Here is a 57,671-nt window from a genome sequence, read left to right as displayed (position 1 = left end):
TGGCGCAGCCAGCCATTCAGCAAGGGAATCAATTAGGTGATAATATATTAAAGCTTATTGAGGAACAACCTATGGAGCCCTTTAATTATAAAGATAAAGGAGCCATGGCTACAATTGGTAGAAACAAAGCGGTTGTCGATTTAAAAAGGTTTAAATTTCAAGGTATTTTTGCTTGGTATGTATGGATGTTTATACATCTGTTCTTCTTAATTGGGTTTAGAAATCGCATGGTGGTTTTTGTAAACTGGGTGTATAATTATGTGCGTTTTGATAGAGAAGCGCGATTGATTATCAGGCCATTTAAGAAGAGGTTTAAAGTTTAAAAACAAAATATGCTTCTAAATAAGCAAATGATATTTTACTATATGTTTTTTTTGGTTAACTTAACAGAAATTAATTAATCAACCAAAACTTTTTAAAAATGAAAAAACATGTAATTATTTTCATGATGGCATTTTCTGTTGTTATGTATTCCCAAAAGAAAAAAAACGGAACGGTATTTATTGAGCATCCTGCTATTACAGCAGTTGAAGCTATGCAACAAGCTGATATTGCTGGCGACTCTGAAAAAGTAGCGACTTTTTTAGCAGATGATTTTAAATCTATTAGTGGCACAACAAGAAATAAAAACGCCAAAGGCACTAATAAGGAAGATTTTTTAAAATGGGTAGAAAATAGAAAAAAATGGGTTTCTTATGCTAGTTTAACACGTCATGGCGAAGCATATCCGGATGCCATAGAATACAAAGGTGGAAAAACATGGGTGCAAACCTGGAATTACCTAAAAGGGGTGCATGACAAAACTGGGGTAAAAATAGAAATGCCCGTTCATAATTTATACCGCTTAAACAAGGATAACAAAATTGAATTGGCTGTTAATTATAATTATGATGTTGGTAAAGATATCAGACAGGCTTTTGCAGAAAGAACAAATGGTACCATATACAATCAACATGACTGTATTAATAAAGTAAGAAGAATGATGGCTGCTTTTGAAAACATGGATTTAGAAAAGGCCTATAGTTACTTTGATGAAAAAGCGAGTTTTAGTAATTTAGAGATGCCTGTTGGTGAACGTATGAATTTGGAAGAGTTAAAGGCAGGGCATCAAGATTTTTATAAAAATTTTGAAATCGAGAGCATTGATGTTGTTGGCTATCCAGATGCCTTAGATTATGAAATTGGCGGAGGCGGAATGACTGTTCAGTCTTGGTGGAATTTTAGAGTGATTAGAAAGTCTGATAAGAAAAAACTAATTATGCCTGCTATGTACACTCATGATTTTAATGATGATGGTATGATAGTGCGTTCTATTGGCTATTTTAGTTCTAAAGTATTAGAGTCTAAATAGTTTAAAATCAAATAAGTAAAAGCCCTTTATGTTTTTAATATAAAGGGCTTTTTATAAATCATCCGTAAAATGTCTCCGACCTTTTTCTTTACTAAACTTCTCTTTATTGTATGTTTTAGAATCCCCTTTTGGAATCGATAAGGATTGCCAATTTTTACCTTTTAAAAGTTTGCCTAAAAACACAATTTGTCCAATATGATAGGCATAATGAGCCAATTGTCTGTTTATAGCTTCGGTAACCGAATGCCCTTGATTTCTGATATAAATAATTTTACTTAAGTCGCTTTCAACTAAAGGTTTAATAGCTTCAAATAAACAATTCCAACCCGTATTCCAGTTATTAATAAGGTCTTCTTTTGAGGTAAAGGTGTTTTCAAATTCAGTATCTCTTTGTCGCCATTCTTTTTCGCCATCTTCATTTAAAAAGTTGGTCCATCTACTAAGCATATTGCCAACAAGATGTTTTGCGATTATTGAAATGGAATTGGAGTCTTTTGCAAATTCTTTTTGTAATTCATCAAAAGATAATTCCTGAAATGTTTTATCGCCTAAACTTTTGTAATATTCAAATTGCTTGATAACACTTGTTAAATAGCTTTCCATATAACAAATTTAGTTATTAGGAAGGAATTTTAAAGAAACCCCGTTGATACAATGGCGTTTACCAGTAGTATCTGTTGGTCCATCATTAAATACATGACCTAAATGGCCTCCGCATGTTGCACAGTGTTCTTCAGTTCTAGCATAGCCTAAATCATAATCTGTTGAAAAAGCAACATTACCCTGTATTTCTCTATCAAAGCTTGGCCAGCCTGTACCGGAATCAAATTTATGTTCGCTTTTAAATAACGGGGTTTTACATCCTGCACAAATATAAATTCCAGATTGGTAGTTTTTGTTTAAAGGGCTGGAAAACGGACGTTCAGTTCCAGCTTGTCTCAATACATAAAATGCTTTTTCTGATAATTGCGACTTCCATTGGGCTTCGGTTTTTGTGACTTTATATACTTTGGTAGCGTCTTTTGTTTGTTTTTGTGCCGAAGAGTTACAATTAAAAAATAAAACGCATGTAAATACTATTAATAATTTGTTCATGATATAAATTTTGTAATAAATAGGTCGTTAATACTAATATAACATAACACGTTAATAAGGTGTTTAAAAAAGTTATATCAAATACTGTAAATATAATACTAAAACGGGTACTTTATAAGTTTATAAACTTTACTTTTATGATGTTGTGACAAATAAATAAATGATGTGTCTAATTTAATAAGATACAATTTTTGTATTTTTAAACCTTATTAACCTTCTATAACAATGAAAATAAAAAATATACTTCTAATATTTGGTTTTGTAGCACTCCTTTTTTCATGTGCTACAAATCCTTTTACACAGAAAAAAACCTTAGCATTGGTTTCTAATGCACAATTATTTCCAACGGCTTTTGCCCAGTATAATCAATTTCTAACAGAAAATAAAGTTATAACAGGTACTAAAGATGCCGAGATGATTACTAGAGTAGGGCAGCGTATAGCGGTTGCTGCGGAGCGTTGGTTAAATGCTAATGGAAATCACGGGTATTTAAATGACTATAAATGGGAATATAATCTGGTAGATGATAAAACGGTTAACGCTTGGTGTATGCCAGGTGGTAAAATTGTTTTTTATACGGGTATTTTACCTATTGCTAAAGGCGAAACTGGAGTTGCTGCCATTATGGGACATGAAGTTGCTCATGCTTTGGCAAATCATGGTCAACAGCGTATGAGTGCGGGTATGTTACAGCAATTTGGAGCCGTAGCAGGAAATATAGCTATTCAAGATGAGAAATCCAGAAATGCTTTTAATCAGTATTATGGTGTAGGGTCTCAAGTAGGTGTTATGTTACCTTTTAGTAGAAACCATGAAACCGAAGCTGATAAAATTGGGTTATACCTAATGGCCATTGCAGGTTATAATCCAGCAGAAGCCGCAGAGCTTTGGAAACGCATGAAAGCCAATAGTGGTGGACAGGCTCCACCAGAGATGTTAAGTACGCATCCATCAAATGACTCACGTATTGCTAATTTAACTGCTTTAGCGCCAAAAGCTAAGGAAGAGGCGAAAAAGTTTGGTGTAACGACATTTAGATAACGAACTTATTAAGTTCGAATAAAAATATTTGATTACTTTAGTAAGCTGCCAATAAAAGGCAGCTTTTTTATTGAAATATGGATTAGAGTAAATAAATGTTTCAATAAGTTAGAATGACCATTGAAATCTCATAATTTTGAGATGAATGTTTATCTATAGCTAAATATTTTATATGAATCAACTAAAAAAAGGAAGTAAAAAACTCCTTAATGCTTGGGCTTTTTACGATTGGGCGAATTCAGTTTATACCTTAACCATAACATCTTCAATTTTTCCTATATTTTATTCGGCTTTGTTTCTTTCAGAAATAAAAATGGTTCAGGCTTTTGGGTTTGAGTTTAAAAGTACCGCATTAATAACTTTTGTAACGGCTTTCACCTTTTTATTAGTTGCTTTTATGTCTCCAATTTTATCTGGTATTGCAGATTACGTGGGGAATAAGAAAAATTTTTTAAAGTTCTTCTGTTATGTAGGAAGTATAGGTTGTATAGGGCTATATTGGTTTGATATTACTCCAGAAAAGATTCATTTAAGTTTGTTATTCTATTTTATGGGCTTGATTGGGTATTGGGGAAGCTTAGTGTTTTATAACTCATACTTACCAGATATTGCTTTTCCTGAACAACAAGACGGAATAAGCGCTAAGGGGTTTTCAATGGGATATATTGGTAGTGTTGTTCTTTTGCTATTGAATTTGGCTATGGTTATGTTTCCGCACTGGTTTGGATTTGATATTAGCATACCTGAAACTATAAGAGAAACAGGAACTGAAAGCGAAATTAATTTTGCTATGGATGCGGCAAAAGATGCTGCTTCTTTTAAGGCTATGAAAGTATCATTTATTACCGTAGGTATTTGGTGGGCTTTATTTAGCCAATATTCATTTTATTTTCTCCCAAAAGGGACTTCCACTGGTCATAAAGTAACAGCAGCTATAGTCTTTAATGGGCTTAAAGAGTTGCGGCTAGTTTGGGGTGAGCTTAAACAGAATTTAAGGTTGAAACGTTATTTATATGCCTTTTTTGTATTTAGTATGGCGGTACAAACCATTATGTTAGTCGCCGTTTATTTTGGAGAAGAAGAAATTGCTTGGGAAGATGGTAAAGCAAAAACCATAGGGCTTATAGGGAGTATTTTATTAATACAATTAGTAGCGGTAATTGGGGCTTTTTTAACATCTAGGGCTTCGTCTAGATTTGGGAACATTAAAACCTTAATTGTAATTAACTTTATTTGGATGGGATTGTGCTTTTATGCGTACTTTATGATAACACCTGTGCAGTTTTATATTGCAGCAGCTATTGTTGGTTTGGTAATGGGAGGTATACAGTCTTTAGCGCGTTCAACATATTCAAAATTTTTGCCAGAAACAGAAGAGACAACGTCTTATTTTAGTTTTTATGACGTGGCAGAAAAAATAGGGATTGTAATCGGTATGGTTATTTTTGCAACCATAGACCAGATAACAGGAACCATGAGAAATGCTATACTCTTTCTATTTGTTTTCTTTTTAACGGGAATTGTTTTGTTATATCGAGTACCTAAGAATAATCAGGGAATTAATTAGTATGTTTGTCTATTATTTAATAACACTCTATGACTTATTCTAAATTTATTGCCCAAGTTTTTAGTATTCTTTTTTTAATTGTTGTTTCATCTTGTAATATAGAACCTTTTGAAGGTGATATTCCTGAGCAAGAAACCCAGCCAGATGGTAATACTAATTCTGGTAATGCAATTTTTAAAGTAGATTTTGATGGAGGAACTTTTGAAGCAGATAATTCCGTGGCTACTGTAATTAATGATGTTATTAATATAACAGGAATTAAAACGGGAACAAATGAAGCTATTGTATTAACTCTTTTTGGAAATACGGAAGGAACATATCAATTAGGAGTCGCACAAAATCAAGTAGAAATTAATGGAGCTATTTATAATACAAATATTACTGGAACAGGAGATACTTGGATAGCTGTGACAGATTTTGTAACATCTCAAGGTGAGGTTACAGTTTCTGAAATAGATGAAGTTAGCAAAACCATATCAGGAACGTTTTTCTTTACAGGCCATAGTGTTTCTATGTCCTCTAAAGAGTTTGTTAGTGGGGTTTTTACTAATGTGTCTTTTGAAGAAGATTTAGTAAGTGGCTCAGAAAACACCTTTTTTGCTAAAGTTGATGGTGTAGAGTTTGTTGAAGATGCTGTTAATGGTGTTGCTACTTCGCTACCAGGGCTATCTACAATAGGTATTAGCGCTACTAAAAACAGTTTAGAAACTATTGGTTTGAGTTTTGATTCCGATATTGATCCTGGGGATTATGAGTTTTCAAGTTTGTCCATTCCGCTTGCTCAATATAGTTTATCATTATCAGATTCAAATTTAGGTGAAGGAGCTTTTAAAATAATTTCACATGATAAAGCAAATAAACGTATAGTAGGTAGCTTTCAGTTTATTGCTAGTCCATTTTTAGGAACTGGATCATCGTATGAAATAACAGAAGGTAGTTTTGATGTTACTTATCTTTAGTCTTATTATATAGAGAAAGATATATTTAAAAATATAAATGCAACCATTTTTGGTTGCATTTATTTATATAATTAAGAATAAATAATTAATTACATCCACCTTCTATTTGAACATATTCAACTGGAACATTGAAAATTCTATCAATTGCTAATAAATCTTGGTCTCTAAAAATCCCATCTCTCATATTAAATATTGATTGTCCTGTTTGAGTGGTTCCTTCAATATTGGATGCTTGTGATATTGTATGTAGAAAACCAATAGAATGCCCAAATTCATGTAGCAATACATTTTTCTTTTGAGTTAAAGATAAACCTCCTTCTTTGTCCATATTGACCCACATACGTTTACCAACATAATGCTTAAAAATTCCTGCTCCACTATAGATCTCTTTATAACGTCCTACTCTTGCTTCTGCAAGAGAATTAGAATTTACCAATCCATTTGAGGGTACTCTAAGCACTTCAATATTGCCATAATCTAAAGCATTCCTTGGAGCAATTCTATAGTAGACTTGTGGTGACCCATCTAAGTAATTGTTAACAGTATTATCGTTAAGTACAGCATTCCATTCATCTATTGCTGCACTAAATGCTGGCCCCCAAATATTCTGTGTTGTTAAATTATCAAAATATACATTAATATAGACTTTCTCTACAATTGGTGTTATTACTGGAATTATTACAGGAAAAGGAATGTGTATTACAGTGGAACAATAATTAGCTAATTGTACCTTTGTGATAGCTGAAGAATCATTATTACCTGCAGAGATATACTCGTCTCCTACAAATGTGCGAAAAGTACGTGAATAAGGATTAGTGTCTATGACTTCATGTTTGTTTTTTTTGGGACGAATTATAGAGTTGTCATTTTCAAATTCACATGATATAACCATTTCTTCTCCTTTTGGGATTTCTTCAGATAAAGCTTCATTTATTAGAAAATCAAACCCTTGGTTTTTTATCAATTTAGAAACACTTTCTTTATTTCCAAATAAAATTAAACTTTTTGGTTCTTCTGTGTTATTCGAGCTTATTTGTTCTCTTGAGTTATCAGGAATGATTTGTTCTTCAGAATCACTACAGGAAATTAACAATAATACAATAAATAGAAAATTTAGTTTTTTCATTACTTTATATTTATAAGTTTTTATCTTATAAATGTAGGTTTTTTTCTTTTTAAAAAAAGAATTTACTGGTATTTTTTAATATAAAACCTACAATTATAAAATTTATTATATTATTTAAAATTTATAGGGTCTTTCAATTTTTTTGATAGAGAGGTTTTAAACTTTTGAGTTCTATTATTAAAGGAGTATTATTGATTTAATCTCCATGAAGTTATGATGCTAAGTTTAGTAAACAAAAAGACCCTGTAAACTCATTTACAAGGTCGTTTAGTTCGCTTTATGATTGATGATGATTCTTAGTTTTTCGATAGTGTAACACTACCATAATCCGAATCGATAGTGATGTTGTTGTTTGATGATTGGCTTCCGTAGTAACCTTGATAAAATTTATCGGTATTACCTTTTACTTCTTTTGTAATGGTTAGATTATTGCTATCTCTTAAATCGGCATAATCCAAATTAATATTAAAGTTGAAGTTATAGGTAGGGGCGTATCCAATTTTAATACCGGTGTAGTCTGATTTAATTGTTACGTTTCCTGCATTTTCTGCCATACGATTTATTTTAATAGAGCCGTAGTCTGCATTAAGTGTTACATTTTTATAAACATCACCTACTATTGTGGTTAGGTAATTGCCATTTCCAACAATATTATTGGCTTTGTCTATTTTAATGTTACCATAGTCGCAGTTGTAATTTACATTTTCAGCAGTTTCAATTTTAGAATTTGTATAATCTGCATTTATATCTATTATGCTGGTTTTGGAAATGGTATATTCACTATAGTTTGCTTTAATTTTTCCGCTTTTAATGTATTCAAAATAACAGCCATTTGTGTAATCAAAATTTAAAGTGTTGTCATCGCCCATGAGTTCTTTGGTGGTTATTTTTCCGTAATCACAATTAATCACAGCTTTACCTTCAAGCTTATCTAAATTGATATTGCCATAGTCGTTACTCAAATTTACTTTTCCGGTAATGGGCATTTTAATGATGTAGTTAATTTTCATTTTAACTTTGTTGTTATTGCCCCAGTTCCACCAAGAGTTTGAACTCTTTTTTCCAAACATGGTTTCTGCTGAAACTGATTCAGGGGAAGCTGAAAATTTTACGTTAATATCATCTAACTTTTTCTGAATTTTTTCCTCACTGCTTCCAGAGGTCGTAATTGTTATTTCAAATACAATTTTGTTTTCATTCCAGGTAATAACATCAATATTCCCATAACTATTATTAACTTTTAAAGTAGCATCGGGATTTACCATAAAAGTCTTGCTAATAGTCTTTGTTTTGGTTTGTTTGGTTTTTATTCCAGTTGTAGCCGAAATAAAAAGGGGAAACATTAATAATGCCGTTAATAATTTGATGTGTTGTGCTCGTTTCATGTGTTCGTTTTTTTAATTGTTATTTAATAAACATACTTCGACTTTTCTCAGTATGGTTGTGCTTTATCCTTAATAATTAATTATTGGATTAAATATTTGATTCGGATATGACACGGTGTGATGATTTTTTTAATTGTTTAATATTTTCGATTTGTTCTAAGGTGTTTTGTAAAATGTCTATTCTATTCTGAAAATTAGATATCATGGCGTATATAACACGGCTATCGTCACCGCTTTCTATTAAATCGACTTTCAGAGTTTCGTAATTAGTTTCTAAAATTTTGATTTGTTTAAGTGCATCTTGTATTAAGTTTTGTGCTTCTGGTAAAGACTCTTTATTGAGTTTTTGTAATTCTTCATGTATTGATGCTGTAAAAAAATCTTGTGTGTTGGCCATTTCTGGAGAAACACTGGCTAAATCTCTAGAATTCCTAGGTTGTTGCGTCCCTACAAAAAGCGCAATTATAAGGGCAACAGAAGCAGCTATGCCAACAAATGGTTTCCAAAAATTAGATTTTACATGCGCAATTTCTAAAGGTTGTTCGTTTTGGTTTTTAAGTTTATTTAAAAAACGTGTTTCGTGTCCAGTTGCTGGGTTTTCAACATCAAAGTTGTTTTCTGGTTTTTTAAATATATCTTCTAAAGGGGTATGGCTCATAGCTTTAATATTTAATGTTCAATAACAGTTTGCAGCTTTTTCCTTAAGCTTTCTTTTGCTCTTGATATTGTGGTTCTGCAATTAGCGTTTGTTATGTTCATAATGCTGCTAATTTCTTCGTAATCATAACCTTCAATAAGGTTTAGTGTTAACGCAATTCTATAGTTGTCTTTTAATGATTTCATGGTATTTAAAACTTGTTGCGCCTTTATGTTTGTAAATTCATAATTGTTGTCTGCGCCACTAGAATTATCTTCTACTTTATACAGTAAATCATCTAAAGGGACTTCGTTGTTTTTTATGGTCTTTCTATAATGATAAATACTGTTATTAATAACAATTCGTTTTAACCAAGGCCCAAAAATCTTAGCGTCTTTTAGGGTATCTAGTTTTGTAAATGCTGTCAAAAACGAATCTTGCATGATGTCTTCGGCTTCAAAACGATCCTTTACAATTCTGAAAGATGCATTGTACATAGCTTTATAGTATCTGTTGTAAATTTCCAATTGCGCGGATTGGTTTCCTGACCTACAAAGGGCTATGAGTTGTTCTGTATTTTGGTTAGTTGGTTTCAAAAAAACAAATTGTTATAGTATAGATGGACATGGTTTTGGTTTGTTACACTTTCTCAAAAAAAAATCCTACTTTAATTTTAAAGCAGGATTTTTAGTATTGTAAAATTCAAAAGTATTAAGACTCTGTGGGCTTTTCGGCCTTTTCAATAGAAATCTTAAGTTCTTCCGTTTTTTTATCTAAATCGATATTTATATTGTCGCCTTCTTGTAAATGTGATGCCACAATTTCTTCAGCTAAAGCGTCTTCAATATATTTTTGAATCGCTCTTTTTAGAGGTCTTGCTCCATATTGTTTGTCAAAACCTTTTTCAGCAATATAATCTTTTGCAGCATCGGTTAGTGTTAAGTTATAACCTAAACCTTTAATTCTGATTAAAAGTTTTTCCAATTCGATATCAATGATTTTGTTGATGTCTTCTTTTTCTAAAGCATTAAAAACAACAACATCATCAATTCTATTTAAGAATTCTGGTGCAAACGATTTTTTAAGCGCATTTTCAATAACACTTCTTGCATTGGCATCTTCTTGTGCTTTTTGTGATGCTGTTCCAAAACCAATACCTGTTCCAAAATCTTTAAGTTTTCGCGCTCCAATATTGGAGGTCATGATAATGATTGTATTTCTAAAATCAATTTTTCGGCCTAAACTATCTGTTAAATACCCATCGTCAAGGACTTGCAATAACATATTAAAAACATCTGGATGTGCTTTTTCAATTTCATCTAAAAGAATAACGGCATAGGGTTTGCGTCTAACTTTTTCGGTTAATTGTCCGCCTTCTTCATAGCCAACATATCCTGGAGGTGCTCCAATTAGTCTGGAAATAGCGAATTTCTCCATATATTCACTCATATCAATTCTAACGAGTGAATCTTCAGAATCAAATAACTCTCTAGATAACACTTTAGCTAACTGTGTTTTCCCTACACCTGTCTGCCCTAGAAATATAAATGAGCCGATTGGTTTGTTTGGGTCTTTAAGTCCCGCACGGTTACGCTGAATAGCCTTAACGACTTTAGCAACAGCATTGTCTTGACCTATAACTTTCCCTTTTATAAGGTTTGGTAATTCTGCTAACTTGTTTATTTCGGTTTGAGCAATTCTGTTAACAGGCACGCCAGTCATCATAGAAACCACATCTGCAACATTATCTTCTGTTACAATTTCACGATGTTGTTTGGTGTCTTCTTCCCATTTTTCTTGGGCAATGGACAACTCTTTTTCTATACGCTTTTCGTCATCTCTTAGCTTAGCGGCCTCTTCATATTTTTGTTTTCTAACAACAGCGTTTTTAGTTTCCTTGATGCCTTCTAGTTGTTTTTCTAGCTCAATAATCTGCTTTGGAACATCAATATTTGTAATGTGTACGCGAGATCCAGCTTCATCTAAAGCATCAATGGCTTTATCTGGTAAAAAGCGTTCGGTCATGTATCTGTTGGTTAATTTTACACAAGCTTCTATAGCTCCTGGCGTATAATCAACATTATGGTGTTCTTCATATTTTCCTTTTATATTATTAAGGATTTCAATAGTCTCTTCAACTGTAGTAGGCTCGACAATAACTTTTTGAAAACGACGTTCTAAGGCGCCGTCTTTTTCGATATACTGCCTGTATTCATCTAAAGTTGTGGCTCCAATACATTGGATTTCTCCACGTGCTAAAGCGGGCTTGAACATGTTGGAAGCATCTAAACTTCCTGTAGCGCCACCGGCACCAACAATAGTATGGATTTCATCAATAAATAAAATAACATCGTCATTTTTTTCTAGCTCATTCATTACAGCTTTCATCCGCTCTTCAAACTGTCCACGGTATTTTGTGCCAGCAACTAAACTTGCCAAATCTAGAGTAACTACACGTTTGTTAAATAGGATTCTAGAAACTTTTCGCTTTACAATTCTAAGAGCCAAGCCTTCGGCAATTGCAGATTTACCAACACCAGGCTCGCCAATTAAAAGTGGGTTGTTTTTCTTTCTTCTACTTAAAACTTGTGAAACCCGTTGTATTTCCTTTTCACGTCCAACAACAGGGTCTAATTTGCCTTCCTCAGCCATAGCGGTTAAATCGCGTCCAAAGTTATCTAGAACAGGGGTTTTAGACTTCTTATTGGCCTTTCCAGCTGGTGGATTAAATATATTGTCTTTATTAGCATCATCTTCAGCATTTGGTTCATCATCCTGAAATTCAGCTTTAGGTTCTATGTAATTATCATCGTTTGTAATCATAATTTTAAATTGTTCTTTAACATTATCGTAGTCAACTTTAAGCTTATTTAAAAGCTTTGTAGTGGGGTCGTTTTCATTTCTTAAAATACAAAGCAATAAATGCGCTGTATTAATTGATGAGCTTTGAAATAATTTGGCTTCTAAAAAAGTGGTTTTTAAAGCACGTTCTGCTTGCCGAGTTAGGTGTAGGTTCTTTTTTTGGTTAGAAGCTACAGTAATATTGGGGTTGGCAGGACTTAATATTTCAACTTTACGTCTTAAATGATTTAAATCAATATCTAAGGCGTTAAGTATGTTAATTGCTTTTCCGTTACCATCTCTTAAAAGACCAAGCATAAGGTGTTCAGTACCTATGAAATCATGGCCTAAACGCAATGCTTCTTCTTTGCTGTAAGCAATAACATCTTTTACTCTTGGGGAAAAATTATCATCCATAAATCGTGTCCTTTCTGCATTAAAAATACTAAAACATTTTACTAAAGTCAAAAACTATACCTAAAAATGTCTGCATGGTGCTAATTGACGAAAAAAACTTTATAAAATCAAAACTTTTAGCAGCATACTTATTAACTAAATAAGTCGCAAAAATTGTTAATAAATAACACGAAAAACTAGTATTGATAGTCTTACTATGACTGCTGAAATTCTTATATTAGCATGTTTTGAAAAACACATAAAACTAAATTAGATTATTTATGGCAGAAGGAGAGAAATTGATCCCTATTAATATTGAGGACGAGATGAAATCGGCATATATTGATTATTCAATGTCAGTCATTGTGTCACGTGCTTTACCAGATGTAAGAGATGGCTTAAAACCAGTTCATAGACGTGTACTTTACGGTATGCATGAACTTGGTGTTAGGGCAAATACAGCGCATAAAAAATCCGCAAGAATAGTTGGAGAAGTTTTAGGTAAGTATCATCCACATGGCGATACATCGGTTTATGATGCTATGGTGCGTATGGCTCAAGAATGGAGTTTACGTTATATGCTTGTAGATGGGCAAGGAAACTTTGGTTCTATTGATGGTGATAGTCCTGCAGCAATGCGTTATACTGAGGCACGTATGCGAAAAATATCTGAGGACATGTTGGCAGATATTGATAAAGAAACTGTTGACCATAAGTTGAATTTTGATGATACGTTGCATGAACCAACAGTTTTGCCAACACGTATTCCAGGTCTTTTAGTTAATGGTGCATCTGGTATTGCGGTAGGTATGGCAACAAACATGCCGCCACATAATTTAACAGAGGTTGTTAATGGTACGATTGCCTATATAGAAAATAATGATATTGAAATTGATGAGTTAATTCAGCATGTAAAAGCGCCTGATTTCCCAACTGGCGGAACTATTTATGGTTACGATGGGGTTAAAGAAGCCTTTCATACGGGACGCGGACGAATCGTGATGCGTGCCAAAGCGAATATTGAAGAGGTAAATGGTCGTGAGTGTATTATTGTTGACGAGATTCCTTACCAAGTAAATAAAGCAGATATGATTAAGAAAACTGCTGATTTGGTTAACGATAAAAAACTAGAAGGTATTTCACTTATACGTGATGAGTCTGATAGAAATGGTATGCGAATTGTATACGTTTTAAAACGTGATGCTATTCCAAATATCGTATTAAATAAATTATTTAAGTATACAGCCTTACAGTCCTCATTCAGTGTAAATAACATAGCATTGGTTAATGGGCGGCCACAGTTGTTGAACTTAAAGGAGTTGATTCATTATTTTGTTGAGCATAGACATGAAGTTGTTGTAAGACGAACCACTTATGAATTACGTAAAGCAGAAGAAAGAGCACATATATTAGAAGGGTTGATTATTGCTTCTGATAATATAGACGAGGTTATAAAAATTATTAGAGCGTCTTCGAATGCAGATGAAGCTAGAGCAAATTTAATTGAACGTTTTAAACTTACTGAAATTCAAGCCAAAGCTATTGTTGAGATGCGTTTGCGTCAATTAACAGGTTTAGAACAAGATAAATTGCGTGCTGAGTATGAAGATATCATGAAGACTATTATCGACCTTAAAGATATTCTAGACAAGAAAGATCGTAGAATGAATATTATTAAAGGTGAGTTAGAAGTTGTTAGAGATAAATACGGTGATGAGCGCCGTTCAGTTATCGAATATGCTGGTGGCGATTTAAGTATAGAAGATATGATTCCAAACGAGAAAGTGGTAATCACGATTTCACATGCTGGATATATCAAACGAACGTCTTTAACAGAATATAAAACACAAAATAGAGGTGGTGTTGGTCAAAAAGCATCAACAACTCGAAATGAAGATTTTTTAGAGCATTTATTTGTTGGTACGAATCACCAATATATGTTATTCTTCACTCAAAAAGGAAAATGTTTCTGGATGCGTGTTTACGAAATCCCTGAAGGCAGTAAAACTTCAAAGGGTAGAGCCATTCAAAATCTTATAAATATAGAGCAAGATGATAAAGTTATGGCTTTTATTTGTACTCAAGATTTAAAAGATGAAGACTATATCAATAGTCATTATGTTATCATGGCAACCAAAAAAGGACAAGTTAAGAAAACATCGCTTGAGCAATATTCTCGTCCAAGAACAAATGGAATCAATGCTATAACTATTAAAGATGACGATGTTTTATTAGAAGCTAAATTAACTACTGGTGAAAGTCAAGTTATGTTAGCTTTAAAGTCAGGTAAAGCCATTCGTTTTGAAGAAGCTAAAACACGACCAATGGGACGTGGAGCTTCAGGAGTAAGAGGAATTCGTTTGCAAAATGAAACTGACGAAGTTATTGGTATGATTGCTGTTGATGATATGGAAAGTAATGTACTTGTAGTATCTGAGAACGGTTATGGTAAACGCTCTAGTTTAGAAGATTACCGTATAACGAATCGTGGAGGGAAAGGTGTGAAAACCATATCTATCACAGATAAAACGGGTAACTTGGTATCTATTAAAAATGTAACGGATGATGATGATTTAATGATTATCAACAAATCAGGAATTGCTATTAGGATGGCTGTTAGGGACTTAAGAGTTATGGGTAGGGCTACCCAAGGTGTTAAATTAATTAACCTAAAAGGAAACGATTCTATAGCAGCAGTTGCAAAAGTAATGCATGATGAAGATGAAGTAGAATTGGATGAAGATGGGAATATAATAGTAGCTGAAAATATTGAAAACACTGATGTTTCAGAAGATGGCACAACTCTTGATAATCCTATAGACGACAATAACACTGATAAATAAACCTAATATAATTTTAAAATGAAAAAACAATTAATCATAGCTTTGGCATTCTCAATAAGTGCATTTTCATTTGCGCAAAAAAAGGAATTAAAAGTTGTAGAAAAAGCTATTAAAAACAACAATTTTGCTGAAGCTAAAGCAGCATTAACACAAGCAGAAAGCTTAATGTCTGCAATGGATGATAAAACCAAGGCTAAATTCTATTATTTAAAAGGACAAGCGTTATATGCAAATGGAAAAGGAGCCGATGCAGATATTAAAACTGTATTAGAAAGCTTATCTAAAGCAGAAAGCAACTATGGTTCTGAAATTAACGCTTTAAAGCAAACCATATCTAATGGATTACTAACAAAAGGAAATGCAGCTTACGAAAAGAAAGATTATTCCAATGCTTCTAAATATTTTGAGAGCTCTTATAGAGTTGCCGAAAAAGACACTTTGTTTCTTTATTATGCAGCTGCAACCGCAGTAAATGTAAAGGAGTACGATAGAGCTTTAGTGTTGTATGAAGAACTTAAGGATTTAGGGTATACAGGTGTTACAAAACAATATTTCGCTACAAATTCAGAAACAGGAAAAGAAGAAGTTTTAGACAAAAACACGCGTGATTTATATGTTAAAGGTAAAAGTCACGTAAACCCAGGAGAGCGTTTAACAGATTCTAAAAAGCCAGAAATTGTTAAAAATGTAGCATTAATTTATGTTAGCCAAGGCGATAATGAAAAAGCTATTGCTGCTATGAAAGAAGCAAGAGCAGAAAGTCCTAATGATATTAATTTAATTCTTTCTGAAGCTAACGTACACTATAAAATGGGTAATACAGAAGAATTTAAAAGTCTTTTGCAAAAAGCAACAGAAATGGATCCAACTAATCCTGAATTACAATATAATTTAGGTGTTATAGCAGCAGAATCTAAAGATATGGATGGTGCAAAAAAATACTATAACAAAGCTATAGAATTAGATCCTACATATATTAATGCTTATATAAACATGGCTGCTTTAGTTTTGGGTGAAGAAGAAGCTCTAATTGAAGAAATGAACGGTTTAGGAACTTCTAAAGCTGATGATAAGCGTTATGATGAGTTGAGAGAGGAACGTCAAAATATTTATAAAAATGCAGTTCCATATTTAACAAAAGCTCTTGAAATAAATCCTGAAAGCATTAGTGCAGCTCAAACACTAATGAATATTTATAGTGTTTTAGGAGAAACAGAAAAGTATAAGAGTTTAAAAGAAAAGGTTGATGCTTTAACTGAATAACTAAACTTATAACGTTTAAAAAAGTCATATAAAAAAAGCTACAATATGTAGCTTTTTTTATATGACTTTTTTAATGACACGTAGCTTATGTGTATGTATTTTTTTATCTACATTATATATTCCAGAATGGTCTAACCTATCAATTCTAACCTTGCCATGAGCATGAATAATATAATTATCTTTCATAATAATACCCACATGGGTAATGGTACCTTCACTGTTATCAAAAAACGCTAAATCGCCAGGCTCACTTTCTTCAATAAAACTTAAAGCTTCACCTTGTGTAGCTTGTTGTGAGGCATCACGTAACAATTTATAACCGTTAAGCTTATAGACCATTTGGGTAAAGCCAGAACAGTCAATACCAAAAGGTGTTTTTCCACCCCATAAATACGGTGTATTTAAATATAAAAAAGCGGTTTGTATAATATGTTCTTTAGCATTTTTAGCTTTAATGGAATCACCATCATGTCTATGGTCTAAAAGTGAAAGACCATTTAATGTAGACCCCAATACAATAGGGTACAGTTGTTCTCTTTTATCTTGAATAAATTCGACTAAGTCTAAAGAGAGTTTAGGTGCTTCTTTATGTAAGGATTTGTATTGGGTTTCATTAATTTCTAAATATTGCTTATTATCCACCCAACCCTCATAAGTATCAAAAGCAAGTCTTATTTTACTCCAGTTTTTTCTTTGTTCTAATATTTTAAAAACTTCACCATAAAGCACTTGTGATACCAATTCACTGGTATCAGCAGGTTCGTTTCTAAGGGGTACAATGCTTAAATTACAAATTCCGTATTGCATTAAAAAAACCTAATTGCGTTCAATAATAATTGCAGATGCACCTCCGCCGCCATTGCAAATAGCAGCTGCACCAATTTTAGAATTATTTTGTTCTAATACGTTTAATAAAGTGATTATAATTCTAACTCCAGAACAACCTAATGGATGGCCTAAAGAAACAGCGCCACCATTTACATTTACGTTCTTATCGTTTAATCCTAAAATTTTCATATTCGCTAATCCAACTACCGAAAATGCTTCGTTAAACTCAAAAAAATCAACGTCATCTTTTGTTATTCCAGCTTTATTCAAGGCTTTAGGCAAGGCCTTTGCTGGAGCTGTTGTAAACCATTCTGGTTCGTGAGCAGCATCAGCATAACTTTTTATGGTTGCTAAAGGTTTTAGTCCTAACTCATCTGCTTTTTCTTTGCTCATTAAAACCATAGCACCGGCACCATCATTGATTGTTGATGCGTTTGCTGCAGTTACGGTGCCATTTTTGGTAAAGGCTGGGCGTAATTGAGGAATTTTATCCATTCTAACATTCGTAAACTCTTCATCTTTAGAAACGGTAATTGGCTCACCTCGTCGTTGAGGAACTTCAACAGGAACAATTTCATGGTCAAATTTGCCTGCGTCCCAAGCAGCAGCAGAACGATTATAGGATTGAATAGCGTAAGTATCTTGATCTTCTCTTGAAAACTCATATTTACTTGCGCATGCATCAGCACAAACACCCATAGCATTTTGGTCATAAGCATCAACCAAGCCATCTTTTTGCATACCGTCAATTAATGTGCTAGGCCCAAATTTAGTTCCAGTTCTAGCATATAAATAATGCGGAATCAAACTCATGTTTTCCATCCCTCCTGCAACAACAATTTCAGCATCTCCAAGGGTAATAGCTTGAGCTGCTTGCATAACAGCTTTCATTCCAGATGCACATACTTTATTTATTGTCGTGCAAGGTACTGTGTTGGGTATACCAGCATAAATGGCCGCTTGTCTAGCTGGTGCTTGTCCAGTTCCAGCTTGTACCACATTGCCCATTAAAACTTCTTCAACAAGCTCAGGTTTTAAGTTTATTTTATTCAATGCGCCTTTTATGGCTATAGCACCTAATTTAGGCGCTGAAATAGTTGATAAAGCACCCATAAAACTACCTATAGGAGTTCTTACAGCAGAAACAATGACAACTTCTTTTTTCATCAATATGACTTTTTAGTTTACTACTTGCGAAAATAACGATTTTTTAGAAGAAATTTCAATGATTCCTTTATTATAAAAAACGGTAAAAGCTTATAATTTTATTACATTTGATTTCTAAATAAAATATCTGTACCTAAATTTGGTATTCTAGTCTATCTAGTCTATGATTAAATGATGTCATAGCTTACAGACAGATGTAACAAATAAAAAGGAATGCATATAAATACATGAAAGACTTTATAAACAAACTATATAAAAACCATTCCTTAATTTACAAAGGACTATTATTTATTTGCACCACATTCTTAATTGTTTTTTTGTTTCCAAAAAGCGGAAAGTTTAAGTACAATTTTGAAAAAGGTAAGCCTTGGCAATCAGAAAACTTACAGGCTCCTTTTGATTTTGCGATTAAAAAAACGGATGCAGAAATTACTTTAGAAAAAAAGAATCTTACCGATAATTCTGTTTTATATTTTGATATAGACAATACAATTGAAAATGAGGTAAAAAGTGCTTATGAGGTGCAATTCAAGAATGCATTTTCTGATTCTATTCCCAAAATCAAATTAAATACTTTACAAAATGTTGGAGATTCTATTATTTCAGAATTATATGCATTTGGGATTTTAAGTGAAAATTATAATTTTTCGAAAGATAAAGCAGTTGCTTTACTTGATGGTAGGGAAAAAAAGAAAGATGCTTATTTTGCTAATTTAATAAAGCAAGGTGATGTTACTTCTGTAATAGATAAAGTTTTGGTTAATAATGATTTATCTGAGTATAAAGAAAACTTTGTGGCTTTGTTTTTTGATATTATAGAGCCTAATATCATATTTAACAAGTCATTTACGGATAAGGTTTTAAAAGATGAATTTGCAAAAATATCATATACTAGAGGTAGTGTTGCAAAAGAAACATTGATTGTCTCAAAAGGAGAGGTTGTTGAAGGTGATAAGTATATCATTTTAAAATCTTTACAAGCTGAGTACGAATCGCAAGTATGGAGCGAGTCTAATTATAATTGGGTATTATTTGCTTATACACTGTTGGTTGCTTTAGCTTTGCTCATGTTGCTGTTGTTTTTAAGAAAATATAGAGCGAATGTTTTTGATAATAATACTAAAGTGACTTTTATTTTCTTTAATGTTTCTCTAATGATTTTTATCACAACCCTTGTTGTGAATTACGATTCTAAGTATATTTATATTGTTCCAATATGTATTTTACCGCTAGTATTTAAAGCCTTTTTTGATGCTAGATTAGGTTTGTTTGCGCATGTACTCACAGTACTTTTGTTAGGTTTTATTGTACCTAATAGTTATGAATATATGTTTCTTCAAATTATTGCAGGAATTGTAACGATATTGACCGTTTCTGAATTATACAAACGTGCCAATTTATTTATATCTGTAGGGCAGATAACGCTTATTTATATTATAGCCTACTTTGCTTTTTTTGTTATACATGAGGGTAGTTTAGATACACTTAAATGGGAAACATTTATATGGTTTATCTTATGTGGATTAGCGACGTTGTTTGTGCAACCTTTAATTTATGCTTATGAAAAACTTTTTGGATTGGTTTCAGATGTTTCGCTTTTGGAATTGTCAGATACAAATTCAAAGCTTCTTAAAGAGTTGTCAAATAAGGCGCCAGGAACATTTCACCATTCATTAAATGTAGCTAATCTTGCTGAAGCATCAGCTAATGAAATAGGGGCTAATGCCATGTTGGTTAGGGTAGGTGCACTATATCATGATATTGGTAAAATGAAAAACCCAACATATTATACCGAAAATCAGTCTACAGGCATTAATCCTCATGACGAATTATCTTCTAAAGAAAGCGCTCGAATAATTACGGACCATGTTATAAATGGTATTGAAATAGCTAGAAAAAATAATTTGCCAGATAGGGTCATTGATTTTATAAGAACACATCATGGTACAAGTATTGTCTATTTTTTTTATGTGCAAGAAAAAAAGGATTTTCCAGATAGTGAGGTCGATAAATTAGATTTTTGTTATCCTGGTCCAAAGCCATTTAGTAAAGAAACTGCTATTTTAATGATGTGTGATAGCATTGAAGCTGCTTCTAAAAGTCTAAAAGAACCTACATCTACAAAAATTGAAACTTTTGTAGAAAGTATTATAAATAAGCAAATAGAAGAAGGCCAATTTTTAAATGCGAATATTACTTTTAAAGAAATTCAATCTATTAAAAAAGTGCTAAAACACAAGCTTGCAAATATTTATCATTTGCGTATAGAATACCCCGAATAAAATATAAAAAAAACGCAGAAAATGTTTGTGTTCTTTAAGATGAAAAACTAAATTTGCATCCGCATTTAAATTAAATGTGTTGTTCAAATAAAAAATAATGGAGAGGTGCCTGAGTGGCCGAAAGGAGCGGTTTGCTAAATCGTCGTACCTAGAAATAGGTACCCAGGGTTCGAATCCCTGTCTCTCCGCAAATTTTCATGAGAAATTAGATAATCAATTCGGGGTGTAGCGTAGCCCGGTTATCGCGCCGCGTTTGGGACGCGGAGGTCGCAGGTTCGAATCCTGCCACCCCGACAACTATAGTGTCAAATCAAATAAAAACCTTGATAATCGTATGATTAACAGGGTTTTATCGTATATGGGCTATATTATGGTTTTGTTATAATAGCTAATTGGACTTTCATTTTGAATAAATAACTATTTTTTTTGTTTGTATCTATAATTGATAGTAATAATGGTTAAAGAAAGATAGTATTTCCTATGTAAAACCATAGAACTAAGGGCTTGGTTTTAGGACTCAAATTAGTTATGAGTAAGTTACATTATGGTTTTAAATAACTATGATAATAATACTATAGCTATAATTGTTTTAATTAAATCTTTTAGTTTAATTTTGTGTAGTCCTTTAAGTATTAAAACAGTAATTAAAATACTTGTTTTCTTTATGGTTAAAATACTACGCCACTTTACAAAACATCTTATATGACCTATTCAAATAATGTTTAATAACTTTTTCTAAGGCATCTTATAAGGATATCTGTGTATATCTTCTTTTATTAATTATAAATAGTATAAAATAGTCAATTGCATAAACAAATAACATTAAGTGCTTCTCAGCCAACTCTATACCCTTGGATTGGTTACTTTAATATGATCAAGAATTCTGATGTTTTTGTTTTTTTAGATAATGTTAAGTTTAAAAAACAAACCTGGCATATGCGCAATAGGTTAAAGTCCGGATCTAAAGTTGATGAATCAGAAATTTGGGTTCATATTCCTACTAACCTTTCTAAAACGGAAACTTTGATTAAAGACGTTTTGATTGATAATGGTCAGGATTGGAGAAAGAAGCATCTTGATATATTTCAGTATAATTATGGAAAAGAGCACAGAAAAATTGCATTTTTAAACGAACTGTATCTAAAAGATTGGGAAAGAATATCAGATTTTAATATTGAATTTATAACAAAATGTTGCCAATTTCTAGAAATAGATACTAAGTTAGTTCGTGCATCAGAATTAAATGCAGAAGGAAAGAAAAGCGGATTAATTTTAGATATTTGTAAGGAGTTGAAAGCAAATAAATTAATTGCAAATAGTGGGTCAAACAATTATTTAGAAAAGGATAAAGAAATTTTTGAGAATGAAAACATTACGATTTCATATCATAATTACAGGACTCAAAAATATAATCAAAAAGGTGAAATATTTTTCGAAAATTTATCTATACTAGACCTGTTGTTTTCAGAAAACAAAAATTCAAAGAACTTTATTTAACATATTTTATCTTTAAGTTAAATATAATTCATCACGTAACATATTTGAATAGTTAATTCTACATGTCATCCTATTTAATGCGCATTATAAAGCTTTAATATCATTTATTATTTCTTAAATTATATATTACTTGAAAATAGTAATAAATATCTAAGGTTAATTCGTTTATAACTAGTTAGATTAATTATTGTAAGATTTTTTACCTTAAAAATGATCATTAATCGATGACTGAATCGCTTGTATTGGTCATGTATAGGATAATACTGTCTATGTTGCATGTATATGATTGTATATTTGTTGTATAGGTTTCTAAGTAATTAGTTAAGTAAGCGGTTAAAAAAAATCAGCAATTAGAAAACACTAAAATTGTTCTTTAAAACACATTAAGTTAACATATAATGTTTAGATCAATTAAAAGAAATATTAAGCTTTAAATACAAACAAATACATAATAATAATGTTCAAAATTAAGCACATTCCATATAAACAATTTTTAATTACACTATTGGTTGGTAGCCTATTGATAGGGTGCAAGTCTTCTAAAAAAATTAATTACTTTCAAGATGAAAAAGGTCATGAAATTGAGGAAAATATAACGCTTTTTCAACCCACTATTCAGTTTGGAGATATATTAACAATTAATGTGGCATCAACCGAGCCAGAAGCTGCTTTGCCTTTTAATATTTATGAATCTCAGATAGGTAATCTTGCTAGGCCATTACCTTATATTGTTAATGCAGATGGAGAAATTAATTTTCCTGGTCTGGGAAAATTTAAAGTTGCCCAACTCACTATTAAACAAGTTACAGATGAATTGCATAAAAAATTATTACCGTATTTAAATAATCCAATCGTTAACGTTAGACTTAATAATTTTAGAGTGTCTGTTTTAGGAGAAGTTAGAAATCCAGGGAGTTATAGTGTTCAAAGCGAACGTATAAATATTTTAGAAGCCATAGCACAGGCTGGAGACTTAACCATATATGGAAAGCGGAAAACGGTAACTTTAATCAGGGAGCAAAATGGTAAACGAACATCGACAACTATTGATTTAACAGATAAAAATCTTTTTAGTTCGCCTTATTATTACTTGGCTCAAAATGATATTATTTATGTAGAGTCTAATAAAACTAGAGTAAACGCTTCTGCTGTAGGGCCAAACACTGGGATAATTGTATCGACTTTATCAATACTAATTTCTTTAGCAGCTATTCTTGTTGACTAGAAAAGTGTTATAATAAAATAATGAATATGACTGAAATGGATGCTTCAAAAAATGACAAAATAAATTTAAGAGAAGTTTTAAAAAAATATAGCTATCACTGGAAATTACTTTTGCTTGGTATTATAATTGCATTAACATGTGCCTTTTTATATTTGAGATTTGCTACTTATGAATATCAAGTATCGTCTACGATTTTAATCAACGATAAGGATAACGATAGTGGTTCTGAACTGTCTGTTTTTCAAGATCTGGGTTTGTTTGCAGGCTCAAAAACTTCCATAGAAACCGAAAAAGGGGTTTTAAAATCTAAAACCCTAATAGAGAGGGTTGTAAGGGATTTGGGGGCAAACATAACCTATTATATTAAAAACGATATTGCTTTTAAGGAAGTTTATAAAGATGATATTCCTTTTAATATCAATTTTTTTGCAAATGAATCTATACTTAACAAGCTTAATACATCATTTTCCATTATCACAAAATCTGCTACCAAGTTTGTTTTAACAGATAGTAAAGGAAACCCTATTAAAGAAGGTTCATTTGGAGAACGAGTAACTGGAGAGTTTGGTGAACTTGTTATAACTCCAATTGCGATTGATAATATAGAGTTAGGAAAAGAAATTCTAATAAAAATAAGTCCTTTAGAGGAGGTTGCTATTGCTTTTAAGCAACGGATTAAAATTACTGTTGATAATTTGAAATCAAACTTGCTCATAATTAAATTGCAAGACCCTGTAAAATTAAAAGCTAGAAAGATTTTAGATAGTTTGGTGAGTTATTATAACAGAGATGCCGTTGAATACAAAAGCCAGATAACAAGAAATACAGACAAGTTTATTAATAACAGAATTGATGATATTTCTATTGAATTAACAAGTTTAGACCAAGGTGTAGAAACCTATAAAATTGAAAACAAGTTAAGTAATATGGATTCTGAAGCGGACTTAGTGTTGGCTTCTAATGCCACATTAACGAAACAAATAGTAGAGTTAACATCGCAAATAAAACTCATAGACTATGTAGCCAAGTATATGAAAACCAATAAGGATGATTTGATTCCTGGTAATTTAGGTATTCTTAATGAAGCTACAAGTCAAAATACTTTAAAATATAACAATTTATTGTTGGATAGAAATAGGTTGTTAAAAGGTGCCAATAAGGAGAACCCTATTATTATTAATTTAAATGATCAAATTACAAGCTTAAGAGAAAGTATCGATAGGAGCTTGGTTAATACAAGATCATCGTTGGCCATATCATTAAATGAGGCTAAGCTGCAAGAGTACAAATTAAACTCAAAAATATCTGCTACTCCTAAGAAAGAAAGAGAGATAAAAGATATACAGCGTCAACAACAGATTATAGAAACATTGTATTTGTATTTGCTTCAAAAAAGAGAGGAAAATTCAATTTCGTTAGCCGTATCAGCAAAATATGCTAAAATAATAGACAAAGCCTATGGTAGTAGTGTTCCTGTAGCTCCTAGAAAAATGATTGTATTGATAGCCAGTTTATTGCTAGGTATTCTAATACCAACGTTGTTTATTATTGTTAAGTCGTTGTTTGATAATAGAATACATGCTATTGAAGATTTAGAGGGTATAATTGATGCGCCTGTACTTGGAGATATTCCTTCAGCTAAAACTAAAAAGAGTATTATTACTTTTGAGCAGAAAAGAAATAATACTGCAGCAGAATCTTTTCGTTTATTAAGAACCAACGTAAGTCATGCATTATCCAATATTAATAAGGATGCTAATGCTGTTTTTATAACCTCGACCTTGAGGAATGAAGGGAAAACATTTATAGCCATAAATCTAGCTACAGCTATGGCTTTATTAGATAAAAAGGTACTGCTAATTGAGGCTGATATTAGAAACCCTAAAATTGCAGACTATTTGAAGTTAAAAAAAGAAAAGGGATTAACTGATTTCTTGACAGACCCTAGTTTAAAAGAACTGGATGTGATTAAACATAATGAAAGGACTAAACTTGATATTGTAGAGGCGGGGGCTATTGCAAAATCCCCTTCAGAATTTTTAAGTAACGGACGTTTTGAAACACTTTTAGCTTATGCTAAAAATAATTATGATTATGTAATTGTTGATACAGCTCCTGTAAATATTGCTACCGACACTTTATTGTTAGGTCATCAAGCAGATTTGTTTGTTTATGTTGTAAGAGCTAAGTTTTTAGATAAACGGATGTTGAATATCCCAAAAAAGATACTAGAAAATAAACGCTTAGCAAATATGAACATTCTAATGAATGATACCAATTATGAGAAGAGGGGATATGATAGTGGTTATAATTATGGTGAAACTGGTGCTAAAAAACCATGGTGGATAAGAATTTTTAGATAAAATAAGATACTTAATGGAGTTATAATAGTTAGCTATTATGATATAAAAAAAATAGGTTATGACAAAAAAAGAACAAATTAATAAGCATGGTTATATGATTATTAAAAATGTATTTACTGAAGAAGAGATTAATACATTTAGAGACTATGCAGAGAAAGACAAAAACCATAAAGGGGACCTTTTATCAGCAAAAATGCTTTCAAAAATTATATTAGATGACCGTATTCTCAATATTTATAAAGAATCTACTGGAAGTGATAAACTGGTTTATTTTGGAGATAGCACGTTATCCTATAATACATCATTAAGTGGGTTCCATAAAGATTCTAAAGATCGATTTAAAAAAGACAGTGTAGAATTTAAGGATAAAAACTATTCATTGTTAAGAATAGGTGTGTATTTACAGGACCACTCTAAACACTCTAAAGGCTTATGTTTAAGGGCGGATTCTCATTTGCACCAGAGCATACATAAAGGCAAAATAGTTAATGTGAAAAGTGAAGTAGGCGATGTTATTATTTGGAAGCTTACCACAACACATTCTCCTAATGCAGAAATAATTTCTTTATTTCCCAATTATGCTTTTCATCCAGGGTTAACAAAGCGTTTGCCTAACTTTTTAAAAAAGAAATCTATATCGCCTCGATTGGCCGTGTTTATGGGCTTTGGTATTGAAGATCATTATACTGAAGATTATATTGAATATTTAAAAACAAGAGAATATGCTATAACGCGATGGAAGAACTCAAATTATAATAAAGAGGCCATTGAAGCCATGGAGAAAAAGAATGTTAAAGTCTTTACTGATTTTAATATTGATCATATTGACCAGAGTAAATTAAATGTTGGTTATAAGCAAGTATAAAAGAGGCTTATTATAAAATATATTCAATAAAAAAATGCTCATTTTATAATGAGCATTTTTTTATGCGTTAAAAACAAAAAATAAATGACTAATAGTTGTAAAATGATTTATACCAGTTAATAAATTTATGTAATCCGGCTTCTAATGTTGTTGTTGGTTTATATCCTGTTTCCTTATGTAACTTAGAGGCATCTGCATACGTTACTTTTACGTCACCATCTTGCATTGGCATATAATTTTTAGTTGCTTCTTCACCCATTTCTTTTTCTAAACCACCAATAAAATCCATTAATTTTACTGGTTGTGAATTACCAATATTAAAAACCTCCGCCTTTGGTGCTTTATCTTTTTTAAATTGAAGTGCTAATTGTACAACACCTTCAACAATATCATCTATATAAGTGAAATCCCGTTGCATTTTTCCGTTGTTAAAAACATTTATGGGTTGCCCTTTACTTATGGCATCAGCAAAAAGCATAGGTGCCATATCCGGTCTGCCCCAAGGGCCATAAACTGTAAAAAAGCGCAATCCGGTGGTTGGAATGTCATACAAATGGGTATAGGTATGCGCCATGAGTTCATTACTCTTTTTTGTTGCTGCATATAAGCTAACCGGAGTGTCAACTTTTTCATTTTCTGAAAATGGGATTTGACTTCTATCACCATAAACAGAAGAACTAGAGGCATAAATTAGATGGTCAATCTTATAAGATCTACAGCATTCTAAAATATTTAAAAAACCTACAACATTAGATTGAATATAGGCATGTGGATTTTCTATTGAATAACGAACTCCTGCTTGAGCAGCCAAGTTTATAACACCATTAAAATTTTCGTTTTTAAATAAGGTATCTAATGCATTTAGGTCTGTAATATCAAGTTTTAAAAAACGATAATTTTCATATTTTGTACTTGCAACATATTCCAACCCATTTTCTTTATCATCTGCTTTTTCAAGATCTATTCCAGATTCAGATAGTCTAGCATATTTTAAATTCACATCGTAGTAATCATTAATATTATCGATTCCTACTACATGTTCTCCTTTTTTTATTAAAGCTTCAACTAAATAAAACCCAATAAATCCCGCTGCACCAGTTACAAGTATCTTCATTATATCTATTCTTATTTATTAGTTAAATACCAATCGTAAACCGTTTCAATTCCCTTTTCCAATTCTACAGTATGTCTCCATCCTAAACTATTTAATTTGGATACGTCCGTTAGTTTCCTCATGGTACCATCTGGCTTATCGGTATTAAAGACCAAATTGCCCTTAAAGCCTATGACCTGCTTTATGGTTTCTGCCAATTCTTTTATGGAAACATCTTTTCCCGTACCTATATTGATATGTGTATTCCTGATTTCTTTTTTACCATTTTCGTAGGTGTCTTTAAAATCCCTGTTTTCCATAATAAACACACAGGCATCTGCCATGTCCTTGCTCCAAAGGAATTCCCTTTTTGGTTTTCCCGAGCCCCAAATTTCAACACTATTTTTGGATACTCCAAAGGTGTTTAGATAATTTTCGGCCTCATCAATGTTATCTACTTGTAAATCTTTGAGAACCTCTTCATACCTTGATTCAGATAGCAGTTTTGCTAAATATATTTTTCTGATTAGTGCAGGTAATACATGCGACTTCTCTAAATCAAAATTATCGTTAGGGCCGTACAAATTTGTTGGCATAACCGAAATGAAGTTACTGCCATATTGTAAATTATAGCTTTCGCACATTTTTATTCCCGCTATTTTTGCTATGGCGTACGGCTCATTGGTATACTCTAGGGTATCTGTTAATAGATACTCTTCCTTCATGGGTTGGGGGGCGTTTTTAGGATAGATACACGTACTTCCTAAAAAAAGTAATTTTTTTACCTTGTTTTGGTAACTTTGATGGATCACGTTGTTTTGGATCATCATGTTCTCATAGATGAAATCTGCTCTGTATACATTATTGGCTATGATCCCGCCTACTTTGGCGGCGGCTAAAAAAACGTATTCTGGTTTTTCAGCACTAAAAAACTTAGCGACATCTGTTTGATTTACTAAATCTAATTCTTTGTGGGTTCTTGTAATTATATTTGAATATCCTTTACTTCTTAAATTATCCAATATGGCACTGCCTACTAAACCCCTATGGCCTGCAATATAGATTTTAGCATTTTTATCCATAAGTCTTACTCGAAATAGTTCATAATTTTATAACCACCTTCTTTAAGATAATGATCTTTTTCCATTAAGGTAATATCGCTGGACATCATATCATCAACTAAAGCTTGCAGATCATATTTAGGAACCCATCCTAACTTTTCCTTTGCTTTGGTGGCATCGCCAATTAGTAATTCCACTTCGGTAGGTCTAAAGTATTTTGGGTCTACAGCAACAACCTCTTTTCCAATTTCCAATTGGTATTTTGAGTTACTACAACTTTTTATATATCCTTTTTCTGCTTCCCCTTCCCCTTTAAATTCTAGTTCTACTCCAACATGGGCAAAGCACATTTTTACAAAATCCCTTACCGTAGTGGTTTTATTTGTTGCAATCACCCAATCCTCTGCTTCATCAGCCTGAAGGATCATCCACATCATCCTTACATAATCTTTGGCATGACCCCAATCTCTTTGGGCATCTAGGTTACCTAGGTATATTTTTTCCTGTAAGCCCATGGCTATTTTTGATGTTGCTCTTGTAATTTTACGCGTTACAAAAGTTTCTCCACGAATTGGAGATTCATGGTTAAATAATATTCCGTTACAAGCAAACATTCCGTAAGCTTCTCTGTAATTTACTGTAATCCAATAGGCGTACATTTTTGCTACGGCATACGGGCTTCTTGGATAAAAAGGCGTGGTCTCGGTTTGTGGAACTTCTTGTACTTTACCATACAGTTCTGAGGTTGAGGCTTGGTAAATCCTTGTTTTCTTTTCTAAGCCTAGCAGCCTTAACGCTTCTAATAACCTTAAGGTACCAATGCCATCTGCATTTGCTGTGTACTCTGGCATTTCAAAAGATACATGTACATGGCTCATAGCGGCCAGGTTATAGATTTCGTCTGGTTGTACTTCTTGAATGATTCTTGTTAGGTTGGTGCTATCAGTTAAATCACCGTAGTGCAAAAAGAAGCTTTGGTCCTCTACATGGGGATCTTGATATAAATGGTCTATTCTATCTGTATTGAATAAGGATGACCTCCTTTTAATTCCATGAACTTCGTATCCTTTTTTTAACAAAAACTCGCTTAAATATGCGCCATCTTGACCTGTAACTCCTGTTATTAACGCTATTTTTTTCTTCATGTATTCTTATTTTATTTGTTTAATCTATATTTTGGTTTTAAAAAGTAATATTTTGTTACGAATAACTATTACTAATTATGGTTAAGACAAAATTTAAAAACGTATTCAAATTATTTGTTATTGATATTTAATTAGTACAATTCTTTGAATATTTAACATTAGCACCCTTTGTCCATGAATTGTATGGTGAATTGTTATTATTTGCTGCTACATCATCATCTACTTGAATACATTGTAGGTCCATGTTCCCAATAGCATCAAAAGATTTAAGTATCAAATTGTTACCATTTTTTACATTTAAAGTCATTAATTGGTTGTCACCACAACTTAAAGTCGTTAAACCTGAATTTTGACTTAGGTTTAAATTTTTGATTAGATTTCCATAGCAATAAAGCTCTTTTAAAGCTTTATTTAAGCTGACATCAATATTTGTAAGCTTATTGTTCCAAAAAAACAATTCAATTAGTTTTGTATTTTGACCTACATTTAAATTGGTAAGTTTATTATCAGAACAATATAGTTGTGTTAAAGCTGTATTTTGATTTACATCTAAACTTGTAATTTGATTTGAAGAACACCCTAAAGTTGATAAGGCTTTATTTTTATTTACATTTAAATTTGTAATGTTGTTTCCTGCACATAGCAAAGAAGTCAATTCCGTATTTTTACTTACATCGAGACTTGTGAGCAGATTATAGCGGCAATTTAATTCCTTTAAAGCTATATTTTGACTTAAGTCTAAATTAGTAATCTGATTATTAAAACAATCTAATTTTTTTAAATTAACAAAATTTTCTATTCCAGATAAATCACTAATATTAGAATTAGCTAATGGCAGGTAGACAACTTTTAAAATATCAGATTCTAAAACCTGTCCATTTAAAATCCCATCAGAATCTATACCTTGATTAATTAATAGTCGTTCAAAATTAGAATCAGGAATAAGAGATACTTGACCTTGAAAAACATCATCAGCTGCATTATCAGAGCAAGAACTGAATGAGACTATAAATAAAAAGAAAAGGCATTTTTTTAACATAGTAATTAATTTTCAAATATTAATTTTCTTTTTACAAAGAATTATTAATAAAATTATGCCATAAAATTAAGACTTTTACTTAATACTAAATAGCATATAGCCAGTTTTGTGTCTTATATATTAGCATTATAACGAAGTAATGATGATGTTACTACATGAGTTAAAAAACGTTGTTCTAATCTTTTAATATCACTTTAATTCATTACAACGACTTCTATTTTAGAATAAAACTTTAATTGTTGTTTATTAGTTTTTCTTTTTTTTGTTAAACTTGTTTTATAGAATCTAATTAAGTCTGTAAGGACTTATTGTCTCATTTTACCGAGGGTCTAATTTTTTTACCTGTGCAAATAAAAACGGTGGAATAAATGCTAAAGCCAATGTTAATAATGCATAATGATATTTATACCAAGGATGGTTTATTAATTTATAACCACTTAGTATAGCTTTAAACATATTCCATCTAAATTTAAAACCTTTTCGAGCTACAAAATCATCATTCATGCGGTACTGAAATAGTATTTTAGGAATATTGTCTATTTTTAAACCTTTTCCAACGGCCTTAAACCATAAGTGGTAATCTTGTGATGTTCGAAACCTTTCATCGTAGCCTTCAACCTTATCAATTACTGATGAACGCATCATAACTGTTGGATGTGAAAGTGGATTTAATGTTGGTAATAGTTTAACTATTTCCTCATGAGAAACTGGAACTGTTCGTTCTCCAATTACCTCGCCGTTTTCTGAAATATCTTGAGAAAAAGTCCCAACAATATGAATATCTGGATGATTTTCAAAGAAGTTAATTTGCTCCTCAAACCGTTTGCTAAGGGAAATATCGTCTGCATCCATACGTGCCAAGAATTCGCCATTAGCCAATTTAATAAGTTTGTTTAAATTTTTTGTTAACCCCAAGTTTTCTTTATTGGTAAAAATCTTTACGCGTTCATCTTTTGATGCATATTCATCTAAAATCTTACTTGAGTTATCCGTGGAGCAATCATTCAATATTAAAAACTCAAAATCTGTAAAGGATTGTTCTAAAATGCTATCTATAGCCTCTTCTAGATATGATTCAGCATTATAAACAGCCATAATAACACTTATTTTTGGTTTAGCTATCATGTTGTTTATTTTTAAAAAATATCATTATACCTAGGTTTTTAATACTATGAATTATTAATAGAATTACTGAAGCTCTTTTGGTTTTGTTGGCAATCCTTTAAAAAGTTTATAGGGTAATTTGCTTTCAGAAAACACAATAACCCATGCTGTACAGAAAATTACTTTTATATCTGTTATAAAACTTAGATTTTTTTGATACCACATTTCTAATTCTCCTTTGTAAGGTGAGATATAATTGTCATAAAAATATGTCTTATCTAATTTTGTTGTTGATAAGAGATGTTCTTCATCACGAAACATTATAGATCCTATACCCGTTAGGCCTGGTCGTGTTTTATATACTTTTTCTCCAACACCACTTTTATATGGATTATAAATTAATGGTCTTGGTCCTACAATACTCATATCGCCTTTTATAATATTTATAAGCTGAGGAATTTCATTGATCTTACTTTTTCGTAAAAACTTACCAAAAGGTAATACTCTTGGGTCTTCTCGAACAGTTAATAGACCATCTCCCATATTCTCACTATCCTTTAACATGGTTGTAAATTTCCAAATGAAAAAGGTTTTAAGGTCTTTTCCAATTCGATTTTGAAAATAGATTATCTGGTGCTCACCTGTTAACAGTAGAACAAAACTAATAATCAATAGAAAAGGAGATAAGATAATCAATACTATAGTGGTTAACAGTATATCAAGCACTCGTTTAAAAAAAGCTTTATACATATAAATAATTTTAAAAGGCTAAATGGTTGAATTAATTATTTCTTATCAGAAAAAAACTTACCTGGTTCTTCGAAAGAATTGTTTTTTGTTTTTTCATGAGATTTAAAATAATCTACATACCATTTTACAGTTGGAATTAATGCTTCCTGCCATTTTAAAGTTGGTTTATAGCCTAACACGGTTTTTGCTTTGGTAATATCTGGACATCTTCTTGATACAGAACCTGGGTAAGTAGGTGCATTTACATATTCTCCTGAATAATTAAAATGCTTTCCGATTTCTTTAATTAAATCTTCAATTGTAATTTCTTCTTCTGCTCCAATATGAAAAATATCATTTGTAGCACTTTCATTTTCCATTGCTAAAATGGTGCCCATGGCTCCGTCATCTATATAACAAAAAGAACGGGTTTGATCGCCACCAAAAATTCTAAATGGTTTTTCATTGTCAAGAAAACGTTGTACAACATGAGGAATAACATGTTTGAATCCCATTTTTGGACCTATAATGTTACTGTATCTAATAATCTTACATTTAAAACCAAATATTTTAGCGTAATTCATAAATCCTGATTCGCCTAACATTTTTGTAACGGCGTAAGTAAATCTAGGATGGTCAATTTTATCAATACAAAGTGGAATATCTTCAGGTGTAGGAATGTCATACCCAAAACGCTCGATAGTTCCAGAATAGTTTTCACTTGTTGATGTAAACACTACATTTTTTACACTAGTCGTTTTCAACCATTCTAAAGAATTATAAATTAAGGCCGTATTAACCCTAATGATTTCATGAGGTATCTCTAATGTATTGTTAACACCAATCATTGAAGCCAACATATAAAAATCTTCATAATCCTTATCTAAATCATCAAACAATGATGCATCGGTAAAATCACCTTTTATCAATTTAATATTTGTCGATTCTATGAAAGCCATAAATTCGTCATCATCTTGGTCACGTGTAAATATATCTGCAATTGTTATATCATAGTTACCTCTTGCGTTTAGTATTCTAGCAATTGCACTGCCTATAAATCCGCCTCCGCCTAATATTAGTACTTTTCTATTCATGTATATTGTTTTATTATTTGTAAAAATTAAACATCGCCTCTACCAACTACTTTGACAAGGTGATTTTGCTTTAAAAGATTGATTTCATTTTGATTTAAAACGCCTATGGTATCGAAAATAAATAGGTTGCTTTTTTCTGAGATAGATTGAATTAAAGTCTTATTGTCTATATATTCACTGTGATTTGTACAGAAGGCCACGATGTCAAAATCTTCTTTTAACAAGTTTTCTAAATCTGATGAAACTGTTAGTGATTTTTCTTCCCAAACATCAACATAAGGATCATGTAAAGCTATTTCTGCACCTTGAGATTTAAGATAATCATAAAATGGTTCTACGGGTGTGTAACGTGTATCTGCGACATCACTTCGGTATGATACGCCTAATAGAAGTGCCTTTTTACCAGATAGATCATTATTAAACGTTTCTTTAAGATAGTTAAATGCAAACAAAGGCATTTGGTCATTAATTTGAACACTTTTCTCACTTTGCATTAAAGGATTGGCGTCCATAAACAAGTTCTGTTTTGACCAAGAAGCCAGTAGGGGGTCTTTGGTTAAACAGTAGCCACCAACACCTATACCAGGAAGCATTAAGTTGCTATGTGTAGGGCGCATTCTTATGGCGTTAACCACTTCGTATAGATTGACTCCAGCCAATTCTGCAAAACGAGACCATTCAACTATAAAAGCAATATTCATTGCTCTATATGAGTTTTCTAACACTTTTGCCATTTCTGTAGCATTGGTATTTCCTAAACGGGTAAGTGGGTATTTTTTTGTACTTATAATTGTTCGAAGAAATTTTTCGGTTTCATCTGCACTTTCTTCGTTTATTCCAGAAAACACGCGATAAAAGTTTTGAATAGAATCTATATAGTCTGGACCTGGCATTACACGCTCATAAGAATGCCCTAATCTAAAACGGTCAGTAGATAAACCTCTTTTTTCAAGACAATCTTTTATAATAGGGTAGGCTACTTTTGCGCATGTTCCTGGAGGAACGGTTGTTTCTACAAGAACTAAAACATTTTCTTTGCAGTTATTTCCAATGGCCTTAAGTCCTTTTTTGAAAGGTGTAAGATCCACATCATAATCAATTAGTTTTTTTGAGAAATCTGCATTTTTAGCGACATCTAGATTAATATCTACAATAACAATATCTGCTATTGAATAGGCATAATTGTCATATGTAGCAAGAAGATTATCTTTCAGTTTTGTTTTTTCATGAAACTGATTAATCTTTGGGTCTGATGCTATGACGGGAAACACACCTTCGTTAATTGAAGCGATTTTCCAGTACGAATTTTCGTTTGCCAAATCTATGCCAATTACAGCATATTCTTCGGTAAGTGCATTAGAGCATATGAGTGTCATTACTGCACCAACAAATCCTAAACCTTGAACAACAACAACTTTTTTGCCTTTGTTTTTAGCTATAAAATTGTCGATTGTTGATTTGTCATTTTCTGTTGGTAAAGTATATTTTTTCCCAGATATGGGACTTGTTGAGTAGAGAGATGTTTTCATAAAATAAACATAAGGCTATATTTTTCCAATATGATAGAACACACCTCAACAAAAAACATACATTTTAAATAAATAAAGATATTGGTTGTAATCCTAGTAATAAAGCGGGTTTGTAAGGTTTGACACTAAAAACGTTCGGGTTTAAAAATGAACCTATCGTAAATGTTGTGGCTGTGTATGGGTTAAAATAAGAGGTGTTAAGGTTGTGAATTTTAAGTATATCTTGGTTAAAGGCGTATTTACCTCCTAAGTCAAAATATTTTGTTAAATATTGGATGGTTTGTAGGCTAACAATAAAAATTTAATCGAAAAGAATTCCCCGATGCTTGCGTCGGGGTTTCCGCTGAACTTATCATTCCCGTGAAAACGGAAATAATAGAATTTCGATTTTTGATCTTAAGGTCAAAATGAAACCAGCGAAATACCCCCTGTGTTTTGCCTTGGGATAGTTGGTTTCAAGAAATTCTTTTATTGGGCTTTTTTTACCCGTATTTTATCCTTTTTTACTTCGGTATATTTTATTTGTTTATTTTTTTCAATAAATCCAAATTATTATTAGCTTTTGGCAGGTTTAGTTTCGAGCCTAATATTTCATCATAATTATTTTTCACAGGTACTAAAGGAAGTAAACCGCTACCAGGGAAATAAGTTAACTCGCCAAAAATAATCTTATTTGGAGGGTTGTAAAAATCAACTCTTACATAAGGGAATGGTGCGCTTAACTCTTTTGCAAGTGCTTTCATCTCTTCAAATTGTTCAGGGCGTGGTAGTACATGATTGGATTTTGTATACTTATTATAAGTAAAATCTACTCTGTTCCATTCTATATCATAAAAGTCTACATAATGTACACCTTCAAAATCGTTGTTAATCTGCAAATATTTAGGCTCTCCATTAAAGCACATAAATTTATAATCAATTAGAGGGGAATGGTCAATTAATTCTTCAATAATGATTCTTGGCGGGATATCTTTATAATTCCATTCCCTTCCAAAAGCATATAAATTTAATTTTAACCATGAATTCATTATTTCTTTCCATTTATCCCAATCTAATTCACTTTTATCTCTGCATATAATATTCGAAGCACAGCCATGTGTTGTTTTGGCAACAAAGCGGTTTGGTAATGCGTCAAAATCAATATCGTTTGCATTTTCATAAACACCAATTATATCATTTAGTAAATGCTTATATCCAAGTTTGGTTAAATATTCATGGACTTCATACTTATCAGTACAAATAGGCATCTTTTCGTTTCTGTAAAATAACTTAAGCCATTGTAATTTTTCGGTATAGGTTTTTGGGTTTTTTAAATTAATTTCTCGCCCGAATCTTTTTTTGTAAGTCGATTTGATATAAGCCTCATCACTAAATCTTAGCAATACTATGTTTTCTAAGATAGCTCTAACTCTAGCATATAAAAGAGTTCCATATTTTGATTTAGATGCTTTTTGTTTTATTAGTTCATTAAAATTAGACATATGCGCTTTATGGTTTGTTATTGTTTGGTTGGTTTTCTAAAAGGTTTAAATTTCTTTTTAAGGCAATTTCTTTTTCTCCAAGTTTTTTATGTGTTCAGAAATAGCATTACCGATATAGAGCTCTAGCTCGTTGACAATTTTATGCTTTTCCCAAATACCATTTTTTAATTCAAAATAGTAATCAGGATCTCCGCCCAGTAAAGAAAAATGTATGGGTTGGTATTCTAATAAGTGTAAATCGCCATCTTTTTCAGAAATATCAAATGATGCATTCGGACATTTGAGTTTTTTTTTGCATTTGAATGCAAAGTCCAAAACATTTTCTGGTGGATCTTCCTCCATTTCATAAAGTTTACTTCCTGAGGCTCTAAAGTCATTTTTTCTAACATACCGTTTTCCACCAATACATAAATTACCAAGAACCAAGATTTTCCAATCGTGGGTCAGGTCAGGTATGAAATCTTGAATAATAACCTTGCCAAACTTTTTCGGGTAATGTTTTTTATTCTTTAGTCTTCTGTATAGGTAATACAAACTATCAATATCATATTTAAAATTGCTTTCTAGCAGATCCAGTAGTACTTTTTTTCCTTCATCTATATTTTGAACAAGCTTTACATTTCTACTACGAAACCCAGTAGATTTCTTTATGACTTTGGGGAATGATACTTTTTTTAGAATTTCAACACCTTCTTCATAAGTGCCAACTGGTATTCCATAAGGGCTTTTAATATCAAGCCTTACTTTTTCAAGTTCTTGGAAATTTTTGTTTTCATGTGCCATGAAATGCCTGAGTTCGGGAATTAAAACACCACCTCTTAATGTGATTTGGATAAGAATATCTTGTATAAAGCTTTTATAGATTGGATATTGACTGCTTGCATAATAAAAATAAACACCCTTTATATTTTCATTTTTATGCAAGGAAGCAATGAATGTATTAATAGTCATTTCTTGAGTAACAAAATCATTAGCTTCTAATGCTTCTGAAATAATATCTAATTTCAAACCTTCAACCTCATTATTCCTTTGGGGAATGAGGTTTTTATAATTGGTAAGAAAAATTATTTTTTTCATTTGATTATAGGGGACTTAATGATTTTCTATTTTTCTGTATAAGAATGTTAGGTTAGAGGCAAGTTCTTTAACCTTTAATCTTAAAATACTTAAAGTTATGTAATAATATCTCAAAATCACATTTGGACAGTAGGTTTTTAAAAAAAGCTTGTTCTCAAATAAAAGCTGTTTAAAAATGCCTTTTGAATTTGAGATTCCACCATCGCACATAACTAATAATGGTTGGTTTATGAATTTAAAAGTATAATTTGATTTATAGATTCTAAAGATAAATTCAGCATCAGAAGCAATTTTATAGTCTAGATTAAATAACCCTATATTGTCATATATAACTTTAGGAACAAAGGTTGCTGGATGCCTAACACCATTTTTGTATTGCTTAATTTTTTTTCTAAACCTTTGTTCACTGGTTCTTAATAATTGATCACTATCTTCACTTTTAAAGATAAGTTCTCCGGTTATAACTGTTTTTTTATCGGTATCTTGGTTGGCTTCATGAACAGTTGATAATGTGTTCTCATAATAATAATCATCAGAATTCAATAAGCCTATTATTTCTCCTTTTGCCAAAGCAATACCTTTATTCATGGCATCATAGATTCCTTTGTCGGGTTCTGATATATGTGTAATACCACCTTTAAATTTGTTTTTATATTGATTTATAATAGCGTTGGTTTTATCGGTCGAACCACCATCAATAATAATGTATTCAAAATTCTTGTGTGATTGATTTAAAACTGATTTTATGGTTCGCTCAATTGTTTTTTCACTATTGTAAGAAACTGTTATTATAGAGAAATCTAGGGTCATGTTAATCTGTTTTTATCCAATAAAAAGTTATTATAAAAAAGATAAAGTCAAAATTGCCAATGAAAATATCACTGTCAAAAAAAGCTCGTATCGTTAAAAGTATGAGAAGCCAAAATATATAATATTGCTTTGTTTTTAGATATTTAAATATTGAAAGAAAAAATAAGGTTATAAAAGCAAAGCTTCCTATACCAACTCGAGAATGAAATTTAATGAACGAATTATGTGGATTGCCACCAAATTGATCGTACATACGAAGTTCGGTAACATCAACACCCGTAAAAATATTTATAAAATTAATACTTTCTATGTAAATACGCCAAAGTTCCCAACGTGGAGTGTCAAGTCCTTCGCCTAAATTCGTTTCTGTACTAAGCAATGAACCATATTTAAGCCATAGGTAATAACACAATCCTAAAAACAAAAATATAGCAACTATACGTGCTTTATGGTTACTCTTGAATTTATAAAACAAAACGACCAACAGCAATATAAAGGTTACTATTAAACTTGTTCTTCCAAATAAAAAGAAGGCAAGCACAACGCCTATAAGTGGTGGCAATATGGGAAAACGGTTATACGTTACTTTTAAATGAAACAGTAAAAATATGGTATAAAATACGACTGCAAATCCAGCATGGTTTCTGCTTAAACCTTCATATAGTAAATTGGGGTGGATTTCTAAAACAAATAATTTGTAGCTAATAAAGATTATAGTAATTAGGTAAGATGCTATAATCCATATAGTTGTTTTTTTATTATCTATTTGAAAATAAATAAATGACAAGAACAAATTCCCTAAAAGGGTTACTGAGCCTCCAAAATTATTTTGAGTAAAGAAAAGATTAATTAATGAGGTTATGAGTAAGAAGAGAATGAAAAAGATAGCTTCAGAAAGATAATTTTTATTTTTCATTGAAAAATAAAACACAAAAGTCATTATGGATAATAAGGCACCAGCTAACATGAAACTCCTGGAATGGAGTATATCACTTAATGCCATAATAATAAAGATAAACCCTACAAAATGACTTATATATTTATTTTTACTTAGTGTTATTTCCATTAATAATTTAAAAGTTATACATCGTCTTCATTAGAAAATATTTTTTCGTAATCTACTCGTGGTATCATATCTAATGCGCCATGTGCTGATGCATTGAATAGCTTTGCTTTTTTTGATAAAACATTATTTTGAATCTCCTTAAATTGCTGAAAAGTTTTACCAAAATTTTTTAAACAGAATTCATTATCAATATTATTTTCAATTCTAAATTTGTTTAGCTTTTCCTGATCTTCTTCTGATTTATTATAAACATGCCCCCATTTATCATTAATGGTATTAAATTCGTAATGCTCTAAAAAACCAGTCATATCAACTCCTAGCAAATAAATTTCATCAAAACCCATATATAAGGCTATGTTAATTGCATATATAATAACATTTTGAAATGCGGGAGTATTTCGATGTAAAGTTGATGTCTTTTTAAGAGAAGACGTAAACATTTTATTATTAAATAGGTAATGGGATTTAAGAGATGGGAATAATTTAGTGAAAGTTGATTTTTTACGATATAAGGTAAAATAGATTAATTTACTGTTTAGTTCTAATGATTTTCTTATGGATTGCATTTTGTTTTTTTCATCTTCATTTTGAGGATTTTGATTGAAAAAAAAGTCAAGAAAATTTGGGTCAAAGAACAAATGAAAATTTGGATTCAATATTTTAAAGTAATCTGTCATCATCATATTATTTACAGTAAATACAGGTTCATTTGTTAATTTACTTAAATCATGATGTTTTAATGATGGACCGTTACCCACAATGAAACATCTTTTTCCCTTATGCACATTTTTTAATGTTTTGTTTCTAGACATTTCGATTCTTAAGTCTTTTCTTAAAAGCCATTTAATATAAAACTGAACATCTCGTTTATAGTTGTCAATGAAATTTACTACTGACATTGTTGCTGTTTCTCTTCGTCCAAACATTACTTTAAAAGTTAGATTTTATTATATGTTAATGAAGTTAGGGTTTAAAATAACCGTTTTAAAAATAGTTTTCAATTTTGATAGCACCCTAAAATTTATTATCAAAAAAAGTATTAACGGTAATATAAAATACTTATCTGGTACAGAAAAAAATATGAAACCTAAACTTACTATATATGGAATCAATAATCGTATTGGATAAATGTCTTTAGCAATAGATATAAAAGATGTATTTAGTTTTAGCATTTTTCGTCCCATCTTACCTAACATAAAAACATAAATAAAATAGCTTACCATGGTTGATATTACAACAAGTGTAAAAGGTACGTGTATTAATTGTATTAAAACTAATGCTACGGTTATATTTATAAGAAGTGCTGAAAAAGCAACTCGTCCTAATTTTTTCTCATAGCCTTTGGCTATTAATAAACCCGAATATCCAAAGGAGTTTGTATATAGTACAACAGATAGTGCTATTAACTTAAAAGCTTCAGAAGCGGTTTCGTATTGCGGAAATAGCAATAAAAACATAGGAAAAAATAGGATAGCTACATGTATAAGCAAATGCGATGTGGTTACATAAGCATCCCTTAACTTTTCTAACATGTCTGAGTTCTGACTATTACTAGATGTAGCGAAACGATTTAATAATTTAGGAAAAATTAAATATGAAAAAGCTTGAAGTAATAGCAAGATGACGTTTGCAAGCGAAAAAGCAAAGGTAAAATACCCAAATTCTTTCACGCTATAAAATCCACTTACAAGCGTACGCGTTGTAATAACAATAAAGAAAAATGAGGTGTTGTAAACAAATAGATGCCAACCCTTTATTTGAATACGTTTAAACAAGCGAAGGTTAAATATTGGTTTTATTTTAACAGGACTTTTAATTAAGTATAAAATAAATGAAGATAGAAAGGCTAAAAAATTAGCGCCAACGAGTGCCCAAAGTAATTCATCTTTCTTAAAGAAAATAATAGCAAATAAAATTAAAAGCGGGTAAATAGTCTGGCTAAAGGCAATTTCAAATAATCGACCATAAACTCTAAATATATGATTGAATAAGGTGTTAAAATAACCCAGAATACCAATTAAAACAACAACCGGAACATAGGTTGAAAACCCATATTTGTCTCCTAAATTAAGATTGAAAATGTGATTTGCTGTAAAGAATGCTATGGCAATAACAGAAAGTGACATTAACATGGTAATAGCAGTACCAATTACTTTTTGGGTATAAAACTCTTTGCCTTTATTAACAGAGATGATAGCCGTAACCGAATCTGAAATACCGAAACTTAAATGATTCATATATTGAGTAACAAGGGTAATAAAACCCCATACACCTAAATAATACGGTCCAAGATAAACGGCAATGAAAAGTGAATTAATAAAATGAATAAAATACGTGCCATAACGACTAAAAATAAATAAAACTACTTTATTTTTTAGTGCCGTTTTTATGATGTTTATAAATTTATCCATGTTTAGCTTATAGAATTAAAGCTCATGGGGTCACCTTTTTCCAAATCTTTTATGGCAGTTTTTCCTAGTACATCTTTATAAAATTTTGGATGTAGACCAAAACCAGGTCTAACACTTCTCACGTTTTTTTCAGTAATTAGCTCACCTTTTTTGATGTCTTCAACAACATATAAAGAACGCGAAAAATCTTTACCTTTTTTTTGCTTTTCAGTCAGGGTATAGTCAACAGTTCCAATAGCACTTTCTGCTTCTCTTACCGCTTTTACCATATCGGTAAATTCTGCTTCTGTCATTGAAAACGAAGCATCTGCACCACCAATAGTTCTATCTAAGATAAAATGCTTTTCTATAATCTTAGCGCCCATTGCTGTTGCTACAACTGGAACAGTATTTCCCATGGTATGGTCCGACAGTCCACTAATGACGTTATAACGTTCGGCTATATCTTTTACCATGGCCATATTGGCTTCTTCAATAGGAGCAGGGTAGCTAGATGTACATTTTAATAATGCCACATTGTTGTTTCCCATTCTTTTACAAGCATCGAGAGCTAATTCTATATCTTCTTGTTCTGCAATACCTGTAGAAATAATCACTGGTTTTCCTTTAGAAGCTACTAATTCAATTAATGGAATATCAGTTATTTCAAATGATGCTATTTTGTATGCTGGGACATTTAAAGTTTCTAGAAACTCTACTGATGTAGGGTCAAATGGCGATGAAAAACAAATTAGGCCTTCTTCCTTGGCAACGTCTATAATTTTTTTGTGCCATTCCCAAGGTAAATGTGTTGTTTTATATAAATCATGTAAATATTGACCATCCCATAATGTGCCTTGGTTGATTCTAAAATGTTCTTTTTTAGAATCCAAAGTAATGGTATCGGCTGTGAATGTTTGTAACTTAATACAATCAGCACCTGCTCTTTTAGCAGCTTTTACGGTTTCTATTGCAGTGTCTATACTACCATTATGATTGGCAGATAACTCGGCAATAATAAATACCGGTGAATTTTTATCAATTATATAATTTTCTATTTTCATAACGCTTTAATGTCTTATTTTATATACTCTTCAAACCCTTTATAGAATTTTCTGCCTGTAACATTTTTACGATTATCAGATAGCTCATGGCCTAATCGGTCTTGTATGGACCATATTAAATCCTCAAAACCAAATAAATGTCTATAGAGAACAGTGCTAGAAAATCTTGGGTTTATTTCGAAAACCTTTGGTAAGTTATCTGTTATTCTTAGTTGTACATTTATACTTCCTACTAAATCTATTTTAACAGCTAATTCTTCTAAAAGATTGGTTATATCTTCATTTTCGATGACTTCGCCATAACCACTATAACCTCCTGTAAGTTCTCTTTTAAAAATTTGAGACCGTATTTCTCCTTTACTGCTTCTGTACAAGCCACAGGTGAACTCACCGCTTTTATCGGTTATAAATTCTTGAACGACATAGCTTTCAACATCATTTCTTGTATAAAATAAAAACTCATCCATAGTGTTGATTTTATGAATGTCTTTACTACCAGAACCTGTCTTAGATTTTAAAATAACAGGAAAGGTTTCTATGGTTTTTATATCTTTTGCTAAAAATGTTTGTGGAAAAGGTAAGTTTTGACTTTTTAGGAATTCTGCTGTTCTAAATTTATCAAAACCAATTTCTAATGCTAATGACGAGGCTGTTATCATCTTTGCTCTGCCAATAGTATCTAAAACATTTTTATTGGAAAAAAACCGAAGTTCTGGTTCAGCAATAGGTATTATAATATCAATTTCATGCTTTTCTATGTAGGCTTCAAGTCTTTCTAAATACTCTGGATGCGTAAACGGTAGTCCTACAGAAAAATTTGGATAAATGAACTGGGCAGCATTTTTTTCTGAAATATCAATCCCGAATAGGTTTTTTGTGTAAGTGGATTTTAATAATATTTTTCCAATGCTTTGTCCTATATCACCACCGCAACCTGTAACTAATATATTTAATGCTTTATTCATAGCTTATTAATTTCTTCTTAAAACTTTTGTTAAGTATTCAATATCAGAATCTTTTTCAGAGATTTCGTTTATTAGGTTTTCAATACTATAATCTGTTGATAATAATTGAAAACATCCGTTTTCTGTATTAATAATACACCAAGAGGCTTTTCCACCAGTTTGTCTTGATTGCCCAACAGAACCAGGATTGATCAAAACACTATGTGTGTTTTTAATTGCAAAAGCATAATGTGAATGCCCTATTAATACAAAATCGTGTTCTTTTGAGTCGCACTTATGTATTGTATCTTTCGTGCAATCAGGATATATATAATAATCATTGGACCAAGGACTTCCATGACTCATTAATAACGAGATGTTATCAAATTGAACTGATTTTGTTTCTGGTAAACCCTTTAAATACTCAAGTTGTTTTTTTGTTAACTTATTTATAGCATCTTGATGACCACTACCATATTTCAGTCTAATAGATTCACCTATTGATGGTGTGTTAATTAAATCTTCAAGTATTTTTTCATGGTTTCCTTTAATGATATCAAAAGACCATTCTGAAAGCGCTTCCAATATTTTTTCTGGATGATAATAATAGCCAACAATATCTCCAAGAATCAATAGATGCTCTACGTTTTCGGTCTTAGCCTTTTTTAAGACTTCGACCAGCGCATCATAATTGCCATGGATATCTGAAATAACAGCTATTTTCATAAAACAGTATTTAATATTTCTGAAGCAACATGCTTTGGTGATTTTAATTTACCTTCTTCTTGCAAATCTTTAAAATTTGAAACATCAGGGAAATCACTATTTCTAATGCTTTTTTGCATATTAGTATCCATAACGCCCGGATCTATATTAAAAAAGCGGTGCTGTTTATATTCGCTTTCTGCGACTTCATAAAACATTTTTATAAATGCTTTTGATGAACAATAAAGTGACCAATTACTGATAGCTCGATTGGCTGCGCCCGAACTTATATTGATGAATGTTAATTTGTTTTCGTTAAAGTTACGAAGCAAATACTTAGTAAGCTGAATCGTTGATTTTATATTTACTGAAATTGTTTTTTCTATCGCATAATCATCTAGGTTTTCAATTATGTCGATTGGCTCAATGATACTGGCATTATTTATAAAACATACAGTTTCGTTAGTGATTAGGGCTTTTAAAACAGCAATTTTTTCATCAATATTATGAGACAGGTCAGCTTTTAAAAAATAAAAGTTGTCAGAACTGTATGTTTTCTGTTCTTCACTTAAACTTCTAGATATAGATATCACAAAGTTGTTATTGTCCTTAATTAAAACATCAACAAACCCTTGTCCTAAACCTCTATTGGCTCCTGTGATAATAAATACTTTCTTCATGATTTAAAGGGCATCAGGTTTATTAAACTTACTGTGAATTATAACATCTTTGTATGCGCCATTAAAAAAACAATGTTTCTTTAATCTAGCCTCTTTAACAAACCCAGAGTTTTCAATAATCTCATATATATGTGGCCTTAGGTCAAATGCATATGTAAAAAGTTTGTACAAGTTCAATTCTTTAAATGCTACTTGATCTATTAGCTGTAAAAAGATAGTCCAATGTTTAGCAAAATACTCTTTTTCTAGTTCGGTATTCATAATAAAAGAGATTTCTGCATTTTTATCTATCCAATTTATATGAACCAATCCTCCATAACCTATACAAATATCATTTTCCATATATGAAAATAATATTTGATTAGGTTGTTCTTGATTAAAAAGCTTATCTACAACATTACTAAAATAATGATCTTGATCCTCTTCTGTAAGTGGTCTATTTTGCCTTAAATGAAAAACTTGTTCATTTCTCCATTTTAATATAGCCATTCGGTCTTCATAGCGAATAGGAACAATAGCAAAATTTTCATTTATGTATTTTTGTTTATTTAATACCTTGTATGAGTTCATATTTTAATTCTGCTAATTTCCAATCAATATGGGTGTCAATATCTTGTCCCTCCATTTCGCTAATTACAATACTCCCAGTATTATCTGTTAAGATAGCTTTCTTTTTTAAACATTCTATTGTGTTCATCCAATAAAACTGTCCAGCGTCTTGAAAACTTTGCTCTAGATCTTGAGACCTTGTTAAACTAAATTCAGGATTAAAAAAATCTACTTTATTATTTTCTAACCTTTTTAAAGCTCTTTGAATAGGAAACCCAAAAGGCATTAATGGCAATACACTATCAAAATTATATTGTTGAAGCAATTGGAAGGATTCAATTAATCTGTTTGCGGTTACAAAAGGTGCACAAGCATAAAGACAACAAGTAAAATCAAATGTTTTGTTTAATGATTTGTATTTTGAAACAACTTCCTCTACAACATCAAAAGTAGTGGCATAATCATTAGAGTTTTTAGCACTTCTTAAAAATGGTACGTTTGCGCCATTTTTTATTGCCGTTTCTGCAATCTCTTCATCATCTGTAGAAACCATTATTTCATCAAATAAATTTGATGCTATAGCCGCTTCAATAGAGTATGCTATTATCGGTCTCCCTAAAAAATTCTTGATGTTTTTCCGAGGAATTCGTTTGCTACCTCCTCTAGCTGGAATAATTAGCAGATTTGACATGGTTTTAGCTTCTTTTTTTTATTATTAAATTTGGAGAGCTACCAAATACTAATGAATTATCAGGGATATCATGATCTTTAATACAAGTACCAGCTCCTAAAATTACATTGTTGCCAATTTTTGAATTTCCTAATATCATTGAATTGGCTGATAATGTTACATGTTCTCCTATTACGGGAAATATATTGTTGTTGTTTCCTATTGTACAATTTTGTGTGAATGAAAAATAGTTTCCAAATTTTGCCCGTCCTATTACGGTACCAACAGGATGATCTAACATAAAAATTTCTGGCAATTCTACTTCATAAAACAAATCGCAGGAATTCATCACTTTATTTAAATAGTAAACCTTGTCGGCTAATCTTCTATTGTTTTTGTCTTTTTTGAAAATAGTATTTGAAAAATAATATAAAAAAATAGTGTACTGTCCTGAGTGGTAAGGATTAAAATAAGCCTTTCCGTCTTTTGAATAGTACTTGTTTTTGCTTTTTGAAAAACAAACATTGCAACGCTGAAATACATCATCACTTAACGAATTAATAACATCTATCTCATTGGAAGTAATACTAAAAAAAGATGTTAACTGACGTACCATCTCTTTTATTATATCATTTTTAGGTATTTCAAATATCATTTATAAAAAGTATTTATTTCTTCTATTACATAAGCTTGCTCTTCATCAGTTAATGTGGGATACATCGGTAAACTTATGCAGTGCTTATAATAATTTTCTGAAGCTGGCATATCGCCTTCTTTCCACCCAAATTGCTTGTAATAAGGCATTAAATGACAAGGTATGTAATGTATTTGTGCATATATACTTTTGCTACGTAAATAATTATATAAGCCTAATCTATCTTCAACTTCTATAATATATAAATGATAGGCATGACCTTCAATGGATTTAGATTGTCCTTTAATAAACGATTTGTTAGTAAACGCTTTAAAGTAATTTGAAGCAATTTCTCGTCTTCTTTCTACACCTTTTTGTGCTCTAGCAAGTTGACTTAGACCTAAAGCTGCTTGAAAATCTGTTAGTCTATAATTGAACCCTAGGGTTTGCATTTCCATATACCAACCTGGATAAGTTTCGTTACCACCAGCCAATTCTATTGAATTTGTATATAGGTCATTATTCTTAAGAATGCCATGTGTACGTAACTGAAGTAGTTTTTGATACAGCGCTTCATCATTAGTTGTAATCATGCCACCTTCACCTGATGCAATATGTTTAACAGGATGAAATGAAAATATAGCTAGATTTGCAAACTGTCCATTACCACAAGATTGTATATTGTTATTGGCATCTTGAAATGACCCGCCCGGAGCGTGACATGCATCTTCGATAATCCATAGACCAAACTCATCTGCTAGTTTTCTAAAAGCTTCTAAATCGTTTGCTCTACCAGCAAAATCAACAGGAATAACACCTTTGTAAGTGCCTTTAGGGGCGCTTTCTAATAAAGCTCTAACCTTATTAATGTCAAGTAAATAGGTGTTAGGGTCAATATCAGAAAACACGACTTCTCCACCGCAATAGCGAATACAATTTGCAGACGCAGCAAAAGTAATGGGTGTGGTTATAACTTTGTCGCCGTCTTTTACACCTAAAGCTAGGGTACATAAATGAAGTGCTCCTGTTCCATTAGAAACTGCTACAGCATATTTACTACCTACATAGTTAGCAAATGCTTCTTCAAATTCAGCTATTTTTGGACCTTGAGTTAAATAATCTGATTGTAGTGTTTCAATAACTGTTTGAATATCTTCTTCAGTAATATGCTGTCGTCCATAAGGTATTGCTTTCATTCTTATACTTTAAAATCAGAATCTACGTGCTCTTTAATTAAGGTGCGAAGCGATTCTACGGTTTCCCATTCTGTATTTGTTCCAGAATTATAGGCAAATCCATCAGGAACCAATTTAGCTTTAAAGTTAGAAATAAAATCGTTAGTATCCCATATTGGTGTTTGTGGAATGATAACAAAGTATTTACCAAGGTCGTAGGTAAAGAAAGAATCTGAAGCAGTAATCATTTCTTCATGAATTTTTTCTCCAGGTCTAATTCCAATAACCTTATGCTCGCAATTAGGCCCTATGGCTTGTGCTACATCAGTAATTTTGTATGATGGTATTTTTGGAATGAATATTTCACCTCCCCATGCAGATTTCATAGCATGGATAACCATATCAACACCACCTTGTAATGATATATTAAATCTTGTCATGGATTCTACAGTTATTGGTAAAATACCATCTGATCGCTTATTTAAGAAAAAAGGAATTACAGATCCATTAGACCCCATAACATTCCCGTATCTAACTACTGAAAATTTTATGTTGTGTTGTCCTCTTATATTATTAGCAGCCACAAATAATTTGTCGGACGTTAGTTTTGTTGCTCCATATAAGTTTATTGGTGCACAAGCCTTATCCGTAGATAATGCTACAACATTTTGAACTCCCGTTTGTAAAGCCGCTTGAATAACGTTTTCTGCACCACCAACATTGGTTTTAACACATTCATCTGGATTGTATTCCGCTATATGAACATGTTTCATAGCTGCTGCATGGATAACGTAATCAATGCCTTGAAAGGCTCTAGTAAGTCTTTCACGATCTCTTACATCTCCAATAAAGAAACGCATTGAAGGGTATTTGGAAACAGGATACTCCTGTGCCATTTGAAACTGTTTTTGCTCATCTCTTGAATAGATAACAAGACGTTTGACATTTGGCCATTTTTTTAAAATATCGGCGGTAAGTGCTTTTCCTAAAGAACCTGTTCCTCCAGTAATTAGTACTGATTTATTATTTAGCATATTGTATAATTAACTTTAATTTTTTTAATATTTGGGTATTAAAATTCTATGTAGTCTAAATTTTTATATAGTTGTTTTTTGTTCTATTTTTTAAATAGTACACTTACTAGAATAAAAATCGTATTGCAGATATTAGGTGTCTAAATCTATTGCATTGAATAACATTTTTACTTAATTGATGAAATACCCCTAATAACAATGTAAATGTAAAAAGGTAAAGTACAATCATTTGTATACTATTAAAAACAGTAGAAAGTGAAATAAAAATAACAGCCACGCCTAAATTTAAAAAGCATAAAAACAGACTAGCTTGAAAATGTGTTAACCCTGAGTTAATCATGACATGGTGTATATGATTGTTGTCTGGGCTAAAAGGACTTTTCTTTTGTAATAAGCGAACTCCAATAACTCTTAATGTGTCAAAAAGAGGAATAAAAAAGATGCCTGCAATTATGATTAGACTATTTTCTGGATTAAAAGAATGTGCTTGTAATAATGCGGGATCAGTTGCTAAAAATTTCAGAGATAAAAAACCAATACAAAATCCAATAATCAATGATCCAGTATCTCCCATGAATACCTTTTTGGTTGTCGATAAATTATATCTAAGATAGCCTAGAAGTATTCCAATTAAACACAAACAAAGTAAAAAGTAAAAATGAAGACTCATGCTATAAAAAATAAAACCATAGACAGTAAAAATGGCAATGCCCATACTTGAAGCTAAACCATCAATGCCGTCAATCATATTAAATGAATTAACAATAGTTAATATCATTAAAGTAATTAGAACATAAGATATCATAATTGGTATATTTCCAATTCCTAAAAAACCGTGTAAAGAATTCACTTGTAAACAATTACAAAATAGAATAAAGAAAATAGCTAATATTTCGCTACCTATTTTTGCTCTAGGGGTCGAAACTACTAAGTCATCTTTTAAACCGACTGCAAACATTAAACCTAGAGCCGCTACTAAATTCATTCCTATATCATTACTATCCCAAGTTTTAATTATATTTATTACAAAAAGTAATGTAAAAAAGAAAGCAACGCCGGCCATAGTTGGTGTTGCTGCTTTATGTGAACTTCTGTGATCTGGGCGATCTATTAAATCACGACTTTTAACAATCCAACTAATTTTAGGGATTAGAACGGTAACCAATAAGTAAGAGCTTACTATTGATATTAGGGCTACTAAAGATAAGTTTTGCATCATTTGTTTTTTAGTTTAAATGCTATCTAAAAGTTGTTACTTGATGTTGTAATACTAATTTTCAGACAGAGAGTTTATAATTAATAGTAATTTACAAACGCAATATATCTCATATAATCAGTTAATAAACCAAATACAACCGCTACAAAAAACATACAATTGAATATTTAAGCGGTTTTAGGTTAAACAGTTAGAATAGAAAGGTAAACTACAGTGGTGATATTCGTTCAACGGGTTTTTTTTTCAGTTCATAGTTTGATGAAAACATCATGTTGTGGCAATGTATAGGTGAAATGAAGTGGATGTAGTGAAAAATTGAAAATTAAAAAATGATATTTTAAGTAAATAACGCGAGTTTGCATATAAACAAGTGTTCTAAATGCTAAAATTTGCGCAATAAGTGTAGCATATTCAATGTAATCCAAAGTTAGGTATAGAATGATTATTGTTGTATGATTTAGTTTTGGAATTTAGGATTTTATGAAATCAGTTTGTAATCAGTCATTTTATCTAAACCAAGTCATTCTAAAACCTTTAATAAATCAGTGGTTTTTTTTGATTCATAATAACCTTAATGCGTAGTGTCCTAAAATTGCGCTTATTACTGTGTTTTACTTTTGGTTTAATAAGTAAGGTGCCGTAATTAATAGTAAAAATTGTTTAAAACGGATATATGTTTGCTTAAAAACTCCGATATTTGCTTTTACTCTAACAACCAAAAATAAAGATTATGGCAATGAATAAAAATACAGTTTTAGCTTGGGCAACAATTTTAATGATTATCATGGGAGTGGTACTTATTTTAATGGGCGCATATAGATATGATGATGTAGCGGGTTGGGGCTTTGCAACTGTAGGCATAGGTTTCTTTGCCATTGCATGGGTGTTTAATGCATTAAAAGGACGAGTATAATGAGTGACGATAAAAAAGTAATTTTCTCAATGTCTGGTTTAACAAAGACATTTCAAGGGGCAAACACTCCAGTTTTAAAGAATATTTATTTGAGTTTTTTCTACGGAGCAAAAATTGGGATTTTAGGACTTAATGGTTCAGGTAAATCTACATTACTTAAAATTATTGCAGGTGTAGACAAGAATTTTCAAGGTGATGTCACCTTCTTACAAGATTATTCGGTTGGTTATTTAGAGCAAGAGCCCAAACTGGATGATGATAAAACCGTAATAGAAGTGGTGCGCGAAGGCGCTGCTGAAACTGTTGCTATTCTCGATGAGTATAATAAGATTAATGATCAATTTGGTTTAGAAGAAGTTTATTCGGATGCCGATAAGATGGAGAAGTTAATGAATCGCCAAGCAGAACTCCAAGATCAAATTGATGCTGCAGGAGCTTGGGAGTTAGATACTAAATTAGAAATTGCCATGGATGCTCTAAGAACACCAGATGGTGATAAGAAAATAGGAGTGCTTTCAGGTGGTGAAAAACGCCGTGTAGCATTATGCCGTTTACTGTTACAAGAACCAGATGTGTTACTGTTAGATGAGCCTACCAATCATTTAGATGCCGAATCGGTACACTGGTTAGAACATCATTTAGCACAATATAAAGGAACGGTAATTGCTGTAACACATGATAGGTATTTTTTAGATAATGTTGCAGGTTGGATTTTAGAACTCGATAGAGGAGAAGGTATACCTTGGAAAGGGAATTATTCCTCATGGCTAGATCAAAAATCCAAACGCATGGCTCAAGAAAGTAAAACAGCATCAAAACGTCAAAAAACTTTAGAGCGTGAGTTGGAATGGGTGCGACAAGGTGCGAAAGGCCGTCAGACTAAGCAAAAGGCACGTTTAAAAAATTATGATAAGTTGATGAGTCAAGACCAAAAACAGCTTGATGAAAAACTTGAAATTTACATTCCAAATGGTCCGCGTTTAGGAACTAATGTTATTGAAGCTATAGGTGTTAGCAAAGGGTACGATGATAAATTATTGTATGACGATTTAAATTTCAATCTGCCACAAGCAGGAATAGTTGGAGTAATAGGTCCTAATGGTGCAGGTAAAACCACTATTTTTAGAATGATAATGGGAGAAGAAACTCCAGATAAAGGCGAGTTTAAAGTTGGAGACACAGCCAAAATAGCCTATGTGGATCAAAAGCACTCCAATATAGACCCAGAAAAAACCATTTGGCAAAATTTCAGCGATGAACAGGAACTGGTTTTAATGGGAGGTAAGCAAGTTAATTCTAGAGCTTATTTAAGTCGCTTTAATTTTTCTGGAAGTGAGCAAAATAAAAAGGTAAAATTACTTTCTGGAGGTGAACGTAACCGCTTGCATTTGGCAATGACACTTAAAGAAGAAGGCAATGTGTTGCTTTTAGATGAGCCTACAAATGATTTAGATGTGAATACATTACGAGCCTTGGAAGAAGGTCTAGAAAACTTTGCTGGATGTGCAGTGGTAATCTCGCATGATAGATGGTTTTTAGATAGAATATGTACACATATTTTAGCTTTTGAAGGGGATAGTCAAGTCTATTTCTTTGAAGGTAGTTTTTCAGATTATGAAGAAAATAAAAAGAAACGTCTTGGAGGTGATTTAATGCCAAAACGAATAAAGTATAAAAAACTAGTAAGGTAAATTATTAAGAGCGCTCACTAAAAAGTGAGCGTTTTTTAATTGCCACCATACATATGACCATCAGTAAAATCCTTATAGTCTTCATCTTCATCAGATATAGACGTGTTCATCTGTTCTAATTTTTCATTTTCTTTTTTCAGCTTATAAGATTTTCTAACACCTAATATTAGTATAATTCCAAAAAATATAACCACTATAGTTAAAACGGTTACAATTTGAGATTGGTTAATTAAAGGAATAGTTAAAATCATAGAATTAAGTTGATTAAGCATCATTTAAATAGCACGTTTGGGTTAAAAGCTAACCAAATATACTACAATTTTATTTATTTGGCAACGATAAGAAGCCATAGTATACTCTGTTTATGATGGATAATCTAAAATAGAATTTAAAGAATCAATGTAACATTTTAATAATTTCTGATACCAATAAATTAAGTAATATAAATTGAAAAATTCATATTTTTTAACGAAATTGCTTGTCCGTAAAATTGTTCAACCTAAAATATTAAATGCACTATGTCTGATGATTTTGATTTATTAGAGACTAATTCAAATGAAAAAACTGAAAAAGTAGATGTCAATTGGGGAAAAGCCATTGATACTATGAAATCTAAATTATCACAAGAAGATGATCCAGAAGTACGTCAAAAAATATTAAATGCGACTTTAGATGACGTGGTACATATGGCAGAAAAAGATAGAACCTCACTTTTGGATGCCATTAAGGATTTAACCGATTATCAAGATGAAGTAGGGATTATGTTCGAGAAATTTTCGTCACTTAATGCCACAGAACAAAAAGTAATTGATGATGCTCAAAAAGCTTTAGAACGTGCCAGAATTGAGTTGGAAGATGCGAATAACAAGCCAGACACCTGGTGGAATAACCTTTGGGGACGTAAAAGTAAAATTAAAAAAGAGCAGGAAGAGTTTAAAGCAGCTGAAAAAGTTAGAGCAGGAGCCGATAACAAAGCAAAGGCTATGTTTCAAGAACGTATAGAAAGTGCCGATGTACAAACCTTATTAAGTGAATTATCTTATAAATCACAAGCAGCAGTTACACGTTTAAAAAATCGTGAAGTAGAAATTAAAGAAGTTGAAGAAAAGCTAAAGGATGCCATAGTAGAAGCTTCTAAGAACCACACAAAAGCATTAGAAAAAAAGAAAGAAGTAGAAGCAAAGCTTGAAGAACAATATGCTTTATTAAAACAAGCACGACAAGAGCTTGAAGACATTGCTGATAAACAATCTACCGAATATTCTGAAGCTATAGGCAAAATGACAGCTTTAGAGCAGAAAGTAGAAGAACTGGAAGGCCTAAAAAATGCATATACTACATTAGCGGCAAGTAAAGATAGCTTTGTGCACAAGCACAATCTAACCATAAAAGTACTAACCTCTTTACGTAGTAATTTACAAACCCATCGCGCTAAATTAAAATCTGATACCGAAGAGCGACTTAAATATTACGATGGTTACGTCGTAGCGTTGAAAGCTAGAACAGACCAAGAGTTTGCTGCTATTTTAGAGCATTTGGGCGTAAAAACAGACGAGCATATTGGTCAAACCTTAGCATCTATGCATACTGCAAGTGCCAAGGCGCGTCAAGATATGATGGATAATATTCCAGTACACGAAAAAGTAATGCAAGGGGTTTATAGTAGTTATGCAGAGGCTTTACAGGAAATTCGTGCTAAAGATGGCGAGATTCAAAAGAATTTTGCAGAACGCTACGGCATCGATATGAAAGAAATTTTTGAAGATTATTATAAAGCTGATGACAATGCTCCCTCAGGAGATGATGAAGAACCAACAGGGAAACCAAAGCCAGAAGCTGGAGAAGACGATTTACTGTCTTAAATAAAAAGAGCCTTACTCCGATAAAAATTGGGATAAGACGTTCACTACTTGCTTTCTTCAGAAATCTCAAATAGACCTTAACCCTTAGCGTGCTACTCAATAATCTTTAAGATTTGAGTAAGAACTTTTTAATTGTTCACTTTTAATTAAAAAAATGTCCATAAACCACATTGTTACACCATTAGATTCCGCCATCCTCGATTCCAAAGAGCATTACGTATTCTATCATAAAATGGTAGACTTTGCTTTTAAAGAATTGATTGTGGCTGTTCAAAGGCAAGAACTTTGTAACAATCAAGAAATCAAACTATTCAAACAATATTTCGATTTGTTATTGTACTCTATTGAAGCTATGCGTATTAAGTATATGTACGATGATGAGGATAATATGAAAGTGGACTTAACAGATTCTGGATTTCCAAATTATTTGGAGTTTAGATACCTGTTTAACGATTTAGAATTACGTGACGAATATTTAGGAAAATTAATACCAATAGAAACTCTAAAAGAAGAATTTATTGAAACCCTGATGCGCAAAAAGGAGCCCATAAAAAAAACAAAATTGTTTCAGGCAGCATCAATAGTATATTACACTTCGGTAAATAAACAATATATATTTAATCGGTTTGTACAAGGTAAAATTTTAAATGCCCCAAAAGAAATAGATACAAAATATATGATTAGTTGGAGTTTTTTTGATATTTCCCACAACCGACCATTCATTTGTTTCATGTATTTTGATTATAACGGAACGGATGCTAGAGATGCAAAAGACGAGATTTACGAGGTATTAAAAGTAACTTCGGATAGAGATATGGCTTTAGATACTATGGCATACACCATAGATAGAAGATTGCCAAAGGTTTTACCAAAACTTATAAAGCGTATCGATTTAGGCCCTATACATAATGTATTTGCAAAAGACGAAAACGAAGTTACACATGCTATTTTACAAGCTATTGGAAAGAAAGAAATACCTCTGGAATCTTATGCCGTATCATTAAAAATAGATGAAGTAAAATCAGGTGGCGAATTTAAAGAAGGTGGATTTTTTAGTAAACAAATCCTTCAAAAATGGGACGATGTTTTTAAACAAAAATATGTTTTTGCACCACATCGTATCATTCAACTATTATACAATAAAACACCAGATATTATGAATAAGCTCGCCAAAGCACCAATTGAGATATCTGGATTAAAAATAGATTTAAAAAATTAATTAATAACAAACACCAATGAAGTCCGAAATTAAGCTAAGGGAATTAGTTTTAGAAGATAAAATAGCTATTACAAATATGCTTAACAATAAAAATATATGGAATAATTTGCGTGATTATATACCATACCCTTATAAAAACAATGATGCCAAAGTATTTATTACATCTGCCAAAACTAAAACACCAGTTGAAAATTTTGGTATAGAGTACAATGGAGAATTATGTGGAATAGTAAGTGTAGAACCCCAAAATGATGTATACAGATTAAATGGAGAAATTGGCTATTGGATTGGCGAACAATATTGGGGACAAGGAATAGGAACTAAAGCAATTGAGTTAATGACAGATTATGCCTTTAATATTTTAAAGCTTAAAAGAATTTATGCAGGCGTATTTGGTTTCAATACAGCATCAATGGCTGTTCTTGAGAAGAATGGGTATAAGAAAGAGGCCATATTGAAAAGCAAAATTATAAAAAACGAAACTATTTTTGATGAGCATTTATATGCTAAACTAATGACAGAAGACAAATAATAAATGGAACATAACTCAACATTCCCAATAAAACTTACAGAACTTGATATGCTTCGAGATGAAGCATCATCATACTTAAAAAGTATACAGTGGGAGCAAGGTTCACGAGCAAAGAATAAAGATAAGAATGGTAAAGACGAGTCCATCTTACTATATTTATCAAGAGCTAATAACGGAACAAATACAACTAAAATCACATCAGTTTCAAAAACCATTTTAGCTTTAAAAAAGCGTTTGTTACCTGATTCTGTAGCCATTCCTATAAATTTAAATCAAACACTTTATGCCGTTCAAGAAGGCATTACATTAGGTATATGGATAAAAGATAGCTATTACGATGCTTCAGGCTTATCCAGTTTAAACGAAAACAAATCGGCGTTAGATAATAACGGAAAACGCGAGTTTGAAAGCAAAATGCATACTGCCACAGCATT

52 protein-coding genes and 2 tRNA genes (2 of these 54 cut by a window edge) are annotated in these 57,671 nt (G+C 31.6%); 20 read left to right on the top strand and 34 right to left on the bottom strand.

Annotation, left to right across the window (positions count from 1 at the left end):
• Positions 1-323: the 3' end of an NAD(P)/FAD-dependent oxidoreductase gene (locus ABD941_RS00710; protein ID WP_345271989.1), read on the top strand. Its footprint begins 961 nt before the window's first position; 323 of the gene's 1,284 nt are visible here — the last part of the coding sequence; the start codon falls outside the window, past its left edge; it ends in the stop codon at positions 321-323.
• Between the two features lie 98 nt (positions 324-421).
• A complete protein-coding gene (locus ABD941_RS00705; RefSeq protein ID WP_345271987.1) occupies positions 422-1,351 on the top strand; it encodes a nuclear transport factor 2 family protein in 930 nt (309 codons plus the stop codon).
• Positions 1,352-1,402: 51 nt separating this feature from the next.
• On the opposite strand, the gene ABD941_RS00700 is transcribed toward ABD941_RS00705, so the two are convergent.
• Positions 1,403-1,954, bottom strand: coding sequence for a DUF1572 family protein (locus tag ABD941_RS00700; RefSeq protein WP_345271986.1), 552 nt, complete (start codon positions 1,952-1,954; stop codon positions 1,403-1,405).
• Between the two features lie 9 nt (positions 1,955-1,963).
• Positions 1,964-2,446, bottom strand: a complete 483-nt coding sequence (gene msrB, locus ABD941_RS00695; RefSeq protein WP_345271985.1) for a peptide-methionine (R)-S-oxide reductase MsrB — start codon at positions 2,444-2,446, stop codon at positions 1,964-1,966.
• 225 nt (positions 2,447-2,671) lie between these two features.
• Between msrB and ABD941_RS00690 the strand changes: the two genes are divergently transcribed.
• From ABD941_RS00690 to ABD941_RS00680, 3 genes are all read left to right on the top strand, one after another.
• The gene (locus ABD941_RS00690) at positions 2,672-3,487 is read left to right on the top strand and encodes a M48 family metallopeptidase (protein ID WP_345271984.1); all 816 of its coding nucleotides are present in this window, start codon (positions 2,672-2,674) and stop codon (positions 3,485-3,487) included.
• Between the two features lie 172 nt (positions 3,488-3,659).
• Complete coding sequence (locus ABD941_RS00685) at positions 3,660-5,054, top strand: MFS transporter (RefSeq protein ID WP_345271982.1); 1,395 nt, start codon at positions 3,660-3,662, stop codon at positions 5,052-5,054.
• A gap of 29 nt (positions 5,055-5,083) precedes the next feature.
• On the top strand, positions 5,084-6,013 hold the full coding sequence (locus tag ABD941_RS00680) for a DUF6252 domain-containing protein (RefSeq protein WP_345271980.1): 930 nt from the start codon (positions 5,084-5,086) through the stop codon (positions 6,011-6,013).
• Between the two features lie 85 nt (positions 6,014-6,098).
• Here ABD941_RS00680 and ABD941_RS00675 read toward each other — a convergent pair whose 3' ends face one another.
• The 5 genes from ABD941_RS00675 to ABD941_RS00655 form a co-directional block, all read right to left on the bottom strand.
• Positions 6,099-7,139 (bottom strand): zinc metalloprotease, encoded by a 1,041-nt coding sequence (locus tag ABD941_RS00675; protein WP_345271979.1) that lies wholly within the window; start codon positions 7,137-7,139, stop codon positions 6,099-6,101.
• Between the two features lie 296 nt (positions 7,140-7,435).
• Positions 7,436-8,524: a DUF4097 family beta strand repeat-containing protein gene (locus ABD941_RS00670; protein ID WP_345271978.1), complete on the bottom strand. Its 1,089-nt coding sequence runs from the start codon at positions 8,522-8,524 to the stop codon at positions 7,436-7,438.
• 88 nt (positions 8,525-8,612) lie between these two features.
• Positions 8,613-9,182, bottom strand: a complete 570-nt coding sequence (locus tag ABD941_RS00665; RefSeq protein WP_345271976.1) for a hypothetical protein — start codon at positions 9,180-9,182, stop codon at positions 8,613-8,615.
• An 11-nt stretch (positions 9,183-9,193) separates the two neighbouring features.
• Positions 9,194-9,757, bottom strand: a complete 564-nt coding sequence (locus ABD941_RS00660; RefSeq protein WP_345271975.1) for an RNA polymerase sigma factor — start codon at positions 9,755-9,757, stop codon at positions 9,194-9,196.
• A gap of 115 nt (positions 9,758-9,872) precedes the next feature.
• A complete protein-coding gene (locus tag ABD941_RS00655; protein WP_345271974.1) occupies positions 9,873-12,419 on the bottom strand; it encodes an ATP-dependent Clp protease ATP-binding subunit in 2,547 nt (848 codons plus the stop codon).
• Between the two features lie 260 nt (positions 12,420-12,679).
• On the opposite strand from ABD941_RS00655, the gene gyrA reads away from it, so the two are divergent.
• Positions 12,680-15,241, top strand: a complete 2,562-nt coding sequence (gyrA, locus tag ABD941_RS00650; protein WP_345271972.1) for a DNA gyrase subunit A — start codon at positions 12,680-12,682, stop codon at positions 15,239-15,241.
• 18 nt (positions 15,242-15,259) lie between these two features.
• The gene (locus ABD941_RS00645; protein ID WP_345271971.1) at positions 15,260-16,504 is read left to right on the top strand and encodes a tetratricopeptide repeat protein; all 1,245 of its coding nucleotides are present in this window, start codon (positions 15,260-15,262) and stop codon (positions 16,502-16,504) included.
• Positions 16,505-16,561: 57 nt separating this feature from the next.
• Here the strand turns inward: ABD941_RS00645 and ABD941_RS00640 are convergent, their stop codons facing one another.
• On the bottom strand, positions 16,562-17,311 hold the full coding sequence (locus tag ABD941_RS00640; protein WP_345271970.1) for a C40 family peptidase: 750 nt from the start codon (positions 17,309-17,311) through the stop codon (positions 16,562-16,564).
• Between the two features lie 9 nt (positions 17,312-17,320).
• Complete coding sequence (locus tag ABD941_RS00635; protein WP_345271969.1) at positions 17,321-18,499, bottom strand: acetyl-CoA C-acyltransferase; 1,179 nt, start codon at positions 18,497-18,499, stop codon at positions 17,321-17,323.
• A gap of 227 nt (positions 18,500-18,726) precedes the next feature.
• On the opposite strand from ABD941_RS00635, the gene ABD941_RS00630 reads away from it, so the two are divergent.
• The 7 genes from ABD941_RS00630 (at position 18,727) to ABD941_RS00600 (ending at position 26,731) form a co-directional block, all read left to right on the top strand.
• Entirely contained in the window at positions 18,727-20,781 is a 2,055-nt protein-coding gene (locus ABD941_RS00630; protein ID WP_345271967.1) for an HD family phosphohydrolase, read from the top strand.
• A 99-nt stretch (positions 20,782-20,880) separates the two neighbouring features.
• Positions 20,881-20,969: transfer RNA gene (locus ABD941_RS00625), tRNA-Ser, on the top strand.
• A 31-nt stretch (positions 20,970-21,000) separates the two neighbouring features.
• Positions 21,001-21,075 (top strand) — tRNA-Pro (locus ABD941_RS00620).
• A 510-nt stretch (positions 21,076-21,585) separates the two neighbouring features.
• Entirely contained in the window at positions 21,586-22,278 is a 693-nt protein-coding gene (locus ABD941_RS00615) for a WbqC family protein (protein WP_345271966.1), read from the top strand.
• Positions 22,279-22,735: 457 nt separating this feature from the next.
• Positions 22,736-23,503, top strand: a complete 768-nt coding sequence (locus tag ABD941_RS00610) for a polysaccharide biosynthesis/export family protein (RefSeq protein ID WP_345271965.1) — start codon at positions 22,736-22,738, stop codon at positions 23,501-23,503.
• Between the two features lie 20 nt (positions 23,504-23,523).
• Positions 23,524-25,866, top strand: a complete 2,343-nt coding sequence (locus tag ABD941_RS00605) for a GumC family protein (RefSeq protein WP_345271964.1) — start codon at positions 23,524-23,526, stop codon at positions 25,864-25,866.
• A gap of 58 nt (positions 25,867-25,924) precedes the next feature.
• Positions 25,925-26,731: a phytanoyl-CoA dioxygenase family protein gene (locus ABD941_RS00600; protein WP_345271963.1), complete on the top strand. Its 807-nt coding sequence runs from the start codon at positions 25,925-25,927 to the stop codon at positions 26,729-26,731.
• 88 nt (positions 26,732-26,819) lie between these two features.
• Here ABD941_RS00600 and ABD941_RS00595 read toward each other — a convergent pair whose 3' ends face one another.
• The 24 genes from ABD941_RS00595 to ABD941_RS00480 form a co-directional block, all read right to left on the bottom strand.
• Positions 26,820-27,845, bottom strand: coding sequence for a GDP-mannose 4,6-dehydratase (locus ABD941_RS00595; protein ID WP_345271962.1), 1,026 nt, complete (start codon positions 27,843-27,845; stop codon positions 26,820-26,822).
• 11 nt (positions 27,846-27,856) lie between these two features.
• Positions 27,857-28,906 carry a GDP-L-fucose synthase family protein gene (locus ABD941_RS00590; protein ID WP_345271961.1) on the bottom strand — a complete coding sequence of 350 codons (1,050 nt, stop codon included), beginning with the start codon at positions 28,904-28,906 and terminating at the stop codon, positions 27,857-27,859.
• 5 nt (positions 28,907-28,911) lie between these two features.
• The gene (gene gmd / locus ABD941_RS00585) at positions 28,912-30,030 is read right to left on the bottom strand and encodes a GDP-mannose 4,6-dehydratase (RefSeq protein ID WP_345271959.1); all 1,119 of its coding nucleotides are present in this window, start codon (positions 30,028-30,030) and stop codon (positions 28,912-28,914) included.
• Between the two features lie 127 nt (positions 30,031-30,157).
• Entirely contained in the window at positions 30,158-31,069 is a 912-nt protein-coding gene (locus ABD941_RS00580; protein WP_345271958.1) for a leucine-rich repeat domain-containing protein, read from the bottom strand.
• A gap of 318 nt (positions 31,070-31,387) precedes the next feature.
• Positions 31,388-32,194, bottom strand: a complete 807-nt coding sequence (locus ABD941_RS00575) for a glycosyltransferase (RefSeq protein WP_345271957.1) — start codon at positions 32,192-32,194, stop codon at positions 31,388-31,390.
• A 63-nt stretch (positions 32,195-32,257) separates the two neighbouring features.
• A complete protein-coding gene (locus ABD941_RS00570) occupies positions 32,258-32,923 on the bottom strand; it encodes a sugar transferase (RefSeq protein ID WP_345271955.1) in 666 nt (221 codons plus the stop codon).
• Between the two features lie 35 nt (positions 32,924-32,958).
• Positions 32,959-33,996, bottom strand: a complete 1,038-nt coding sequence (locus ABD941_RS00565) for an NAD-dependent epimerase/dehydratase family protein (protein ID WP_345271954.1) — start codon at positions 33,994-33,996, stop codon at positions 32,959-32,961.
• Positions 33,997-34,022: 26 nt separating this feature from the next.
• Complete coding sequence (locus ABD941_RS00560; RefSeq protein WP_345271953.1) at positions 34,023-35,525, bottom strand: nucleotide sugar dehydrogenase; 1,503 nt, start codon at positions 35,523-35,525, stop codon at positions 34,023-34,025.
• Between the two features lie 518 nt (positions 35,526-36,043).
• A complete protein-coding gene (locus tag ABD941_RS00555) occupies positions 36,044-37,006 on the bottom strand; it encodes an ATP-grasp fold amidoligase family protein (protein WP_345271951.1) in 963 nt (320 codons plus the stop codon).
• A 57-nt stretch (positions 37,007-37,063) separates the two neighbouring features.
• The gene (locus ABD941_RS00550) at positions 37,064-38,083 is read right to left on the bottom strand and encodes an ATP-grasp domain-containing protein (protein ID WP_345271950.1); all 1,020 of its coding nucleotides are present in this window, start codon (positions 38,081-38,083) and stop codon (positions 37,064-37,066) included.
• 15 nt (positions 38,084-38,098) lie between these two features.
• The gene (locus ABD941_RS00545) at positions 38,099-38,893 is read right to left on the bottom strand and encodes a glycosyltransferase family 2 protein (protein ID WP_345271949.1); all 795 of its coding nucleotides are present in this window, start codon (positions 38,891-38,893) and stop codon (positions 38,099-38,101) included.
• Position 38,894: 1 nt separating this feature from the next.
• A complete protein-coding gene (locus ABD941_RS00540) occupies positions 38,895-39,959 on the bottom strand; it encodes a hypothetical protein (protein WP_345271948.1) in 1,065 nt (354 codons plus the stop codon).
• A gap of 14 nt (positions 39,960-39,973) precedes the next feature.
• Complete coding sequence (locus ABD941_RS00535) at positions 39,974-40,858, bottom strand: 6-hydroxymethylpterin diphosphokinase MptE-like protein (RefSeq protein WP_345271947.1); 885 nt, start codon at positions 40,856-40,858, stop codon at positions 39,974-39,976.
• 48 nt (positions 40,859-40,906) lie between these two features.
• A complete protein-coding gene (locus ABD941_RS00530; RefSeq protein ID WP_345271945.1) occupies positions 40,907-42,370 on the bottom strand; it encodes an oligosaccharide flippase family protein in 1,464 nt (487 codons plus the stop codon).
• A 2-nt stretch (positions 42,371-42,372) separates the two neighbouring features.
• Positions 42,373-43,413, bottom strand: coding sequence for a pseudaminic acid synthase (pseI, locus tag ABD941_RS00525; protein ID WP_345271944.1), 1,041 nt, complete (start codon positions 43,411-43,413; stop codon positions 42,373-42,375).
• 14 nt (positions 43,414-43,427) lie between these two features.
• On the bottom strand, positions 43,428-44,378 hold the full coding sequence (locus ABD941_RS00520) for an ATP-grasp domain-containing protein (protein ID WP_345271942.1): 951 nt from the start codon (positions 44,376-44,378) through the stop codon (positions 43,428-43,430).
• Positions 44,379-44,384: 6 nt separating this feature from the next.
• The gene (locus tag ABD941_RS00515; RefSeq protein ID WP_345271941.1) at positions 44,385-45,083 is read right to left on the bottom strand and encodes a metallophosphoesterase family protein; all 699 of its coding nucleotides are present in this window, start codon (positions 45,081-45,083) and stop codon (positions 44,385-44,387) included.
• Positions 45,080-45,742 (bottom strand): SDR family NAD(P)-dependent oxidoreductase, encoded by a 663-nt coding sequence (locus ABD941_RS00510; protein WP_345271940.1) that lies wholly within the window; start codon positions 45,740-45,742, stop codon positions 45,080-45,082. Before ABD941_RS00510 ends, ABD941_RS00515 begins: the two co-directional genes overlap by 4 nt.
• 3 nt (positions 45,743-45,745) lie before the next feature.
• A complete protein-coding gene (locus tag ABD941_RS00505) occupies positions 45,746-46,312 on the bottom strand; it encodes a GNAT family N-acetyltransferase (RefSeq protein ID WP_345271938.1) in 567 nt (188 codons plus the stop codon).
• A complete protein-coding gene (gene pseF / locus ABD941_RS00500) occupies positions 46,287-46,982 on the bottom strand; it encodes a pseudaminic acid cytidylyltransferase (protein WP_345271937.1) in 696 nt (231 codons plus the stop codon). The genes ABD941_RS00505 and pseF overlap by 26 nt, the downstream gene beginning before the upstream one ends.
• 4 nt (positions 46,983-46,986) lie before the next feature.
• Positions 46,987-47,616 (bottom strand): LbetaH domain-containing protein, encoded by a 630-nt coding sequence (locus tag ABD941_RS00495; protein WP_345271935.1) that lies wholly within the window; start codon positions 47,614-47,616, stop codon positions 46,987-46,989.
• Positions 47,613-48,791, bottom strand: coding sequence for a UDP-4-amino-4,6-dideoxy-N-acetyl-beta-L-altrosamine transaminase (gene pseC / locus ABD941_RS00490; protein WP_345271934.1), 1,179 nt, complete (start codon positions 48,789-48,791; stop codon positions 47,613-47,615). Before pseC ends, ABD941_RS00495 begins: the two co-directional genes overlap by 4 nt.
• Before the next feature lie 2 nt (positions 48,792-48,793).
• Positions 48,794-49,804: a UDP-N-acetylglucosamine 4,6-dehydratase (inverting) gene (gene pseB / locus ABD941_RS00485; protein ID WP_345271932.1), complete on the bottom strand. Its 1,011-nt coding sequence runs from the start codon at positions 49,802-49,804 to the stop codon at positions 48,794-48,796.
• Positions 49,805-49,910: 106 nt separating this feature from the next.
• Positions 49,911-51,023, bottom strand: coding sequence for a glycosyltransferase family 4 protein (locus ABD941_RS00480; protein WP_345271931.1), 1,113 nt, complete (start codon positions 51,021-51,023; stop codon positions 49,911-49,913).
• A gap of 727 nt (positions 51,024-51,750) precedes the next feature.
• Between ABD941_RS00480 and ABD941_RS00475 the strand changes: the two genes are divergently transcribed.
• The gene (locus tag ABD941_RS00475; protein WP_042243884.1) at positions 51,751-51,933 is read left to right on the top strand and encodes a CAL67264 family membrane protein; all 183 of its coding nucleotides are present in this window, start codon (positions 51,751-51,753) and stop codon (positions 51,931-51,933) included.
• Positions 51,933-53,624, top strand: a complete 1,692-nt coding sequence (gene ettA / locus ABD941_RS00470) for an energy-dependent translational throttle protein EttA (RefSeq protein ID WP_345271929.1) — start codon at positions 51,933-51,935, stop codon at positions 53,622-53,624. The genes ABD941_RS00475 and ettA overlap by 1 nt, the downstream gene beginning before the upstream one ends.
• Before the next feature lie 35 nt (positions 53,625-53,659).
• Here ettA and ABD941_RS00465 read toward each other — a convergent pair whose 3' ends face one another.
• Positions 53,660-53,899, bottom strand: a complete 240-nt coding sequence (locus ABD941_RS00465) for a hypothetical protein (RefSeq protein WP_345271928.1) — start codon at positions 53,897-53,899, stop codon at positions 53,660-53,662.
• 243 nt (positions 53,900-54,142) lie between these two features.
• Between ABD941_RS00465 and ABD941_RS00460 the strand changes: the two genes are divergently transcribed.
• From ABD941_RS00460 to ABD941_RS00445, 4 genes are all read left to right on the top strand, one after another.
• Positions 54,143-55,486 carry a microtubule-binding protein gene (locus tag ABD941_RS00460; protein ID WP_345271927.1) on the top strand — a complete coding sequence of 448 codons (1,344 nt, stop codon included), beginning with the start codon at positions 54,143-54,145 and terminating at the stop codon, positions 55,484-55,486.
• 154 nt (positions 55,487-55,640) lie between these two features.
• The gene (locus tag ABD941_RS00455; RefSeq protein ID WP_345271925.1) at positions 55,641-56,705 is read left to right on the top strand and encodes a hypothetical protein; all 1,065 of its coding nucleotides are present in this window, start codon (positions 55,641-55,643) and stop codon (positions 56,703-56,705) included.
• A gap of 16 nt (positions 56,706-56,721) precedes the next feature.
• A complete protein-coding gene (locus ABD941_RS00450; RefSeq protein ID WP_345271924.1) occupies positions 56,722-57,237 on the top strand; it encodes a GNAT family N-acetyltransferase in 516 nt (171 codons plus the stop codon).
• A 3-nt stretch (positions 57,238-57,240) separates the two neighbouring features.
• Positions 57,241-57,671: the start of an AAA family ATPase gene (locus ABD941_RS00445; protein WP_345271922.1), read on the top strand. It continues 1,534 nt past the right edge of the window; only the first 431 of its 1,965 coding nucleotides appear in the window; it begins with the start codon at positions 57,241-57,243; its stop codon lies beyond the right edge, outside the window.

The organism is Flaviramulus aquimarinus (assembly GCF_039543205.1).
Lineage (GTDB): Bacteria > Bacteroidota > Bacteroidia > Flavobacteriales > Flavobacteriaceae > Flaviramulus_B > Flaviramulus_B aquimarinus.
Note: the sequence above shows the minus strand (reverse complement) of the source record. Positions and strands in the feature narration are given on the sequence as shown.

Bases quoted from the DNA above. Each gene is read 5' to 3' on its own strand.
- ABD941_RS00705 (WP_345271987.1), top strand. From the start codon at position 422: ATGAAAAAACATGTAATTATTTTCATGATGGCATTTTCTGTTGTTATG.
- ABD941_RS00700 (WP_345271986.1), bottom strand. From the start codon at position 1,954: ATGGAAAGCTATTTAACAAGTGTTATCAAGCAATTTGAATATTACAAA.
- msrB (WP_345271985.1), bottom strand. From the start codon at position 2,446: ATGAACAAATTATTAATAGTATTTACATGCGTTTTATTTTTTAATTGT.
- ABD941_RS00690 (WP_345271984.1), top strand. From the start codon at position 2,672: ATGAAAATAAAAAATATACTTCTAATATTTGGTTTTGTAGCACTCCTT.
- ABD941_RS00685 (WP_345271982.1), top strand. From the start codon at position 3,660: ATGAATCAACTAAAAAAAGGAAGTAAAAAACTCCTTAATGCTTGGGCT.
- ABD941_RS00680 (WP_345271980.1), top strand. From the start codon at position 5,084: ATGACTTATTCTAAATTTATTGCCCAAGTTTTTAGTATTCTTTTTTTA.
- ABD941_RS00675 (WP_345271979.1), bottom strand. From the start codon at position 7,139: ATGAAAAAACTAAATTTTCTATTTATTGTATTATTGTTAATTTCCTGT.
- ABD941_RS00670 (WP_345271978.1), bottom strand. From the start codon at position 8,524: ATGAAACGAGCACAACACATCAAATTATTAACGGCATTATTAATGTTT.
- ABD941_RS00665 (WP_345271976.1), bottom strand. From the start codon at position 9,182: ATGAGCCATACCCCTTTAGAAGATATATTTAAAAAACCAGAAAACAAC.
- ABD941_RS00655 (WP_345271974.1), bottom strand. From the start codon at position 12,419: ATGGATGATAATTTTTCCCCAAGAGTAAAAGATGTTATTGCTTACAGC.
- gyrA (WP_345271972.1), top strand. From the start codon at position 12,680: ATGGCAGAAGGAGAGAAATTGATCCCTATTAATATTGAGGACGAGATG.
- ABD941_RS00645 (WP_345271971.1), top strand. From the start codon at position 15,260: ATGAAAAAACAATTAATCATAGCTTTGGCATTCTCAATAAGTGCATTT.
- ABD941_RS00640 (WP_345271970.1), bottom strand. From the start codon at position 17,311: ATGCAATACGGAATTTGTAATTTAAGCATTGTACCCCTTAGAAACGAA.
- ABD941_RS00635 (WP_345271969.1), bottom strand. From the start codon at position 18,499: ATGAAAAAAGAAGTTGTCATTGTTTCTGCTGTAAGAACTCCTATAGGT.
- ABD941_RS00630 (WP_345271967.1), top strand. From the start codon at position 18,727: ATGAAAGACTTTATAAACAAACTATATAAAAACCATTCCTTAATTTAC.
- ABD941_RS00610 (WP_345271965.1), top strand. From the start codon at position 22,736: ATGTTCAAAATTAAGCACATTCCATATAAACAATTTTTAATTACACTA.
- ABD941_RS00605 (WP_345271964.1), top strand. From the start codon at position 23,524: ATGAATATGACTGAAATGGATGCTTCAAAAAATGACAAAATAAATTTA.
- ABD941_RS00600 (WP_345271963.1), top strand. From the start codon at position 25,925: ATGACAAAAAAAGAACAAATTAATAAGCATGGTTATATGATTATTAAA.
- ABD941_RS00595 (WP_345271962.1), bottom strand. From the start codon at position 27,845: ATGAAGATACTTGTAACTGGTGCAGCGGGATTTATTGGGTTTTATTTA.
- ABD941_RS00590 (WP_345271961.1), bottom strand. From the start codon at position 28,906: ATGGATAAAAATGCTAAAATCTATATTGCAGGCCATAGGGGTTTAGTA.
- gmd (WP_345271959.1), bottom strand. From the start codon at position 30,030: ATGAAGAAAAAAATAGCGTTAATAACAGGAGTTACAGGTCAAGATGGC.
- ABD941_RS00580 (WP_345271958.1), bottom strand. From the start codon at position 31,069: ATGTTAAAAAAATGCCTTTTCTTTTTATTTATAGTCTCATTCAGTTCT.
- ABD941_RS00575 (WP_345271957.1), bottom strand. From the start codon at position 32,194: ATGATAGCTAAACCAAAAATAAGTGTTATTATGGCTGTTTATAATGCT.
- ABD941_RS00570 (WP_345271955.1), bottom strand. From the start codon at position 32,923: ATGTATAAAGCTTTTTTTAAACGAGTGCTTGATATACTGTTAACCACT.
- ABD941_RS00565 (WP_345271954.1), bottom strand. From the start codon at position 33,996: ATGAATAGAAAAGTACTAATATTAGGCGGAGGCGGATTTATAGGCAGT.
- ABD941_RS00560 (WP_345271953.1), bottom strand. From the start codon at position 35,525: ATGAAAACATCTCTCTACTCAACAAGTCCCATATCTGGGAAAAAATAT.
- ABD941_RS00555 (WP_345271951.1), bottom strand. From the start codon at position 37,006: ATGTCTAATTTTAATGAACTAATAAAACAAAAAGCATCTAAATCAAAA.
- ABD941_RS00550 (WP_345271950.1), bottom strand. From the start codon at position 38,083: ATGAAAAAAATAATTTTTCTTACCAATTATAAAAACCTCATTCCCCAA.
- ABD941_RS00545 (WP_345271949.1), bottom strand. From the start codon at position 38,893: ATGACCCTAGATTTCTCTATAATAACAGTTTCTTACAATAGTGAAAAA.
- ABD941_RS00540 (WP_345271948.1), bottom strand. From the start codon at position 39,959: ATGGAAATAACACTAAGTAAAAATAAATATATAAGTCATTTTGTAGGG.
- ABD941_RS00535 (WP_345271947.1), bottom strand. From the start codon at position 40,858: ATGTCAGTAGTAAATTTCATTGACAACTATAAACGAGATGTTCAGTTT.
- ABD941_RS00530 (WP_345271945.1), bottom strand. From the start codon at position 42,370: ATGGATAAATTTATAAACATCATAAAAACGGCACTAAAAAATAAAGTA.
- pseI (WP_345271944.1), bottom strand. From the start codon at position 43,413: ATGAAAATAGAAAATTATATAATTGATAAAAATTCACCGGTATTTATT.
- ABD941_RS00520 (WP_345271942.1), bottom strand. From the start codon at position 44,378: ATGAATAAAGCATTAAATATATTAGTTACAGGTTGCGGTGGTGATATA.
- ABD941_RS00515 (WP_345271941.1), bottom strand. From the start codon at position 45,083: ATGAAAATAGCTGTTATTTCAGATATCCATGGCAATTATGATGCGCTG.
- ABD941_RS00510 (WP_345271940.1), bottom strand. From the start codon at position 45,742: ATGAAGAAAGTATTTATTATCACAGGAGCCAATAGAGGTTTAGGACAA.
- ABD941_RS00505 (WP_345271938.1), bottom strand. From the start codon at position 46,312: ATGAACTCATACAAGGTATTAAATAAACAAAAATACATAAATGAAAAT.
- pseF (WP_345271937.1), bottom strand. From the start codon at position 46,982: ATGTCAAATCTGCTAATTATTCCAGCTAGAGGAGGTAGCAAACGAATT.
- ABD941_RS00495 (WP_345271935.1), bottom strand. From the start codon at position 47,616: ATGATATTTGAAATACCTAAAAATGATATAATAAAAGAGATGGTACGT.
- pseC (WP_345271934.1), bottom strand. From the start codon at position 48,791: ATGAAAGCAATACCTTATGGACGACAGCATATTACTGAAGAAGATATT.
- pseB (WP_345271932.1), bottom strand. From the start codon at position 49,804: ATGCTAAATAATAAATCAGTACTAATTACTGGAGGAACAGGTTCTTTA.
- ABD941_RS00480 (WP_345271931.1), bottom strand. From the start codon at position 51,023: ATGATGCAAAACTTATCTTTAGTAGCCCTAATATCAATAGTAAGCTCT.
- ABD941_RS00475 (WP_042243884.1), top strand. From the start codon at position 51,751: ATGGCAATGAATAAAAATACAGTTTTAGCTTGGGCAACAATTTTAATG.
- ettA (WP_345271929.1), top strand. From the start codon at position 51,933: ATGAGTGACGATAAAAAAGTAATTTTCTCAATGTCTGGTTTAACAAAG.
- ABD941_RS00465 (WP_345271928.1), bottom strand. From the start codon at position 53,899: ATGATGCTTAATCAACTTAATTCTATGATTTTAACTATTCCTTTAATT.
- ABD941_RS00460 (WP_345271927.1), top strand. From the start codon at position 54,143: ATGTCTGATGATTTTGATTTATTAGAGACTAATTCAAATGAAAAAACT.
- ABD941_RS00455 (WP_345271925.1), top strand. From the start codon at position 55,641: ATGTCCATAAACCACATTGTTACACCATTAGATTCCGCCATCCTCGAT.
- ABD941_RS00450 (WP_345271924.1), top strand. From the start codon at position 56,722: ATGAAGTCCGAAATTAAGCTAAGGGAATTAGTTTTAGAAGATAAAATA.